Origin of the sequence: Shewanella yunxiaonensis, from assembly GCF_018223345.1 — a bacterium.
GTDB classification, from domain to species: Bacteria; Pseudomonadota; Gammaproteobacteria; order Enterobacterales; family Shewanellaceae; genus Shewanella; species Shewanella yunxiaonensis.
Map to the genome: position 1 here is coordinate 3,707,317 of NZ_CP073587.1, position 57,671 is coordinate 3,764,987.

The window sequence follows — 57,671 nt, forward strand, 5'->3', positions numbered from 1 at the left end:
TTATCTCCCACCGGACGGTTAAAATTACAGGTAAGATAAGCCACGGGTCGTTGCAGCCCATGACTGGTCATGCGGCGGCCTCGGCAGTCATCCATCCAGGCACCACCGCGTTTACCTTCACGGGCATACAAGTCAAGGTAAAAGCTGCCACGATGCTCGCCCGTTTCATCAATCAACTTGAAAAAGCGTACATCCTTATGCCAGCTGTCAAAACCCGTTTGCTCCTGTACATCCATGCCATACAGACGTTTAACCGTATAAAACAGCCCATGTAATACCCGATCTTCCGGGAAATAGGGACGCAACTGTTCTTGTGATATTTCGTATTTATGTTGTTTCAGTTTCTCGGCATAGTAGCTGAGATCCCAAGCCGCCAGTTCAGTGACGCCGTAGTGCGTTTTGGCAAACTCCTGCAACTCTGCCAGTTCGGCCTTGGCCTGCGGTTTAGAGCGCAGTGCTAGCTCGTTCAAAAACTCAATCACCTGAGCCGGTGATTCGGCCATTTTGGTCGCCAGCGATTTTTCGGCAAAGGTATCAAAACCCAATAACTGCGCCAGTTCATAACGCAGTCCCAGAATTTCGTTCATCAACGGGCCATTATCAAACTTACCGGCGTTGGGCCCCTGGTCAGAGGCGCGGGTAACAAATGCACGATAACATTCTTCCCGTAACGCGCGATTGTCGCTGTACATCATCACTGGCAGATAGGACGGATAATCCAATGTAAACCACCAGCCCTGTTGCTCTTTGGCTTCCGCCATGGCTTTGGCAGCATCTATGGCCGACTCGGGCAATCCTGCAAGTTCAGCCTCATCGGTGATCAATTTATGCCAGGCATGGGTGGCATCCAGCAACTGGTTGGAAAACTTACTGGTGAGCTCTGACATGCGTTTTACAATCTCGCCATAACGCGCCTTTTGCTCCGCTTCCAAACCAATACCAGATAATTCAAAGTCGCGCAGACTATGTTCAATTACCGTTTTCTGTGCTTGCGTTAGTGTCTCAAATGCATCGGCCTCATGTAGCGATTTATAGGCTTCATAGAGTCCCTGATGCTGACCAACATAAGTGCCATATTCTGACAACAGTGGCAGACAGGCATCATGCGCCGCACGCCAGGCTTCGTTGCTGACCACCGCATTCATGTGGGAAATCGGTGACCATATCTGGCTCAGTTCATCATCCACTTGCTCTAACGGTGCAACAAGATTGTCCCAGGTATAAGGACCACTATTGGCCAGCACCTCGTCAATTTTACTGCGGCACTTAGCGATAGCGTGTTCTACCGCTGGCTGAATATGTTCCGGCTTGATACTGGAAAACGGCGGTAATTCATTAGCTTGCAGTAAAGGGTTGGTCATTATCAGTCCTTAGTGAAAATTACACAAAGCAATGCCTCTATAGATAAGGCCTCTGCTGCGCTTTATCAAGCCAAATTCACTTAATTACCTGACCACTTAACAGGGAATAACGCTAGCGTCGCTGAGCCATATCACACTCTGTTGCATTATTAACCATTCAAGCGCATTAATGCGTTTACGATCATAAATACGACTAGTTATCATTTACAGTAATAATTGTATTTGTAGAATGAGGCGAAAAAAACAGACACTCGTTAATAGAAGAAGGTCTCGACGATGAAACGCCTGATAGCTGCTTTATCGCTACTGACAACTTGCCATGTGTTTGCCAGTGACGCCAGCGATACGACGGTTTACATGGATTGGGATAGCCATTACGTCTCGGAAGGACGCAACAATCTGCCACAAGGTGGCATCTTCTGGAGCGGTATTGATCATACTGATGGTGCCTGGTTGTGGTATGAACGACAAGGCATCGGTGATAGCACTAACTTTATCGAACTGAATATGGGTTTTATGTACCAGTTCGAATTACCCAATGATTTCTCCTTAGCCACCGGTTATAAACGCTTGGAATTTTTTGGCGATGACCGTTGCAGTGATAACGAGCTTGCGGCTGAACTTTCTTACAATGCGATAGCGTGGCTCACACCTAATCTGGCCTACACCTATGCTACCGAGGCACATGGAGCTTTTGTCGAGTTCAGTCTCAGCGGTCATTGGCAACCTTTCACCGACCTGACCATCTCTCCTTATATCCTGCAAGGCTGGGATTTAGGGTTCGCGTCGCTACATCATGATGGTCGCAACAACTTTCAGTTTGGGATTGAAGCAGCATACGATCTGTCGTCCCAGGTTAACCTAGCGCTGCAAATCAGTCACAGTATTGGTCAGGGTGATATTGAACGGCAGGAGCAGGAAGAAGATTGCATCGATGAGCTCAACCAGACCTTTGCCGGGATCCAACTCAGTTACCGCTTCTAATGATTTGCATTGTGCCTTATCACCGCTACACTTTGGCTGTCGAAGGAACGACAGCAGATGAGGATAAGGAAATGTTTCGTCCTGCCATTGTATTGAGTGTCATCTTTGCGTTTTCTACCATGCCAGCCGCGGGTGCTACCAAGCTCAACAACCAGACCAAGCTCCCTGAAAACCGCGCGGTGGGTGCAGACGGCAAGCCCCTTTCTATACCAGAGCATTTCCAGGCAGCGCTGGAATATCACGCCAGCGAAGCCGTCACACCCGTGCTCAACATCAGTGACAGTCAAACGTCAAGCAAACAACCGCGTAGTAAGCAACGCGCGATTGCTAACGATGCCAGTTGCCGCTGGTTGGCTAGTCGCATGGCCGATCTCAACAGCCGATTGCAAAAAGGGAGTCACATAGACAGTTATTTGCAGGCTGAGCTTAACGATTATCGTCGGCAGTGGTCCTGTCTAAAGTGTGATAGTGGTGGCCCTTCCAGTGCCGATCTTTCCCGATGTCGACCTTAACCCGGTTGTACAGCGCTGGTCAGTCCCCATAAATCTCCCTACAATGGCGGTCTGATCGGCAGGCAACCATAGCGGCTGTTTGTCTCTGAATCTGCCATTACACGGGAGTATCCACATGACCCAACATTTTGACTATATCTGCCTCGGAGCTGGCAGTGGTGGCATCGCCTCAGCCAATCGTGCGGCGATGCGCGGGGCGAAGGTGTTGCTGATTGAAGCGCAACACCTTGGCGGAACCTGTGTCAATGTGGGCTGTGTTCCCAAAAAGGTAATGTGGTATGGTGCCCATGTTGCAGAAGCCATGAAACTTTATGCCGCCGACTATGGCTTTGACGTCAGTATTAATCGCTTTGACTGGAATACCTTGGTCAACAGTCGTGAAGCTTACATTGAGCGTATTCACGGCGCTTATGAACGAGGTCTGGCCAACAATAAAGTGACCTTGGTACAAGGTTACGGCAAATTTATCGATAACCACACGCTAGAAGTTAACGGCGAACAGTACAGCGCTGATCACATTCTGATCGCTACCGGTGGCCGACCGACCATACCGCAGATCCCTGGGGCGGAATATGGCATAGATTCCGATGGCTTTTTCGCGCTGCGCCAGCAACCAAAACGTGTTGCGGTGGTAGGTGCCGGCTACATTGCCGTTGAAATTGCCGGAGTGCTGCATGCATTGGGCAGTGAAACCCATTTGTTTGTTCGCAAACACGCCCCGCTGCGTAACTTTGATCCGATGTTATCTGACACCTTGATCGAAGCAATGCAGGCGGACGGCCCCACCTTACATACCGACAGCATTCCGCAAGCGGTCACTAAAAACGACGATGGCAGCCTGACGCTGCGGTTAGAAAACGGCGAACAATATGAGGTGGACTGCTTAATCTGGGCGGTAGGTCGTTTTCCAAACACCAGCAATATCGGTCTGGAACACACCAGTGTTGAGCGCGATGCGCATGGCTACATCATTACCGATGGCTGGCAGAATACTACCGCCAAAGGGGTTTATTGTGTGGGCGACATTATGGCCGGAGGTGTGGAACTGACACCTGTTGCTGTCAAAGCCGGAAGACTGTTGTCTGAACGCCTGTTCGGTAACATGCCCCAAGCCAAGATGGATTACGCCAATATCCCAACCGTTGTGTTCAGCCATCCACCTATCGGCACCATGGGATTAACTGAGCCGGAAGCCAAAGCACGCTTTGGTGACGATAAGGTCAAGGTTTATACCTCCAGCTTTACCTCCATGTATACCGCAGTGACATCTCATCGTCAGCCATGCAAGATGAAGCTGGTCTGCGTTGGCCCTGAGGAAAAAGTTGTCGGCATACATGGTATCGGCTTTGGTATGGACGAAATACTGCAAGGCTTCGGTGTGGCCATTAAAATGGAGGCTACCAAAGCCGATTTTGATGCGGTGGTCGCCATTCATCCCACCGGCGCTGAAGAATTCGTTACAATGAGATAACGAGTTGTGAATGAAGAGTATCCAAAAGGCAGCAATCGCTGCCTTTTTTACGTCCGCGAGCATCTGAGGTTGCAAGCCCGATAGCTCTTCGGCAGAATGCCGCTAATACCTTGCTGGGGAACATATGAAGGCACTTACCGGAACACTGCTATTATGGCTGCTGCTGATATTAAGCGGTTGTAGCTCTGCGCCTTCACAACCTAGTCAACCTGCAGCGGTGCCAGCACCTAAATCGCTGACACCAAGTGACTTCAAAACGGTGTTGCAACAATGGCAAGGTGTGCCTTACCGACTGGGCGGTGACAGTCACAAAGGCATTGATTGCTCAGGGTTTGTCAGTGTGACCTACCAGCAATTACTCGACATGTCGTTACCGCGCACGGTTGAAGAACAAGCAGAGTTGGGATTTGCCGTTACCCGAGCCCAGCTGCGCAGCGGCGATCTGCTGTTTTTTAAGACCGGCCGCCTTCGACGCCATGTAGGGATCTATCTCGGAAATGGCGAATTTATGCATGCCTCTACCAGTCAAGGCGTTACCATTTCTTCGATTAATAATGAGTATTGGCACCGCCACTACTGGCAAGCCAGACGTTTAGTGCCCTGATATGGTATGGTTAGACCGTTGACAGGCACTGTCCATGTCGCCATGTTTCTTTAGGGAGTTTTTACATGGGAAAAGCCAAAATCGGCATTGTCACCGTGAGTGATCGTGCCAGCGCCGGTATCTATGAAGATCTTTCCGGCAAAGCCATTATCGATACCCTCAATCAATATCTGATCAGTGAATGGGAACCTGTGTACGAAGTGATCCCTGATGAACAGGACCTGATTGAAGCAACGCTGATACGCTTGGCTGACGAAGATAACTGTAGTCTGATTGTGACCACTGGCGGTACGGGTCCGGCAAAACGTGATGTCACACCGGAAGCCACCGAAGCCGTATGTGATCGCATGATGCCAGGTTTTGGTGAACTGATGCGTCAGGTGTCATTGCAATATGTACCCACAGCAATTCTGTCACGCCAAACAGCGGGCTTAAGAGCTGATACCCTGATTGTGAATTTACCGGGCAAACCTAAATCCATCCGTGAGTGTCTGGATGCTGTGTTTCCAGCAATCCCTTACTGTATCGACCTGATGGAAGGTCCGTACCTGGAATGTGATGAAGCGGTGATAAAGCCATTCCGGCCGAAAAAGTAACATCGCCAATAACCAAAAACGCCAGACATTTAGCGCTGGCGTTTTTGTTGGCCTGACAAGCGTCTTTGGCTATTTACGCAGTTTGATATACAACTCTCCATCGTGGATCTGAATATCATCCACACCATCAGCAAAAGTATTCCAGAAACCACGGTCGCCAAATTCACTGACCAAATTGACATTTTTCATATTTCCCAGCCAAGCATTGGGGATCGGAACCCCCATTAAACTGACCCCAACCAACGCCACGACTGGTCGACGGTTTTTATCCAGATGGATATCCAGTCCCGCATTTACCCGTAAGATTTCACCGGCCATGATCGGAAAATCCCGAGGAATGGGTATCAGGATCTTGGCACTGGCGAGATTATCTGAAAAATCTATTGCCACCCGTTGCGCAAAATCTGGGCTGCGCGCAATGATAGAATTCACTTCCTTTTCACTCAAGGTGACCTGTCGATTAGCGTCAGACTCACGATAGGGCTCCGGCGTTAAGTCATTCGCTGAACCCGCTTGTCTACGTACACCGGAATCGCTCTGCCAGCCCAGTTGCTGCAGCTTTTTATCCAGCTTTTGCGTTTCTTTGTCGTTCAATGTGACGGGGCTAAACGGCTGAGGGAAAATATAGGTGCGAATCACTAGAAAGCTCACGCCTGCAGTGATCACTACCGCAGCGAGCATCATTAGCAACACCTGTGTACCGGTAAAGCCCTTTTGCTTTTGACTAGCCGATATCGAGTGGGTCATCTGATTATCCAAGGCCTCTTGCGCAATACGTTATAGTACCGTCGCTGGCGAAATAATGGCAAAAGTTGATTAATAATAACCCTCAAAAATCTTAGCCATGAGCTGGTCAACATGAAGAGGCCCCCGAAAGGAGGCTTCTTCTCTCAATTATCACTATCAACTGAGTAACTGATCTTTGATCGGTAACCGCCGGATGCGTTTGCCGCTGGCAGCAAAAATCGCATTACACAGTGCCGGGATCACCGGGGGTAATGCTGGTTCGCCCAGGCCGGTGGTGGGGTAATCGGTTTTCAAAAATTCGACATCGACCTCAGGTACTTCCGCCATGGTCAGCATTTGGTGCTGGTGATAGTTCACCAGCTTGGCGCCGTTATCAATGGGCACTTCCTGGTACAAGGCTTGTGATAATCCGTCCAGAATTGACCCCTGCACCTGATGCATGGCACCGCTGGGATTAACGATATATTTGCCGACATCACCGACTGCCCAGACTTTATGGATCTGTAATTTCCCATCAATGACACTGGCCTCGACGACCTCAGCAAAATAACCGGCGTGACTGTAATAACAGGCAATCCCCAAACCATGACCTGCAGCGACTTTGTTACCCCAACCGCTGCGCTCAGCAACAACGTTAAGTACCGCCGTCATGCGCTGAGGATTGAAACTGCCACTGCTACTCTGGGGATTGGCAAGCAGTGCTAACTGAAACGCCAGCGGGTCCTGTCCAGTCGCATGCGCCGCTTCATCCAGCATACTCTGAAACACCCAGGCCAATGCATTACTGCCAGGGGCTCGCAACCAACCGGTTGGAATATGCGCCGGGATCAGTGATGCGCCATATTGTAAGTTGGGGATGAAACCGGCAGGAAAGATATCGCGACTCATCTGGGCTGCCAACAAGGGCTGACCATTTTCACCGAAGGTCAGAAAATGATCCTTGAACGCTACCAGTTTACCTTGCCCATCTAGCGCCAGCTTGAAGTTGTGATATCCCGCCGGCCGGTAGAAATCATGCTGGAAATCATCTTCTCTGGACCACAGCAGTTTAACCGGGGCCTTGGCTTCCCGGGAAATCCAGGCCACTTCCGCCATATAGTCATTGAACAAACGTCGGCCAAAGCCGCCACCGGAACGAACCACATGGATAGTAATGTCCTGTTCTTTTAACCCCAGCACTTTGGCCACCTGCTTTTGACCGCTGACGGGGTTTTGGGTTGGAGCCCACAGCGTCAGTTTGCCATTGTGCCACTGTGCGGTGCAGTTCATCGGCTCCAACTGACCATGCGCGACAAAAGGATAGTAATAAGCCGCTTCCAGCACTTTGGCCGCACTGGTAAATGCGGCGTCAATATCGCCATCCTGCCGCAGAATTTGCAATGGGGGATGTGCTTGCAACACTGTAGCTTGTTGATCAAATCCGTGATTACTTTGTCCCGCCGCCTCACTGTCATGCCATTCAACTTGCAGCTGCTGTCGCGCTTTTTGCGCTTGCCACCAGCTGTCAGCAACAATGGCAACGCCACCATCCAGACCATAAAAGTCTTGATTTCCGGGCACCACCAAAACCTGACGCACACCTGGTAGTTTTTCAATCTCCGCTAGGTTGGCCTTTTTGACGGTGCCACCAAACACCGGGCACTTCTGATACACAGCATACAACATGCCCGGGACTTCAATATCAATGCCAAACAGTGGTTTACCGTGAACAATGGCCTCGTTATCCACACCGCTGGTGAACTGGCCGATAAGGTGCAACTGGTCATCGGCTTTCACGGTAACCGAGGCTAATGTCGGCGCCGGCAACTGAGCCGCAGCGGCAGCCAGAGCACCATAGCCAAGAGTCCGTCCACTGCTCGCATGAATGACCTGACCATGAGCCGTAGTGCATTCAGCTACAGCAACCTGCCACTGCGCTGCGGCTGCGGTTAACAGTAACTGTCGGGTCGCAGCGCCAATGCGACGATGCTCATCAAAATGTACCGGGGTACTGCGACTGCCGCCCGCGGACTGCCGCCCGTAGACTTCGGGCATCACCGGCGCCTGCTCCACTTGTACTTGCGTCCAGTCCACATCCAGTTCATCCGCAATCACCATCGGCAATGAAGTTTTGATGCCCTGGCCGATTTCCGGCGCCACCGACATAATACGAATACTGCCATCAGCACTGATGCGGACATAGGCATTCAGTGTCCAGCTGTCATCGTTACCGCTAACGGCAAATGCCTTCGGCAGATATAACCCCAGTAACAAGCCTCCACCAGCAACCGCGCTCGCTTTGAGAAATGCCCGCCGCGACCATTCACCGGTAACGTCCGCTTGAGATAACCCTAAGTCATGATGCTGCATCGCCATATTAACGTTCCTCCCTGGTTGGGGTTGCAGCAGCGTGCTGAATTGCCTGCTGGATGCGATGATAAGTGGCACAGCGACACAGGTTCCCCTTCATCCCTTGAGCAATCTGCATCGCTGTTGGTTGCGGAAATTGTTTGAGGAGTGATACCGCCGACATCATCTGCCCCGCCTGACAGTAACCGCATTGTGGCACATCAAGGATTTTCCAGGCCTGCTGTACCCGCTGACCGATATCGGTGGCCGCGATGCCTTCAATGGTCGTGATTTCTCGGCCCGCCACTGCCGAGATTGGCGTGACACAGCTCCGAACCGGTTTGCCGTCCAGATGCACCGTACAGGCACCACACTGCGCGGCCCCACAACCAAACTTGGTGCCTTTTAGCTTTAGCGTATCGCGTAGCACCCACAGCAGTGGCGTATCCTGTGCCACATCTGCCTGCATGATTTGACCGTTGATCTTCAGTTGATAGTTCACTGTCTTTGCCCTCCTGTGGCAGGCTCAGACGCAGCTCTCTGCGTGTGATATAGATGAGCGCCTGCATACCACAGGCGTTACAGATATTAGTGACGGTATGTCGAATAGCCCATTTAAGGTTTTATCAGCTCAGGCTGAACGTAAACTGAGTTGTTGGCACAGCGAAGTGGAATAAACTCTGGCCGTTAGCCTCCAGACTGGTCAACACTTACAATAAAGATTAGTATCTGCTACTGCAAATATGGAGTTTCAGGGAGTAATAATCTCATGGGTATCAGAGCAATTATTGTAGATACGGCCGGCACCACCACTGATCTTAATTTTATCCAGGATGTGCTGTTCCCCTATTCCGTTAAGGCTCTGCCGACATTTCTGGAACACCACCAAGATAATTTTCTGGTCGATGCCTGTGTCAGTGATACTCGCGATATCGCCCTGGAGGCGGATGCGGACCTTCCCCGCGTTGCGCAAATATTGCAGAGTTGGGTCAAAGAAGACCGTAAAGCCACACCATTAAAGACACTACAAGGGCTGATCTGGAAGGAGGGTTATGCCCAGAATGATTTTACCGGTCACATCTACCCCGACTTTATTGAAGCGATTCAGCAGTACCACACCCAAGGATTACGCGTTTACAGTTTTTCCTCTGCCTCAGTAGAAGCGCAGAAGCTGTTATTTAGCCACAGTGATGGTGGCGATCTGACTGAACTGTTCAACGGGCATTTCGACACCCGCACCGGCAGTAAGCTCGATAAGCAGGCCTACAGCAATATTCTTAACACCATCAGTTTAGCGCCCAAGCAAGTGTTATTTGTTTCAGACCTGTTAGGTGAATTGAAAGCCGCTGCGGCTGCGGGCATGCAGATCTGTCAAATGGTGCGCAGTGATGCGGTGAAGACGGGCGATTACCGGCAGATCCACAGTTTTAACGAACTATCACTCCAGTAACTACACATACTTTTCTGCTGGAACGGCGGAGCTAGGCTTCGCCGTTTTTATTTTTAGCGCTGTTTAATACTTGAGCCAGACGATAGCGATTGCTATGCTGAGCCAAAATTCAAACGAGCGTTTCATTATGGATGATTTCAAGCAGCGTTACCCTGATGCCTGTTATATCAAAGTCACCTGGGGCGATATGGACGCCCTGCAACATGTGAATAACGTGGCGTATTTTCGCTATTTTGAAGACGCAAGAATCGAGTTTTTCAACCGTGATTTCCCGCTGACCGAGATGTATAAATGCGGCATTGGACCGGTCATCAGTGAAAATCACGCCAGTTACCGAAAGCCGGTGGTTTACCCCGACACGTTATTGGTCGGAATTAGTAGCAGTCATATTGGTGAGGACAGATTCACTCTGCATTACGAGGTATTCAGCACCCAACAACAGTGTATTACCACCACGGGCAGTTCCGTCGCGGTAATGTTCGATTTCAATCAAGGCCAAAAGACCGCAATACCAGCAGATTTGCGCGCAATTTTACAGCGGCTGCAACAATAATCGGTCACAGTACTTGCGACTCATGGGCATTTAATTACACTTGGGCAAACGTTTTCATCTGATTGCCCTGTAACCATGCTCAAATGTCCGAAAGTTCTGGCGCTGCTCTGCTGCCTGCTGTGGCTGACACCGGCCTTATCCGTTGCCAAAGCGATTCCTAAGACGTATCAACCGCTGGCATCTGCCAGTGCCATGCTGGTAGATATGAAGAGTGGCGAAGTGCTTTATGCAGAACATGAGGATGTCGCCAGACCTATCGCCTCGGTCAGCAAGCTATTGACCGTGTTAGTCGTCCTGGATGCGAAGCAGCCGTTGAATGAACGCATCGATGTCAATGTCAGCGATGTACCAAGCATGGATAATGTGGTCTCACGTTTGCGTATTGGCAGCACCCTGCTTCGCAAAGAAGCCATTGCATTAGCGTTAATGTCTTCAGAAAATCGCGCCGCAGCAACACTGGCACATCATTATCCCGGCGGCTTTCCGGCGTTTATCAAGGCGATGAATAACAAGGCCAAAACCCTTGGTATGCGCCATAGCCATTTTGTAGAACCCACCGGTCTTTCACGTCTTAATGTCTCAAGCGCCAGCGATCTGGTCAAATTACTCAAAGCAACGCAAACCTATCCCATCATGGGACAACTGAGCAGTGCTAAAAATCGCAGTGTGACTTTTCACAAGCCCAGCTACAGCCTGGCGTTTTACAACACCAACCCGTTAGTGAATAAAAAAGGCTGGAAGATCCATCTGACCAAAACTGGCTATACCGATGAAGCGGGCCATTGTCTGGTGATGCTGACCGAAATGGCCGGACGCCAGGTCGCATTTGTGGTCTTGGATGCCTTTGGCAAATACACTCATATTGCCGATGCTAACCGGCTCAAGACCTGGCTGAGTACCGGCAAAGTCAGTAAAGTGCCCGCGGATGCGCTGGCGTATAAGCAAGAGGCCCAGCAACAGCAACAAACCGCGAAAAACCAGGAACCAAGCGATGGTGTAGAAACCACCGCCCAGCACTGATTATTTGTCAGGGTTAGCCTTGGTGGAGGTATCACAGGGCCAGAGTTCGACGGACTCTGTTTGATGGTTTGGTTTGCCAATCCAATGACTCATCGGCAAACATTGCCCATTAAAGCAGATGTCATAATCGCCGCCTTCTGGCGCACGCCCAAGTTTTAACAAGGGAATCGCTGGCCGCTTTTCATGGTAATGCCAACTGTCATCGCGAAACACGGCACCAGCAGGGATCTCCATGCCAGCACCAGTGCCTTTAACGCGGGCTTCAGTCAGCAATAAGCCTTCTGGGGTCAGCTGATAGTCTTCTTCCCAGCGGATCTTCTCCACTGTGTGCCACCAGCCAAGGGTAAATGTTGGCTGAGGCACGGTCGCCCACAGCTGACCTGCCAACCCCAGACACAATCCCAACATCAGCTGGCACTCCTCAAGGCCGCACGGCGACTAAACCACCAGTGTTGCAATAAGAACAATGCCACCAGCGCAAAACCAAGTTCATCACTCATCGGCGTTGCCAGGATCAAGCTACCGCCAGCAATAAAGCCCCACAGCCGCTCCCACCATTTTAATGGTCGAAGCAGATAACCGGTAAACACCGCGCCCCATAACCCAATCGCTAACATGGCCTTGAACACGACATAAATAATGGCAGTAATACTGTCACTTTGGAGCATCAATGCCGGTGAATACACTGACATATAAGGGATGATGAAACCAGCAATGGCAATACGGATAGCCCACAAACTGATCTTCAGCCCTTTTTCTTTGGCAATTGGCGCGGCGGCAAAACATGCCAACGCAACTGGCGGCGTTAGATCCGACATAATGCCGAAGTAAAACACAAACATGTGGGAAACGATTAGCGGCACCCCCAAATCGAGGAGTGCGGGCGCGGCAATCGAACTGGTAATGATGTAGTTTGGAATCGATGGGATCCCCATTCCCAACACCAGACAGGTAATCATGGTCAGTACCAGTGACAAGAACAGATTACTTTGTCCTACCGCGAGAATGTATCCGGCAACCGTTGAAGCGACACCGGTCAATGACACGATACCGATGATTACCCCAACCAGCACACAGGCGATCCCCACCGGTACCGCGTGGCGCGCGCCATCAACCAGTGCATGCACACAAATACGCAGCGTGTCGCGGCCACCTTTGACAAACCAGCAGACCACCACCAGCGCACCGATAACGCCAAACACCACGCCAATACCCATGCGGAAGAAACCGGCACACATCAGCCCTAGTGCCACCCAGAATGCAACGCGCAGCCATTTGGATGATACCTGCATGGCTATCGCAGATCCGAGAATGACGATTGCAGTCAACGATAAGCCGACGGTTCCGGAAAACAGCGGTGTGCGCCCGGCAAATAGCAGATAAATCAGCACTGCTAGCGGGAACAGCAGATACCAACGTTGGCTGACGGCCTTCCAGGGATTGGGACATTCCTCTTTGGGTAAGCCGTGCAAACCGGCACGTTTCGCTTCCAGATGCACCATCCAGAACACGGAACCGAAATACAGTATTGCGGGAACTAACGCGGCTTTAGCGATCTCGATAAAGGGAACGTTAATCGTCTCCGCCATAATGAAAGCCACCGCGCCCATGATCGGCGGCATGATCTGGCTGCCCATACTGGAGGTTGCCTCTACGCCACCGGCAAAGGCGCTGCGATAGCCAAAACGCTTCATCAATGGAATGGTGAACTGGCCGGTGGTCACAACGTTAGCCACACCAGAACCGGTAATTGTGCCCATCAACGCGGAGGAGACCACCGAAACTTTGGCTGGGCCACCCAATTTGTGACCGAACAGCCCCATCGCAAAATCGGTAAACAAACGGATCATGCCCGCTTGTTCAAGAAAAGCCCCGAACAGAATAAACAGGAAGATATAGGTCGCCGATACATAGGTCGGAGTACCATAAAACCCTTCCGTACCAAATGATAATTGGTTAACGATCTGGTCCAGGCCATAACCGCGGTGCATGAACTCACCGGGCAGATACTGACCTAACAAGCCATAGGCCAGAAACAAGGTACAAATAAATGGCAACGCCGGTCCCATCACGCGACGGGCAGCATCAAATACCAACGCGATCAGCATCAGCCCCATGAACATGTCCATATGGGTCAGGTCGCCCGAACGTTGGATCAGGTCAGCTTCAAAAATCCATTGATAAGCGGCGGTTGACATACCGGCCAGCCCCAGCAACCAACCTAATGGAGCCCAGAGCTTATGGCCTTTGAATGTAGGGTAAGTGATGTAAACAATCAGCAGCAAAAAGCCTACGTGTACTGCACGCAGAACTTGGGTAGAAACTGGGTGAAACGCCGCCGTGATCAGCTGAAACGCTGAAAACAGCAACGCAACCGTAAATAACGCTTTCGGCCACTCTGTGGTGGCTGCTTCTAAACCCTCATGGGATTCAGTCATATTATGTGCCTCGCTACTTCAAACTACAGTGAGACACTCCCCGGTTAAACCGGGGAGTGTTGCGGCCTATTTCAGTAAGCCGACTTCTTTGTAATAGCGTTCAGCACCAGGATGAATCGGGATCGGCGTGTTAGTCGCTTTATCCAGAGTAATCGCCTTAGCCGCGGCATGAGCGTTACCCAGGTTTTCAAGATTTTCAAACAACAACTTGGCCATTTGATAAGCTACATCATCAGATACTGCAGAAGTTGTGACCAACAAGTTTTGAATCGCAATAGTTGGCACATCAGTATCCTGGCCATCATAAGTGCCGGCAGGGATTACACCCGCCTGAAATGCAGCATTACCGGTTTTTGCAATAACATCTGCTGGGATCGGTACAAAGTTAACGGGCATAGTCGCCGCCAGATCACGCAATGCGGCCATACCTAATCCAGAGGACTGCAAGGTAGCATCCAATTGGCGATTTTTAATCAGCTCTACCGATTCCGCGTAAGGCAGGAATTCCACTTTCCCTAAATCATCATAGGTCAATCCTGCTGCGGCAAAAATGGCGCGCGCATTCAGTTCGGTACCAGACTTCGGAGCCCCCACAGACACGCGTTTACCTTTCAGATCCGCCAGACTCTTAATGCCAGCATCTTTATTAGCGACGATCTGAATATAGTTAGGATAAATCGCGGCTAACAGACGCAGTTTATCCAGCGGCTTTTTAAACCCCGCTTCTTCATCGCCTTTCCAGGCGGCGGCCACCGAATCACCGATGGAAAATGCCAGTTCACCGCGGCCCGCTTGCAACAGATTCAGGTTTTCCACGGAGGCCTTGGTGGCCTGGACGGAAGTTTTCGCCCCCTCAATGTGATTGCCATAGATCTGTGACAGAGCCACCCCCAGTGGATAATAAACGCCACTGGTACCACCGGTGAGAATATTGATGAACTTGGGCGCTGCCCAGACTGCAGAACTGACACACACCGCAGCGATAGCCCCAATAACGCCCATTTTTCTTATCAGTTTCATTATGGTGTTCCTTGTTCAATTTGCGGCAATTGCCGACTCTCCACCTTAGCACTATTTAACAACTGGTAAACAACTCTTCTAATGCTATTAACAAAAAATAGAGAGTAATTTTGGATTTAGCAAAAAACTCAAGGAGCTACTGCATATTCCCAGAGGATCTTACGTAGGTGATCGCTAATATACTGACTCTTTTCTGTTTTATAGTCATAGTGGACCAAGGTCGTAGTGGCTTCGCGGTCAGTTTATGCTGTTGCAGGCAGCGTTGGCGGATCTCAAGACTACTGTTGCCAATGCGGCTGATAGCACCTTCAATCATTACGGGCATCCCGTAACGCGTTGGTGCCATAAAATTGATAGTGAAACCCGCCACAATCAGATTCCAGTCAGTCAGCGACAAGGTGGGGTTAAAGATACGAAATAGTGGTTCACGGGCAGCCTCAAACCACACCGGAATCACCGTATTATTGATATGGCCCAGGCCATCGGCTTCATTGAAGCGTGGGATAATTTCAAATTCAAACTGATTGGTCATATTGCCTCCGTGCACATTTGATATTCCATCATAGAACTAATGCGTTCCCTGCACCAAAAGCGATGGCAACTGCCAATAGATAAACTCGACATCCGTGATCATATTGGAAAGCTGACAACCGCGTTTTGTGATAATTTCGCAGGCTTCTACCCACTTCAATTTGCGGGGTTCTTTACCCCCCTTAACCTTCGCCTCATTCAGCTTTTTGTCGTTAAACCGCCCCATAACTTGCTGCATATACGGATGCAGTTCGCTCCCCACTAATAGACGTAAATGGCTACCAAAGCCGGCTTGTCGTGCCTGACTGATGAGGATGCTGTGAAACGTTGCGATGAAGATTTGTTTGCGGTTGCTGCCTTTGATTTCTTTTCCGACGCGGGATTTCATTTCTTCAGCGGCAGCATTGGTAAAGGTCACGGCAATGATTCGACTGTCGGGGGAAGACAGCAATCCAAGCACACATTGAATTATCGTGAAGGTTTTTCCTGAACCCGGAGGAGCTGTGACCAGGTTATAACCGTCAATGTTGTTCCTTACCGCTAATTGTTCTGCTGTTGCTGGCATGTTTTCATCGCGCTGGAGAATTTTGCTTAGGTTACACCCGCAAAACCACCTCTCTCCTTCGATACCTCGGCAATTTTGGGCGAGTTGGCGTAGGAAACAGTGAGTTGCACAGATTTCGAGTCATGCGAAGATGGTTTCAACGCAATCAGGAGTTAATCACATAATTCGATTATCGAATTAGCAAACTCTGAATCGCATTGTTAATCTGACGAAAAAAACAAGGATTTACATTAAATGAATAACACCCTGAAATTAACCATTCCCGCACTGATGCTGTCATTGCTGACAGCGTGTGCCTCTACCTCAACCCTGTCCTATGAGCCTGAAGAAAGCGGCGATTATAAGTTTGATCCCGACAGCTCCTTTGCGATGAACGTGGTAGAGGGTTCCCTTGGCTTCCACAACGGCTTGCGTGATGCTGACGCGCCCAAGGATGCTGATACCAGTCCAACCGCGATAAACTATGCGGGGAACGCCTATCTGGGTCTTATGGCCAATGGTATTGGCGGGGCGTTGTTGGGATTACTGGGAACGAACTCTGGTGAATATCCGCTGGACTACGGATACGGGATCTATTATGTGCCAGTTTCCGATTTTTCTAAGGCAAGTCTGGATAGCGCCTACGCTAAGGTAGAATCCGATATCATTCACGCCATTGAAGTAGGGCATTCCGTAAAATTCTCTCACAAGGTTAACAAGCCAAGTGGTGATGTCAGCCTTATCTTCTCAGGTGACAAATGTACTGCCCTTAAATCCGATCCCAGATTTAATGGCTACTTCACCGAGGCGTACCTGAAGGCCCACCAAATCACACGGATAGATCAATGCGAACTTGGCGGGTACAAATCCTTTGATTTAATGCGATTTTCTCACACCACACCGAATAAGCAAAATGGCAACTATGCCGTGATTGGGATCAGGCATTTAGGCCAATACACCAGTCTGCGAGCAATGGCTCAAATGAATGATAATTTTTACTTTTTTAACCCGAAAAACATTATTAATCCTGCACCATTCGTACTCCACAATAACTTGGCATGGTTCTTCATCGACCCTGTCAAGGGAACATCAGCAACAGACGCTGCACGGTATAGTGTTGATGTGAAATCAATGGCGGCCAAATACCCAAACATGTTCCATAACTGATTTAAGTTAAGGCTCCTCTCGGCATTACCGTGAGGAGCCAGCCTAGGCTCTAGTTTTGAATCTCACAAATCAACGGCCTTGGATAGACCGAGCAATCTATTGTGCTTGGATCAAACGTGTTCTTGATCGTATTGGCGTTATCACTCATGTCCGAGGTCGAAAATTCTTGGGCAGCACGAGTTTCTGCATCCTGACGGGTCATATCTTGACAATTTCCATCGGTGTCACAGATTTGAGAGTTACCCAAAGATCGCCCGGAACCTGTCAGCCTTTCACTATCATAATCCCCCGTTGGAATAAGGTCTGAATCGTACAGTGTCGCCAGCCATTCAGGTAAAAAAGGCTGCCAAGCAGCCTTTTTTAAATTAAATCAGTAATTAATGGCCATACATGGCATTAATCTCATTAGCATATTTATGGTAGATCATTTTACGACGCAGTTTCAGTGTTGGCGTAATCAGCCCGGCTTCCATAGAAAAGGCCTCTGGTAACAGAGTGAACTTTTTAATCTGCTCAAATCCAGCCAGCCCTTGCTGCAACTGTTTCAGGCGCTCATCAAAGTGCGCCAATACCTGGGAATGACGGATCAATTCCACGGGAGACTCATAGCTAAGTCCTTTCTGTTTAGCCCAGGCTTCCAGCGCTTCAAACGCCGGGACAATCAACGCTGTTACGTAATTACGGGCATCGGCAACAATCGCCACCTGTTCAATGAAAGGACAACAGCCGACTTTGCCCTCGACCCGCTGCGGCGCAATATATTTGCCGTTAGAGGTCTTCATCAGCTCTTTAAGACGATCGGTAATAAACAGATTACCATTAGCATCCAATTGCCCGACATCGCCGGTTTTCAGCCAACCGTCTTTCAGTACTTCAGCGGTTTCCTGTGGCCGATTGAAATACCCGCGCATCACGGTATCACCACGCACCAGGATTTCGTTGTCATCGCCCAACCGCACTTCCACTTCATCCAGCGGCTTACCATTGGCGCCAGGGACCCGGTTATCCGGACTACAGCAAGCAACAGTAGCCGTGGTTTCGGTCATGCCGTAGCCCACGAGCAACGGAACATTAATGGCCGCAAAGAAGGCACTGACATGCGGATCCAGCGCTGCGCCACCACACGGCATATATTTAATATTGCCACCCAATGCCTGATGCAGTTTGCCATATACCAAGCGGCTCGCCAGTAACCACTGCAGTTTCAACCATAAACTGCCTTTAGCTCGCCCTTGAGAAGCCTCAAACTGGCGCTGACCCACCGCCATCGCCCACGCAAATAATTGCCGTTTTGATGCTGGCGCCTTAGAAAGTTTGTCCTGTACCGCGCTGTAAACTTTTTCAAGGAATCTTGGCACCACACAAACGGTATGCGGCTTGACGGCGGTCAATGCTTCTTTAACGCGATGTGTATCGGACAGATAGACATTGCGCCCACCGCGGCTCATCACATAAAAGCTCCAACCGCGCTCATAGACATGGCTTAATGGCAAAAATACCAGTGACACATCACCACGATTAAACGGCACCCGCTGGTGGTGCTGACGCATTGCCGAGGCAATATTACGCTGATCCAGCATTACGCCTTTGGGATCGCCGGTCGTCCCTGAGGTGTAGATCAGCGTCATCAAATCATCCAGCTGACTCTGGGCCAAGCGCTGTTCCAACTCAGGATGTGGTTGACCAGCTTCTTCGCTGATCATCTTGTCCAGATGGAAATGACTGAAGGACTTCAGCTCAACGTCGTTGTTGAACACAATCAGCTGTTGCAAGGTAGGACACAGCTGCTGCAACTTGCAGGCGAGGTGATATTGCTCATCGTCGGCCACACACAAAACCTTGGCCCCGGCGTCGCGAATAATATAAGCCGCTTGTTCTAAGGTAGAGGTGGGATAAATGGGTACCAATACCCCACGCGCTTTGATGGTGGCGATATCAATACAGGTCCACTGTGGACAGTTGTTAGACAAAATAGCCACACGGTCCTGCACTTCCAGACCACTGTCAATCAGTGCTGCCGCCAATTGATCAGTGATATTTTTGAATTGATTCCAACTGACTTTATCCCATGGGGCTGCTGTTTCAAAGCCTTCCAAGGCGATCTTATCCTGTTGCTCCTGTACCTGCTGGTCAAGCAACTTGATAATCTGATACTGCTCAAGAGACATGTTGTAACTTACCTTTTAGCTTACAGCTGTTTCGCTTTTGCCATTTTAACTCAAGCGCAAGATAAGCATAAACACTTTTGCTGCAATATCAGACTATCGTCCCATGGCAGCTTTGCATTACAGTCAAGAAAAGCAGATTACAGCCGCTGTACGTCAACCGAGACTTTCAGCGTCTGACTGTCGCCGCCATCAAAGATCACTCCCTGTAACGGCGATACATCGGCGTAATCACGGCCCCAGGCAGTAATGATGTGTTGACCATTGGGCATCAGGTCATTGGTGGGGTCAAACTCCACCCACCCCAATTCCGGCACAAAGATGGCAAACCAGGCATGAGAAGCATCGGCACCGACCAACTTTTCCTCGCCAGGTGGTGGCAAGGTTTCCAGATAACCGCTGATATAACGCGCCGGTAAGCCCACTGAGCGAATACAGGAAATGGCGAAATGTGCAAAATCCTGGCACACACCGCGGCGTTCTTTCAGTACCTGTTCTGCTGGGGTACTGATACTGGTCGCGGTGGCATCAAAGGTAAATTCCTGGAAAATTTTATGGGTGAAATCCAGCGCTGCCTGCAATACCGAGACACTGTCGGCAAAGGTATCCGCCGCATACGCTGCCAGTTTGGCAGAACGATGAATATGAGTGGAATCCAGCAGATACTCCTTCACCATCCGTAATTCCGGAGTATCGGCCTGCGCCAACATCTGTCTGAGTTCACCGCAGGTCGGCACCTGCAGGCTCAGCTGATTAGGCAAATCCTGTTCATCGATATCAAACACACTCTCCACTTCGATAAGGAGTTTTTTATGGGCTTCCTGAATCGAGAAATAAAAAGTTTCATTACCAAAATAATCTTCACCCGCGCTTTGATATATCGGCGTTGGCGTCACCTTAATTCGCCGACTCAGGCAGTGTTGCTTTTGGGTATCACGCGGCAACAGATGGGTCATGTTGTAGCAGAGCGTAACGGGCGCAGCGTAATGGTACTCGGTTAGATGCCGGACTTGATATCTCATAATCCCACCTTCCATTTCGCTTTGATCAGCTGTTGTGGTCCCGCCGTATGATCAAAATACTTATCGCTAAGTAATGACGTAAACTGTTCTAATTGTTGAATGATTTGACTCATCAACTGTTCCAGATTGTGCCGACTGCGAGTGCGGCGATCCACATGCGCCAGTTGGGTTAAATCCGCCAACTGAATATCGTTCATCGATTTTATGATCAATCGATTTTCTGGCGACAATGCCGATGTCAGACTTTCGCTGCGCGGCAGCTCATTGAGATATTTACGTAACTGATTGACCTGATATACCAACGAGCGCGGGTTAGTCAGATCTATCATTAACAGATCCAGCCCGAATTCAATGCGGGTACCCGTACGATAACGCCGACGGAACGAGATCAGCGCCTCTACACTCAACAACAGCGATTCCAAGATCAACTGCTGTTGGATAGTGGGCAAAGGTTTGCCCAACGTCGCTTTCAGCAATGTCGCCGTTAACAGTGCCCGCTCAGTACGCCGGCCGATTTCCTGAAACATCCAGTCCATACCGCGCAACATGCTTTCGTTATTTAACCCCGAAAGCGCCAGCAGGGTCGTTACCAGGCTGTCGAGCGATTCTTCCGGCACCGATGGCAAACCGTGTTTATAGGTGCGGTCGACTTCATGAATGTGGTCACGCAGCTCGTTGAGAATAATCCGGGTATCGGCTGACAACATCTCTTTGACCTGTTCTCCACAGGCCAACATCGCTTGCAGATTGGCTTTGATTGAACCGGTACGCTCGTGATCGGTCACCAAGGCCGCCAGTTCATCATTCGGATTTTCCAGTAACTCTTCGTTGTCGGTAAAGCCAGGCAAACAACCCGTGACTTGCGACATCGCCTGCAACAGAAGATCACGGGTTTCAGACGGTAGAGGCTCGACGCCATTTAACTGTTTAAAGATGGTGCGCATCAAGCGCAGGCTAATCTCGGCGCGCTCGGCATAACGGCCAAACCAGAACAGGTTTTCAATAACGCGACTAGGGAGATTGGTGACCTGTGCTTCATCACGAGGAAAAGCCGCCACAGTGGACTGTTCAACACTTTCGGGACGGTCACTGAGGATCCAGGTATCCTTGCTGCGAGAGCCTGACAGCTTCGTCACAATCACTTCTGAAGTAGACTCAGCCACCCGGCTAAGACCACCCGGCATCACGCTATAGCCATCTTTTCCGGCGACGGTAAAGGTGCGCAAAATCCCGGGTCGGCCATCCAGTTGTTGGCCGTGCCAGATTGGCGCTTGTGAGCCGGGGATATAACACTGCGCGACATAGCCCGCCGGATTTTTTGCCAGCATTTTCAGCGTTTCGGCTCTGGCTTTAGCATTCAGACTATGGCCATAAATACTTTTACTACCAAAACTACGATAGGTCGGCTTGATGATCAGTTGATCAAGATGATTGATGACGTAGTCATAATCCTGCGGATTACCGCACCACCAGGTACGCACAGAAGGCAGTTGTAATGGCTGTCCCATCAGGAACTGGCAAATATCCGGCAAAAAGGCCAGCAAGCCTGGTGCTTCCAGCACACCACTGCCCAACGGGTTGGCTAATACCACATTGCCATTACGCGCCACTTCCAGCAGCCCGGGAACACCGAGCATAGAATCAGCACGTAACTCTGCCTGATCGCAGAAAGAATCATCCAGCCGCCGCAAAATAACATCTACCGGCGACAGGCCGTTAAGTGATTTCATCCATACCTTACCGTTACGAACCGTAAGGTCGCCTCCTTGCACCAACGGGTAACCAAGATAGTTGGCAAGATAGGCATGTTCAAAGTAGGTGCTGCTATAGGCACCCGGTGTCAGCACCACAATGCGTGGCGTATCAGTTTTGTGACTGACTAAATCTGCCAGCGTCTGCCGTAGCGTTTGAAAGAACGCCGACAGGCGCAACACATTACTATCGCGGAATAATCCCGGCATCACCCGCGACACCACCGTACGATTTTCCAGCGCGTAGCCACTGCCGCTCGGGGATTGGGTACGATCGCCAATCGCCACAAACTGACCATTAGCGCCGCGCACCAAATCCACCGCATGCAGTATTAGCGCTTTCACGCCTGGAAGCCGCATACCATGACACTGCCGCAGGAACCCGGGATCAGCAAACACGATTTCTGACGGCACAATGCCCTGCTTCAGCAAGCGTTGCTCGCCATATAAATCGCGGTAGATCAGTTCAAAAAGTTCGGAGCGCTGTGCTAAACCTTGTTCTATCGCCGCCCATTCATCACTGGCGATCACATTGGGGATGATGTCCAGCGACCAAACACTCGGTGACAGCGGGTCATTGTTCAGATCGTAGGTTGCACCGTCATCCCGCAGGATGCGCTGTGCTCGCCGATAACGATCATCCATGCCATCGGCACCTAGACGGCCAATGTGCTCCAACAGCTGTTGCCAATGGGCACGGGGCGCCCGCCCTTCATCAAAGGCTTCATCAAAAGCGCCATCGGGCTTGGTATAAGGCACATTCGGCACCGGTGGATGTTCCGGTGCCGAAGGGTTGGCTAAGGGCGAACTCATTTGTTAACAGGTTACTCCGGCAAAATTGGCGCCTAGTATACTTTCTTTCTGAGATCTAATGTATGGGGGTATTCATGACTGATTTCCTCCACGGGGGGAGCCATCGGCCTAGGTACCTGTTCATTCACATAAAAATGACGCATCGCATTAAATTCAGGCGGCGGTATCAACGGTCCCTGAGTAAAGCCCTGTTCCTGGAAGCGGTTAACGCGACGAGCTTCCGCTTCGTTACTGTTGACCGGTACGGTTTCGAAGTTACGACCGCCCGGATGACTGACGTAATAGGTGCAGCCGCCAATCGACATGCCATTCCAACTGTCAATCAAATCAAATACTAACGGGGCATCGACGCCCAAAGTGGGATGCAATGCTGATGGTGGTGACCAGGCGCGATAACGTACCGCACCTAACATTTCGCCTTTGGTACCGGTAGGACTCAGTGGCACCCGACGACCATTACACGTAAGAATATGTCGTCCATCGGTCATACCGCTCAGTCGCACCTGTAACCGCTCAACGGACGAATCCACATAACGGGCAGTGCCGGAGTGTGTTACCTCTTCGCCAAGTACGTGCCAGGGTTCAATCGCCCAACGCAGCTCCAACTGAATATCATCCAGTTGCTGACGACCATAATGGGGAAAACGGAACTCTTCGAACGGTGCCAGCCATTCCAATTTGAATGGATAGCCGTGGCGTTGCAGATCATCGACCACCGATTTGATGTCCTGCCATACGTAGTACGGCATCATAAACCGGTCATGCAGCTCGGTACCCCAGCGGATCAACGGCTTCTTGTAGGGCTTCTTCCAGAAACGCGCCACCAGGCAGCGCAGTAGCAGCATCTGCACCAGCGACATTCGTGCATGCGGTGGCATCTCAAACCCACGGAATTCCAATAATCCCTGGCGACCACTCGCCGTCCCCGCAGCATACAGCTTATCGATGCAGAATTCGGAGCGATGGGTATTGCCGGTAATATCCACCAGCAGGTTGCGCATCAGGCGGTCAACCAGCCATGGCTGCGCGACAAAACCGTCCGGCATGTTAGCAAAAGCAATTTCCAGCTCGTACAGCGATTCTTCACGGCCTTCATCAACCCTGGGAGCCTGACTGGTAGGGCCGATAAACATGCCGGAAAACAGATAGGACAATCCCGGATGGTGCTGCCAGTAGGTTACCAGGCTGCGCAGCAGATCTGGCCGACGTAACATTGGACTGTCTGCCGGTGTCAGCCCACCTAAGGTGACGTGATTACCGCCCCCCGTCCCGGTATGACGCCCATCCAACATAAATTTTTCGGTGCCTAAACGGGACAGATACGCCTGCTCGTACAGGGTTTCAGTATTGTGTACCAACGCATCCCAACTGGTGGCCGGGTGGATATTGACCTCAATCACGCCCGGATCAGGGGTGATCAGGAACTTCTGCAACCGGTAGTCTTTCGGTGGTTCATAACCTTCGATGACCACAGGCAACTTCAACTGGGTCGCCACCGCTTCGATGGCATTGATCAATGCCACATAGTGTTCAAGATAGTTCTGCGGTGGCAGAAACAGATGCAATCGCCCGTCACGTACTTCCAGACAAATGGCGGTGCGCACCACGGGTTTAACAATTTTCAGCGGCGGTTGTGGCGGTTGGCCGGTCTGCTGTGCGGCGATGCTTGGACTGTCGACACCAACATCATAATTAGGCAAGGGATCACGTGGCTCAAACGGGTCGCGTTCGGTGTCCAGTTCCTCTTCGGTCATCGGTGGCAGTGAACTGAGCGGCAGGCGGAACCCCAGGGGACTATCGCCGGGGATCAAGGTAATCACCTCCGCTCGCAACGGCCAATGGCTGCTCTGCCACTGATAACCGTCAAACATCACAGGCAGCACAAAACCGGTAGGATTTTCCAGACCTCGCGTCAACAACTTCGCTAACCGCCGTCGCTCCAAATCATCTTTCAGATTGGCCTTACGCGGGTTAACCTCGTCTGGCAGATTGCGCTCCAGCCAAAGATAGTAAAGGGTGTCTTCAAATGCTGGTTGCAGATATTTCGCGGAAAGCCCCAATTCAGTACATAAGGCTTTGCCAAAACGTCGGGCCTCGGCTTCGCCAAAACCATAATTTTTATCAACCCGCGCCAGCCATTGTGGATCGTGCCACAACGCTTCACCGTCGGTACGCCAAAAACAACCGAGAGCCCAACGCGGGAGTTCTTCACCGGGATACCACTTCCCCTGACCATAATGCAGCAGCCCATTTGCGCCAAATTTGGCTTTCATCCGCAGCAGTAGGTCTTTAGCAAGGCGCAATTTATCAGCCCCCAGCGCCGCGGTGTTCCATTGCGCGGAATCCATATCGTCGATAGAGACAAAGGTCGGCTCCCCCCCCATGGTCAGGCGAACATCCCCTTGCTGTAGTTCATCATCCACCGCCCGCCCCAATGCCTTAATGTTTTCCCAAACATCATCAGAATAGGGCTTGGTGACTCGCGGATCTTCGTGAATACGGGTCACCACGTTGGTATAACTGAACTTCACTTCACACTTGTCGGTGTAGCCGGTAATGGGGGCCGCAGAAATTGGCTCCGCTGTACACGCCAGCGGAATATGACCTTCACCAGCTAACAAACCACTGGTGGGATCGAGCCCAACCCAACCGGCGCCGGGCAGATACACTTCGCACCAGGCATGCAGGTCGGTAAAGTCATGATCGGTGCCGGAAGGACCATCCAAAGCTTTCACATCAGCGACCAGTTGCACCAGATAACCAGAAGCAAAGCGCGCCGCTAATCCCAATCGCCGTAGAATTTGTACTAGTAGCCAGGCGGTGTCACGACAAGAGCCCTTTTTCAGGGTCAGCGTTTCCTGACACGTCTGGATACCCGCTTCGAGGCGAATGCCATAGCCAATGTGCTGCGATAAGCGGCTATTAAGCTCTACCAGAAAACCGACGATAGGCTTGTCCTTGCCATCAATGGTTGCCATCCAGGCATCCAGTTCCGGACAATCTTCAACGGTTTTTAGGTATGGTGCCAGCTCTTCCCGTAGCAGCGGCTCGTAAGTAAACGGATAGGTCTCGGCGTACTCTTCAATAAAGAAGTCGAAGGGATTGATGACCGTCATGTCGGCAATCACTTCCACGGCAAATTCCAGTTTGCGCATCTTTTCCGGGAACACCAAGCGCGCCTGCCAGTTGCCAAATGGATCCTGTTGCCAGTTGATGAAGTGCTGTTCAGGGGTAACTTTCAGCGAGTAGCCGTGAATATGGGTACGTGAATGGGGCGCAGGCCGCAGCCGCAACAAGTGCGGCGACACATTGATGTCCTGATCGAACTCATAAGTGGTGGTATGTTGGATGGCAATGCGAATGGTCATGCGGCATCCTCTTGGCGAAAGTGGAACCAGTTCTCAGTGATCTGGTGATGCAAGGCGATCATCCCCAACTGCACCTCATTGAGATATTCACTGAACTGCTGGTTGAGCGCCTCGGATTGTTCCACCCCTTGAGTATTTTGCAGCAACTTGTCGACATTAGCCGCAATGATGCCGAAACGGGGTAACGCTGCCGCGGCAATTTTAATTTGCTCCAGACAATAACGCTGTGACCGTGGGAAACAGGGATCGGTCAGCATGAAGGTTACCACTGACGCCCCGGTAATCGAGCAGCGCATGGTGCGGCGAAAACTCAGGTAAGCACTTTGTGATTTGAGGACTTTGGACCAGACCACTTGTCCCAACCGTACTTCTTCCTCTTCCTGCGAATGCAGCATCTGAAAGTTAGCCGCATCCAGAATTCGGGTATTCATATCGGCCCGTTCCAGAAAGCGCCCCATCATAATGAAATGCCAACCAGCATGACGGTCCATGGTCCCGGTCAACAGGCCGATAATCTTCTGACAACCTTCAATAATGGTGTTGAGATAGGCGTGACGCTCGGAACGGTTGATCCCTTGCTTGATGTCGTGGTGCGCGTATAGGTCAAGCTCATTGATCAGCTCCCACATCTCCCCGGGTACCACATCGCGGGTGGTACGGATATTTTCTCGCACCATTTTCAGCGACGACAGCAATGAGCCAGGATTGGTGTCATCTGCCAGCATGAATTTCACAACATTGTGCTCATCCTTCACTTTGTAGCGCTGTTCAAACTGCTCCACCCCGCCATTAATTTCCACCAGATTGTACCAAGACACGGCAATGTCTCGCGGCAAGTCATACATAAGGTCATCATAGACACTGACCAATCGGGCAATATTTTCCACTCGCTCCAGATAACGCGCACTCCAGTAAAGGCGCTCGGCAACCCGTGACAACATGCTCAGTCTCCTTTTGTCTCAACAATCCAAGTGTCTTTACTGCCGCCGCCCTGAGAGGAGTTGACGACCAGTGAACCTTTGCGCATCGCTACCCGCGTTAAACCGCCGGTAGTGACATAGGTGTCTTTGCTTTGCAGAATAAATGGCCGCAGATCCAAGTGGCGCGGCTCCAGCACATCTTTGCCGATTAACGTCGGTGCCGTTGACAGTTTGAGTGTCGGTTGTGCGATATAGTTACGCGGATTGGCTTTGATCAGTTCCGCAAAGGTTTGTTGCTCTTTTTTAGTGGAATGCGGGCCCACTAGCATGCCATAGCCACCCGATTCGTTGGCGGGTTTCACCACCAACTTGTCCAGGTTTGCCAGTACATATTCGCGTTCATCATCACGCTCACACAGGAAGGTTTCCACATTGGGCAGAATTGGCTCCTCGTTGAGGTAATAACGGATCAATTCAGGCACATAGGCATAGACCACTTTGTCGTCCGCCACCCCGGCACCTGGCGCATTGGCCAACGCCACATGTCCGGCTTTCCACGCACGCATCAGCCCGGGCACGCCCAAAACGGACTCGGGATTAAAGGCTTCTGGATCAATAAACAGATCATCAATGCGCCGGTAAATTACATCGACCCGTTCCGGCCCATAGATAGTTTTCATGTAGACACAATCATCGCGGTCGACAAACAGATCGGAGCCTTCCACCAGCTCGACGCCCATCTGCTGAGCCAGAAACGCATGTTCGAAATAGGCGGAGTTATAAATGCCTGGCGTCAACACTACGATTTCTGGTCGTGCGACCTTACGAGGCGACAGCGCTGCCAAGGTATCGAACAGCTGTGAAGGATAGGAACCTATCGGTTGGATATCATCGTTTTCGAACAGTTCTGGTAACACCCGCTTGGTGATAGCGCGGTTTTCCAGCATATACGAAACCCCGGACGGCACACGCAGGTTATCTTCCAAAACATAAAATTTGCCGTCAGCATCACGCACCAAATCAGTACCACAAATGTGCGCCCAGACCCCATACGCCGGCGAGACTCCGACACATTCCGGCCGGAAGTTTTTTGATTCCGTAATGATATGTTCGGGAATGATGCCGTCTTTGATACAGTTTTGATCGTGGTACAGATCATCAATGAAGCGGTTAAGGGCGGTAAGTCGCTGTTTCAAGCCGGCTTCGGTAACCGCCCAATCTTTGGCTTCAATCGTGCGCGGGATAATGTCGAACGGCCAGGCGCGGTCAATATTACCTTCCTCGGTATAGACGGTAAAACTGATGCCCATCTCCTGGATGGTAGCTTCCGCGGTAACTCGTCGTTTTTCCAATTCATCCGCGGAAAGGGAATCTAGGTACTTTAGTAACTGTTTGGCGGGAGGGCGCGGGGTTCCGGTTTGATCGATAAGCTCGTCAAAAAAGCCACCGGAATCATAATTTTTTATAAGTCTATCCATAACAGAATCGCCCCTCGTAATTATTACCGAACACCGCATCATTATGGTGCATTAGTTTAGACGGTGCGGTTTATCAATGCTTTAAAATGGTGCTGACGCTAATTAAATCTTCCTTTTTATAATCAACTAAATAGCATAATTGCGTTGATATATAGTCTGGATAACTATAAGAAATAGCAGATTTTATGCCAGAAGAAACGGGGCAAGATCTGAGTTCGCCATTCAAACGTCGTGCAACAGCTTGCTATAACACCGCTAGGTGGCAGCTTAATACACGTACCGTGGCGCGGATATGCACCGGATTTGTTACCACAGTAGCACCCGCAGCAGTGACTGCAAAGGCGTTAGTTAACATAAAATTTACCTTTGATAATCAAAGGTAAGCACTGTTGTTCCAAAATCTGTGGCACTGTTATCATGACCGACATTCGTTTGGTTGAAATGTGTTGGCCCAACCGATAGACATCGCCACCAATGGCTAAAAGGAAATCAGCATGAAACTGAGTTATGCTCGCTGGCTCGTACCGCTATGGGGCCTGACGATGGTCTATAGCGGCACGGTATCAGCGCAAACCGCCACGGATAAGGTACCAAAACCATCGTCAGACAGCTGTTATGTCAACGGCTTATCTGACCGCTTGCGCTGTGGCAGCGTTGAAGTAGCCGAAAATCCCAACAAGCCCGATGGCCGTAAAATTGCCATTCATTATGTGGTGATCCCGGCGATAAAAAATCTGGCACCACAGGAAGCAGTTTTAGGGATTGCCGGTGGCCCAGGGCAATCGGCGATTGATAATGCCGCAGGATTTGAGCGTATGCTCAGCAAAGTCCACCAGCATCGCGATATTCTGCTGATTGATCAGCGTGGCACAGGCCAATCTAACCCGCTGGCCTGTGACAGTGACAATCTGACCGAGATGCTGGCACATGATGATGAAGCGGTGGATATTGCGGCTGAAACCCGTAAATGTAAACAGCAACTGCAAAGCCACGCCGATATTACCCAGTACGGCAGCGAACAGGCACTGCAAGATTTTGAGGCGGTACGCCATCATTTGGGGTATCAGAAATTGCACCTCTATGGGGTGTCGTATGGCACTCGCATGGCACAGCTATATATGCGCGACTATCCGCAGGCGCTCAGTACCGTCACACTAGACGGTGTTGTGCCGATGCAGCAAAGCGTGTTAGCCATCGGCAGTGCCATTGCCAGAGCACAAACACTTGTCATTAGTGATTGTGAACAAGATGCCTTGTGCGGCAAGACGTTTCCCAAACTGCGCCAGGAGTTGCAGGAACTCAGTGAGTCGCTGCACCAATATCCGGTGATGGAAAAGATCCACCATCCGGTGACGGGAGAAACAGCGTTGTTGACTCTGACCCGCGATAAATTATTGGGGGCGCTACGATTAGCTCTTTATTCACCGTCCATCAGAGCGTTAATTCCGTTTGCCATCCATCAAGCCTATCGCAAAAATTACCAGCCGCTGTTGGGATTATTATCATTGCAAAGTGGTGCAATCGATTTAGCCATGGGGATGCATGCAGCGGTGGTCTGTGGCGAAGACTGGCCACGCCTGACCTCAGCACAACGCCAACAAGCCGAGCAGAGCGTTGTCGGTAAAGTGATGCTGCAAAGCATTGATGAGAGCTGCCCCATCTGGCAGATCCCGCCGGCGCCAAAAGAGTTTGGCACCCCTATCGCTAGCAATATTCCAACACTGTTACTTTCCGGCGAGAAGGACCCGGCAACACCACCGGCGTGGGCGGAAATGGCGATGACAAAGCTCACTCAAGCCAAACATTTGGTCTCGCCCTATGCAACCCATAATGTGGCGGCACAATCCTGTGCCGGCGACCTAATCGCCAAACTGGTGGAAACCGGTTCGATAAACCAGATTGATGGCAAGTGTCTGAAAAAAGATGTGCGCCGCAGTTTCTACCTAAATGCCAGCACTGTTGAAGCGATGCCGGAGGGCTTGCAATGATCAATGTCAGTAATATCAGCAAACGTATCGGCAACGTACAGGCGCTGGACCAACTGAGCTTCCAGGCGGAGAACGGCATGATTACCGGACTGCTCGGTCCTAACGGTGCAGGGAAAACTACCTGTTTGCGCACAATTTTCGGCCTACTAAAACCCGATGCAGGCTTTGCCGAAATCGACGGTATTGATGTTGCGAAGCAAACCGTTGCCGCCAAGCAACAATTAGGGTTGTTTCCCGATCCTTTTGGCTTATATGAGCGGCTGACACCAAGGGAATATATCAGCTATTTCGCCCGGCTCAGCGGCATGAACAATCGCGCGGCGAGCGCGGCCACCGCCCAGGTGCTGAGTAAACTGCGAATGGAAGATATTGCTGATCGTCGCTGCAAAGGCTTCTCGCAAGGGCAACGAATGAAAACCGCGCTGGCACAAGCCATCGTCCACCAGCCGACCAATATCATCCTTGACGAACCGACCCGCGGACTGGACGTCATGAGCACCCGGGTGTTACGGGAACTGTTGCTGGAGTTGAAGCGGCAGGGTCACTGTGTACTGTTTTCCAGTCATGTGATGCAGGAAGTCGCAGCCTTATGTGACCGGGTTATTGTTATGGCGAACGGCAGAGTGGCTGCCATCGGCAGTCCGCAGCAACTGTGTGAGCAGACGGGGCAATCTTCACTAGAAGAAACCTTTATTCAACTGATAGGCACAGATGAGGGGATTGCGGCATGATTGCTAAGGTCATTACGTTACTGCGAAAAGAGCTGATAGATGCCAGTCGCGACAAACGCTCGGTGTTAGCCGGACTTTACTATGCTATTGGCACGCCATTATTGATGTGTGGCCTGTTTATCGTGTTGATCAACCAGCTGTCTAGTCCGGATGATCTCCCGGTAAAAATGATCCATGCCGACAAAGCGCCGGACTTGGTGCGTTATTTGGGACAACAGGGCATCAATAACGAAACTGGTAAAAAAGCCGACAAATTAGTGCTGGAAATCAGTGAGGACTACCCGGCTAACATGGCCCGGGGCCAAAGCGCTGAGGTTACCGTTATCGCCGACAATTCTGATGAAAAAATGCAGGAATCTATCCGGCGCTTACAAAAAGCGCTGCAGGCGTATTCGGCAGAGATGGGCAGTCTGCGGCTGATTGCACGCGGAATTGACCCGCGGGTGCTGCAACCGTTGACAGTTGAGCTGCATGACCAGGCCACGCCAGATTCAAAAGGCGGCATGATCCTGGGAATAGCACTGTTTACGATGCTGTATTCGGTATTTATTTCCGGCATGAATCTGGCAATCGATACCAGCGCCGGGGAACGTGAACGCAACTCACTCGGACTGTTACTGAGTCATCCGATCACCACCGGACAACTGGTGCTGTCCAAACTATTAGCGGTGACGGTTTTCGCGATGCTGGGACTTGTGCTTATTCTGTTGATTTCGCATTTCGCTTACCCGATGGTGCCGTGGCCGGAATTGGGATTTAGTATCACTATCAGTCCATCGTTTATGGCATTGATGCTGGTGGTCGGTTTGCCGGTGGCCATGTTAGCCGCCAGTTTGCAACTGTTTGTATCCTTTATGGCAAAAACCTTCAAGGAAGCCCAGTCTTACCTGACCATGGTAATGTTCATTCCCTTGGCACTGGCCATGAGCGCCAGCTACAACATTGCCCCGGAAGTATTGAAATGGTTACCCGTTTCCGGGCAGCAACAAGCATTAATGGAAGTCATAAAGGGCAAAGCCATTCCCTGGTTGGAACTGGGTGCCGCTTCAGCGCTAACACTGCTGATAGCGGCTATACTGGCGCTGGCACTGACGCGCATGTTACGCAGTGAAAAAGTGATCTTCGGTCTGTGAGCACACAAAAACGCCAGCATACGCTGGCGTTTTTTATCACGAAATAATGGCGTTAGAAACGATACTCGTAGCTACCAAACAGGCTGCTATTGGTGTCATTGCTACGCGTTTCAAACTGCGAACGTGAAGCTGTGCCTCCGAGGGTTACCATGCCATTGAAAGCAGGCATACGATAACTGAGTTCTAACATCAGTAGATCTTCTTTGGGGGGCATCGGTGCCCAGCCGTTATCCACATTCTTGCCATCATCATTCAGCTTGGCATAGCGTAAATATGCCTGGATACCACGGCTATTGGTATATTGGCCTATTAATCCAAGCACATACACTTTCGCATCACTATCGTAAGTAGAGCCTAAGCTACGGCGATAGTAGCGGGAACCACTGAGATAGGTGCTGTGTTCGTAGAAACAGTTAAACGTATTGGGGTCGGTACCACAGGCCACCAAAGTGTTCGAGTATTCCAGAAACAGTTTGTACTGCTGCTGATTGAAGTTAAAGCGGGTATCAGCGCCATATAACTTGGCACAGTCTGCTAACTGCCAAGGGGAAGGGCCACTGGAATCTTCGCAAGTTTTCTCCAAATATAGCCCCACCGGCACACCGAACCAGTTGTCAGCGTAGCGGATATCATAACCGGCCATCTGGTTCCCTATCTTGCTCTCCAGCGAGGGGGCACAAGTCGTAGAACCATCAGAACAAACGGTATTGCCCGAAATCGTATCCCAGAAGGTGCCAAGGCCGCAGTCCTGCCCCTGTCCGCAGATCTGCGTGGTCCAGGAGAAGCCGATCTCTAATTGACGCAGCGGTCTCAACGTACCGCGGAAATTCCATAACGCAGTGTCCTCAACGGCACGGTCATCATTTTCCCAGCTGAAGCCAGTAGTCAGAGTCCAGGGACCGATCCAGGACAACCAGGGCGTTTCGAAACCATGGGCATCATTGCGACTCAGCATCAGTGATGGCATAGGTCTGGCATTGGTACTTTTGATGAGATCGGTGTCAAATCCAGGCCCCCACCACTGCGGTACACTCCCCATCGTTACCACCCAGTTGCCCAGAATGGCGGCAAAATAGGAATCATCCAGGCGTAACGCTTTATCATCTTCCGGGTCCAACGCACCGGTAACTGACAACTTGTAGGCAAACCGCTGACCGACATAATCATGCGATGCAGTAAGTTCGCCTTTTTCCCGGTAGTCAGAGCCGAAATGCTGAAAACGAGCACTATCAGTTGCCAGCGAAGCTTTGATTTTGCTGTTGCCTTCATTACTGATGGCCTGCTGGTAATAATAATTAACGCGCGCATACGCCTGTTGCTGCGCAGCGGTGAGTTTCTCGGGTTCAACTTTGGCCAAATCAGCCCCAATACCGGCCCACATCAGCGGATAGGTATTCACCGGCACGGTAATCACCCCGGCATCAGCCAGCGACTGAATGTCGGCACGCAGGTAAACATCACTGGTGTCGACCCAAGGCGCGGCGCTCACCAAGGCGCTGCACAGTAACGCGCAAACGCCCAATATTGATTTAAACCACTTATGTTGCATCAATTACTTCCTTGTTTTTTAAATACTTGCACCAGTGCTTTCGCGACTTCAGGATGGACAAACTGGCTGATATCGCCGCCATGTAGCGCCACCTCTTTCACCAATGTCGATGAGATAAAAGAGTTTTCTTCGGATGGTGTTAGAAACACACTCTCCAATCCTGGGAAAAGGCGTCGATTCATGCTGGCCAGCTGAAACTCATATTCAAAGTCAGACACTGCCCGTAACCCGCGCACCAACACGCTCGCCTGTTGCTGTTTGGCAAAATCCACCAGCAATCCACTAAATCCCACCACTTCAACGTTGGGCAGATGCGCCGTCACGGTTTGCAACATATCAACGCGTTGTTGCAGCGAAAATCGTGGCTGTTTCGAGGGATTAGCAGCAACCGCAATGACGAGTGACGGGAACAACGCTGCCGCGCGCTCGATCAGATCGGTATGACCATTGGTGACGGGATCAAACGTTCCGGGATAGATGGCTCTGGTATGCATTGCTCCTCCACTGCACCGAAGATAAATCTCGCGATAACGTTCTGTATCGCTGTTGGTTTATCCGTTCTTTGGTGCGCTATTCTGCCACAACTGTTAGTCTCATGCACAACCATCCGCTGTAGGATGGTTAACAGTTATTCGTCCGCAATGAGCGCCAGATACTGCTGTACTATGGTGTCCAATGTCACCTTGGAGAGGATCTCCGCATCGGTCACATCTGGCTTGCTATCAAGCAATTGATCCAGCTTTTTCGCTAATGCCACCGGATCTCGCCGGGGTACCAGCCATTGCGCCAGATTGCCCGTCAAAATTTCTGTTGGTCCGTGAGGACAGGCAGTGCTAATGGCCGGAGTTCCCAAGGCAAGGGCTTCCAGCAGTACATTGCCAAATCCTTCATAATCAGAACTCAGCACCAAAGCGCGGGCATGCTTGATCCACGGAAACGGATTTTGTTGGAAGCCCGCGACAATCACTCGCTGCTGCAATCCAAATTTAGTTATGGCTTTCTGCGCTTTCTTACGATTACTGCACAACAAGATTAACGGAAGGTTATGTTGCATCTGCTTTAACGCGGCAAACAGTACATCGTGACGTTTCTGCCGCGCAAAACGCCCAACGTGGATCAGATAATCACCTTTGGGCAAATCTTCGGGAATAAGCTCAGCTTGCGCGCGGATCTCCGCCAGCGCAAACGGATTATAAATGGTGGTCACTGAAGCCGGCATGATCCGTGTTGACTGGCGTAACTCGTCAGCGACACCTTCAGACACAGCGATAAGATGCTGACCATTCAGTGCTTTCTGTGCCCGCCACATCTCCAACCAGGCGATAGGCCCGAGTTTGCGCTGGCGTTTCAACTCCTCGTCCATTGAGTTATGCACCACACAGTACAAGGGCGATACGCCTGTATGTGTCATCAACAAATTGGTCTGATGCAGGTTGGACAGAAACAGATCAAAACGTCCAATGTTCTGCTGTAATTGTGTCAGGAAATTTTTAAGCTTGGCCACGGTGCCGTTGAGGCGCCAAAAACTGTCCAGATTGTGTTCATTGGCACCGAAGCAAAAGTGCAAAGGAATATCCACCGGGACTTCATGTTCAACCGCAGGTTCCAACACCAGCAGATGTGGTTCATGTCCCCGGGCTTGCAGTCCCTTTGCCAAGGTCAGCATCACCTTTTCGGCACCGCCGCCGGAAAGCGAATCAATCACAATAGCGATACGTTTAGGTAAAGTCGTATGGGACATTAGCAAAATCCTGATGCGACATGCCGGAGTGGGTACATAGTTATCGGAGCCCCACAGAGTCGTCTTTTTGTATCGATAACTCCGCTAATGCAGCATATTTATGAAAAGCATACTCGCCAAGAATAATCGCCATCAGCAATCCCCGCCAACCGTCTAAAAATCCTAAACTGAGGACATATTGCTGGAAAAAATCGGTGAAAAAACGCAATACCGCAAAAGCAATCGTGCTTTTTTTACCTTTGTTGGCTTTTTCCTGCGCCATCAGGCAAGCGTACTTAAGATGTTTTTCCTGCACATGCTGATAGTTGCGCCAACTGTAGTGTAACAGCGCGGATTTGAGTACTTTGATGCGCTGGTTGGGCTGCAACAACGTCTCATGTACCTGTCGTTCCTTAAACTTCGCCCCGACCTTATAAAACAGTTTGCCTTGTGGTGCGGTGTAACGGCCATGATTCAAAAACTTGCCGAAAAAATAGGTTTTCCAGGGAATTTTAATCATATTGACACCAGGATCGGCAACAGACAGCACTTCATCAATTTCTGCTTTCAAAGCTTCAGTCATCACCTCGTCGGCATCGATGGTCAATACCCAGTCATACTGGCACAGAGCCAAAGCGCGGTTACGTTGTGGGCCATACCCCGGCCAGTCAGTGCAATGCACTTCACTGGTATATTTTTTAGCAATTTCCACTGTGCCGTCGGTACTGCCTGAATCCAGAATAATCAACTCATCAACCCAACCGTGCAGTGGCGCCAGGCACTGTTCGATACGGTCAGCTTCATTACAGACGATCAGAAAACAGGAGATTTTATGTTGTCTCATGCGACTTCGCTCTTAGTGAAATATTTACTGGATGGGCCTTTGCTGTCGATTGCAGCAGTCTAATAGCAACTTTCGCTGTGTAATAACGTCCATCACCTGCTGCACAGCAATGTCGCTAACATAACCATTATCTGCGGCATAAATAACTGTGGACAGCGCACTCTTGGGTGGCGCCCAGTAAGGTTTACGTTGTCGCATCAAGGCAATCAACGGTACTTTTAACGCTCCAGCGAAATGCATGATAGAGGTTTCGACGCTAATGGCTAAATCGCTACAAGCAATCATCGCTGGCAGCTCAAAAAAATGGCCACTCACGGTAAACACCGCTATCTGCGACTGTAACGCGGTCGGTAATTGGCTCACTGCCTGTTGAATTTCCTGCTGTTTTTCACCAGTGACATTCAAGATAAATCGGCTTTGTCGACGCTGATTCACGGTATCAATCAACGCAAATAATTGGCCGATACTCCAATCCCGGCGATGATCGGTGGACAGATGATTAAGGAAAACTAACGGGCCGGATTGATTGGGAAAGTGTTGTGCAATCCACTGCTGAGCGGCGGTAAGGTATGGCTTATCGGGTCGCAGCGATGGCAGTAATGCCGAGCCGGCTAACTCAATCCCAAAAATTCCGTGCGCCCACTGATAATAACGGTCGGTGATGTGATGATCCTGCGGCAGTAACCTGATATCTGGAGCGAACCGTGCATTGGCTTTGCGATAAAACCAGAAACCTAAACGCTTGGCCAAAAAGGACTGGCAGGGGCCAGCCACCAGTAGTGCGGCAGGCGCGATTTTGCGGGCAATGCTCAAGTAACGTTTGCCCCGTGATTGTGGCAAGGTCACAATAATGTCGTAACCTTGCTGTGCCGCCTGAGCTATCTGCCGTTGCTGCTGTACTGGTGAATCGCAACAGCCCCACATGTTTCCGAAGGCAGGCTCAGCTTCAATCCATTGCTGCATAATGTGGCTACGCGCTAACCGCCATACTTGCTTATCGTTGCGATCATCATCCAACCAGATATCGATTTGCAGATGCGGGTATTGTTGCTTTACCGCTTCCAGAAAGGTTTTGATATACAGAAAGTCGCCTAACGCAAAGGGAGACATGACCAACAGTTTTTGGGCTTTCAGTAGTAATGCCTTGTCGATTACGGCCATTGTGTTATATCACCTCTCGATTCTGGTGCAGGATGGCTGCCCGATATCTATTCAGAGTAAAGCTTCAATTTGGGCGATGGCGGCGTCAAGTCCGTTACTCAACCCTTGTGACGCCATCTGCTGTTTGAGTCGGTTAATCGTCTGAGGTTCCTGCAACTGGCGCGAGGCCTCAACCAAAGCGGCGGCATTAAAATCCGCCTTCAGACACAGCTGCTGTCGTACACAACTATCCACCCTGGCAAACTGATCTTTCGACACCGATACCGCCAATGTCGGGACATGTAACGCCAACGCCTGCAACAAGGTGTCGCCACCTGCGAGTACCGCGCCTTTTGCGGCACTCAGTAGACTGATGAAATCGGTGTTATTGATTGCCGCGATACCGATAACCCCTGGTAACTGAGGCAATGCCTGCGGGTAATTGGGGCCATATACGACGATACAGGTCATGCCTGTTTGCTGATACATCGCCGCCGCCGCCTTGGCAAATGCATCAGCCACCAAGATGCCATCAACGCGATGACCTCCGGAACCGGCGTTAAACAGCCAAAAAGCGTCCGACTGCAGTTGGTACTGTTGTAGTAATGCGGTTTGTCGAGCCTGGTTAGGTGGACAAAAAACCGGCCCGATCACCAGCGGCTCCGACTTGTGTAATAACCAGAGTTTGAAACGCTCAAGCCAGCTGATATCACCGATAAAGAAGTGTGGTTGCACCACTAAATGACTATCCGTGGCGCAGATACGCTTCCATTTCAGACCACGGCTGCGTTTGCGGCGATGCTGACTAATAAACACCACTTTGGCGCCACAATGCTGAGCATGTTGCAACTGTGTGCGGCGGCCAGAAGCGTCGAAAATCGCCACATCTGGTCGATAATCTGAAATGATACGATTAACCGCAGCAACGCGCTTGGTTGGTGTCTCATCCAATAAGTCAGCCGCATAAGGACAATTCGCGGCATAAGGCGCATCACGATTTAAAATAAAATGGATCTGCGCCTGAGGCCAACGGCTAACGACGGCATCGGCTAATATCAGTGAGCGCATATACTCGCCGATGCCTTCAGCAGAAGACACCGGGATAAATAAAAATTTCAGGTCCTGACGGGACGGCTCTGCCATATATGCTTCCATTGATAATTACAGGTGCTGTTCTGCTATCACCTGATCAAAAACTTCCTGTACTGCCGCAACCGATATGCGTTCCATCAGGTGTTCACCTTTGGCGCGAGTTCCCCAACGTACCGGTTTATCCGGATGTTGCTCCGCAATCACTTGGTCATAGACGCTAACCACATATTGGCGCCATAAATAAGGCCCCGTCCGGCCGGGATTAGAATGAGCATATAAGCCAATCACCGGCGTTCCCTGAGTGACCGCCATATGGGTTGGCCCGGTATCCGGAGCCACCACCAATGATGCCTGACGTAAGATTGCCAGCATCTGAACCAAACTGGTTTTTCCAACGAGGTTGCTGATCTTACACTGACACGCGTTGATGATATCAACGGCCAGTTGCTGTTCCATGGCGGCAGGGCCACCACACAACATGATATTAAACCCCTTTGCCGCGGCATGTTCTGCCAGAGCCGCGTAGCGTTCTGGTAGCCAATTGCGTTCTGCTTTACTGGCAGCCGGGCAGATCACCAACCAGCGCTGCGTGCCCATCTGTTGCTGGGCAAATTCAGTAGCTACAACTGGCACTGGGATCTGCCAGCGCGGCGCTAGATCTGTTACCCCTAACTTGGCAGCAAATCCCATGAAGCCATCTAGTACATGCGGCGTTGCCAATGGCGCCACGTGTTCATTAGTGACTAACCACTGGCCTTCTTTAGCCCGTGCTCGATCAAAACCGATACGCACTTTGGCCGGGATCATCAAAGAGGCAATAGTGGCGCGCAATGCCACCTGCATATGTAGCAGTACGTCAAAACGGCGGCCGTGAAATGCATGTTTGAGTACCCGATAACTTCGCCAACCTTGGGATTTATCAAACACGACAAACTCAATTCCCGGCAAATGTTTAAGCAGCTGATACTCCACCTTACCAATCACCCAGGTGATCGCTAGCGCCGGATATTGCCGCTGGATCGCCTGCACCATGGCAACCGCATGGCAAACATCGCCAATCGCAGATAAACGCAATAAACACAGTGAACGGATTTGGCGGGGATCAAAACTCATCGGAACAAATGCCGGTAATGGGATGCAAGCCCCGGATCTTAATGTAGAATGGCCGCAGGTTCCATGCTTACACATTAGATTTCCCATGCAACTGATAAAAACCGCCAACGGTTGTATCGCTACCACGAAGACAACGCCTTCGGATATCACCCCGGAATGGTTCCGCGAATCGTTCTGGCGGCAACGCCAGGCGATCACTGGCTCATCCACCGGCCGTTACATCACCTGGTTTGTGCAATATGACCAGCAACAGTGGGTGCTGCGCCATTACTGGCGTGGCGGTCTAATGGAAAAATTCAGCAAAGATGCCTATCTGTTTACCGGTTCCAACCGCACCCGTGCAGTGGCAGAGCTGGCGCTCCTAGAAAAGCTGTATTTGCAGGGTTTGCCGGTACCCAGACCCGTCGCGGCCAATGTGGAACGCTTTGGTCTGTGGTATCGCGCCGACATTCTGATTGAGCGCATTGCGGGAGCGCAGGATTTGGTCGCAATACTCGCGAACACCCCCATGAGTGACACCCAATGGCAACAGCTTGGTGCCCAGATTGCAGAATTTCACCGTTGCGGCGTGTACCACGCCGATCTTAACGCTAAGAATATTCTGCTAAGTGGCAACCAGTTCTATCTGATTGATTTTGATCGTGGCAGTGAAAAAATCCCTTTGAAAATCTGGCAGCAAGCGAATCTGGACAGATTGTTGCGCTCATTCAATAAAGAACAAGGCAAACAGCCAGCACTGGCATTTAATGCGCAATGCTGGCAATGGTTAATGGCAGGATATAACCGCGTTAACCCGCTGGCTTGATTGTCGCCAGCTGTTGCAGTACCAATGAGGTTTGACGCTGCAACGCGCCTTTGTTAGCCGCGACCACAGATAAACTGGCACGGCTGGCATGTTGCCAACAAGCAGGTTCCGCCCATAACGGCTGTATTGCGGCAGCCAGTTGTGATGCATTTTCGACAAGCTGCATCGCGCCTGCAGCCACCAGCATTTCACTGATCTCTTTAAAATCCCAATGATTAGGCCCTTCAAATACTGGTAATCCTAACGCGGCGGGCTCCAGTGGATTATGACCACCATTATTGATCAGCGTGCCGCCGATGAAGGCAATATCAGCACAACTGTACAAAGCCAATAATTCCCCCATGGTATCGCCCAGCAGCACTTGGGTATCCGCCGAAAGGTCGCGACTGACACTGCGACGCACAAAACGTAAACCACTGCGTTGGATCGTTTCCGCGGCATTATCAAATTGTTCGGGATGGCGCGGCACCATGATCAGCAAAGCATCTGGCGATTGTTGCAATAACAACTTATGACACGCCAGCATCGCCGCAAATTCCCCCGGGTGCACACTGCCAGCAATCCACACCGGTGACGACTGTCGGCCCCATAGCTGGCGTTGCGCCCGCGCACTGGCGAGCTTGCTTTCATCCAATTGCAGATCAAATTTAAGGCTGCCGCAGACATGCAGTTTATTCAGCGCCACCCCTAAGTCCGCAAAGCGTTGTGCTTCCACCGCCGTTTGCACCGCGATATTGTCGAGCGACTGCAACATCGGCCCGCTGAGTTTTCGCCACTTATGGTAGTTCGCTGCTGACTTAGCGGATAAGCGGGCATTGGCTAGTAGCAGTTTGGCACCTTGCTTTTTGGCTTGTTGCAATAGATTGGGCCACAGTTCGGTTTCCATAATAATCAGCAGTTGTGGTTGCAGATGCTTTAGAAAACGCCGCACACACCACGGCAGATCAAATGGCAGATATTGATGTTGCACACTGTCGCCTAAGGCTTTCAATACTTCCCGAGAACCGGTTGGACTGGTAGTGGTCACCATGAGGGTCAAATCAGGTCGTTGTTGTTGTATCGCTCTGATCAGCGGTAATGCCGCCAACGTCTCGCCCATAGAAACGCTGTGGATCAGCACATCACACTGGCGAATTTTTCCCAGACCAAAACGCTCACCCCAACGTCCTCGATAATCGGCGCTTTTTATGGCCCGGACTACCAGATATAGCAGTAGCAAGGGCGTGAGCAGGTACAACAATATAGAGTAATAACGCAGATTCATCAGGCAATTATCAAAAGGTTCAACCACAATAAGGAGAATGTTAACATAGTCGCTGGGACTGCAATAACCAGGACGTGTGTTTACCAAGGAACACTATGAAAACTCGTGACCGAATCATCCAGGCTAGCCTGCAGTTATTCAACGAAAATGGCGAGCGCAGTACTACCACTAACCATATTGCCGCCCACCTCGGCATGAGCCCAGGCAATCTCTATTACCACTTCCGTAATAAAGAAGACATCATTCGCAGCATTTTTACCCTGTACGAAACCCACCTGGAATCAGCCTTTCAGCCTTATGATCAACAGCAGCTCAATGTGGAGTTACTGATAAGTTACTTCGATGCAATTTTCTACACCATGTGGCAATTCCGGTTTATGTACGGCAATCTGGTGGATATCCTCGGTCGGGATGAGCTGCTAAAGCAACGGTATCTGAAGGTACAAGTCCGTGTACAAGCCCACGCCACCAAGTTGCTAACCCAATTATGTCACGATGGCTTTCTGAGTATCGACGCGGACAAAATCGCCAAACTGGCGGACACAATCCGTATGATAGTGAGCTTCTGGATCAGTTATCAGCTGACACAATCTGACAGCACCGGGATCACCAAGGCGGCATTGTACGAAGGTGTTCTGCGCGTACTGATGATCTTTCGTGGTTATGCCACTGCCAGCTCAACAGAAACATTTATCCGTCTCGAACACCACTATGCGGGGCTGGCCAAGAAACCGCTGTAACACTGCAAAACTGGCAATAACCCATTACACTTGCAGCGAATACTCGTGAGACTGGGCATAACAACGTCCTCAGATTTTTTGATGAAAATCAGGAGTCTGACTGAATATGGCTAATGCCACGCCAGCACAGCGAAAAATCACTGTAGAGCGGTTTGCTTTAGGGTTAAAATGCCGCCACTCCACGAGTCAGAATAACCAAACCAAGGAGACTTCAGGTGGCATCTTCCTCTTTCTACGCCCAAATTCAGCAACAACTGGCTGACACTAAAGCCGAAGGTCTGTACAAAAATGAGCGGGTGATTGTCTCCCCGCAGCAAACCGCAATTCGCGTTGGTGAGCACGAAGTGATCAACTTCTGCGCCAACAACTATCTGGGGTTAGCCAACCATCCTCAGTTGATCAAAGCAGCCCAACAAGGCATGGAAGAGCATGGCTTCGGCATGGCTTCCGTGCGTTTTATCTGCGGGACCCAAGACATTCATAAACAGTTGGAAGCCAAAATTTCCGCGTTTCTGGGCATGGAAGATACCATCCTTTACTCTTCTTGCTTTGATGCGAACGGCGGTTTGTTTGAAACGCTGTTAGGCGCTGAAGATGCAATTATCTCTGATGCGTTGAACCATGCCTCCATCATTGATGGAGTGCGTCTGTGTAAAGCCATGCGCTTCCGTTACGCCAACAATGATATGGCCGATCTGGAGCAGCAACTTCAAGCCGCCAAAGCCGCCAATGCTCGCCATATTCTGATCGCCACTGACGGTGTGTTCTCAATGGACGGGGTAATCGCCAACCTGAAAGGCATCTGTGACTTAGCCGATCAGTACGGGGCACTGGTAATGGTCGATGACTCTCATGCCGTCGGCTTTATTGGCGCGCATGGCCGCGGCACTCACGAATACTGCGGTGTGATGGGCAGAGTTGATATCATCACTGGCACACTCGGCAAAGCACTTGGCGGGGCCTCCGGTGGCTACACTGCCGCCAAAAAAGAAGTGATTGACTGGTTACGCCAACGTTCACGCCCTTACCTGTTTTCCAATTCTCTGGCCCCGGCAATCGTTAGCGCCTCGCTCAAGGTGCTGGAACTGCTAGAGAATGGCGATGATCTGCGTAACGCCGTTTGGGAAAACAGTCGCTATTTCCGTGAAAAAATGACCGCCGCAGGCTTTACGCTGGCAGGCGCTGACCACGCCATCATTCCAGTGATGTTAGGCGATGCTAAACTGGCCAGCGATTTTGCTGACGCCCTGCTTAAGGAAAATATTTACGTTATTGGTTTCTCATTCCCGGTAGTTCCGAAGGGCCAGGCACGCATCCGAACCCAAATGTCGGCCGCGCATACCAAAGCACAACTGGATAAAGCCATTGAAGCCTTTACCCGCATCGGTAAACAGCTGGGCGTTATCTGATAATTTTCAGGAAAATATGATGAAAGCTCTCAGTAAACTCAAACCCGAACAGGGTATCTGGATGGTCGATGTGGCGGAACCGACAATGGGGCCCAACGACCTGCTGATCAAAATCCGCAAAACTGCCATCTGCGGCACGGATGTCCATATCTACAACTGGGATGAATGGTCACAAAAAACCATTCCGGTTCCCATGGTAGTCGGTCATGAGTATGTCGGTGAAGTGGTTGGTGTCGGTGACGAAGTGCGTGGTTTTAAAATTGGTGACCGGGTGTCTGGCGAAGGTCACATCACCTGTGGTCACTGCCGCAATTGTCGCGCCGGTCGGACCCATCTGTGCCGTAATACATTTGGTGTCGGCGTCAACCGAGAAGGTTGCTTTGCCGAATATCTGGTGATCCCAGCATTTAACGCCTTCAGAATTCCGGATGATATCAGCGATGAGCTGGCATCTATTTTTGACCCCTTTGGTAATGCGGTACATACCGCGCTGTCATTTGATTTAGTTGGTGAAGACGTACTGATCACCGGTGCCGGTCCTATCGGCATTATGGCGGTCGCTATCTGTAAACACGTAGGGGCTCGTCATGTGGTTATCACTGATGTAAATGACTACCGTCTGGAACTGGCCCGTAAAATGGGTGCAACTCGTGCGGTAAACGTCGCCAAACAGGATCTGAAGCAGGTAATGCAAGAGCTGAAGATGACGGAAGGCTTTGATGTGGGATTGGAGATGTCCGGGGTGCCATCAGCGTTCCATGCCATGCTCGACACGATGAACCACGGCGGCAAAATCGCCATGCTCGGTATTCCTGGCGGCCAGATGGCCATTGACTGGAGCAAAGTGATCTTCAAGGGCTTGGTGATCAAAGGGATCTACGGTCGCGAAATGTTTGAAACCTGGTATAAAATGGCCAGTCTGATCCAATCGGGTCTGGACATTTCGCCAGTGATCACGCACCGCTTTGCCATTGATGACTTCCAACAAGGGTTTGATGCCATGCGTTCAGGACAGTCTGGCAAAGTGATCCTTAACTGGGACTAATCTTTTGACAGGGCACTGTACTGAAGCAGTGCCCTGATGCAAAATGTGAAATATCTCTCACTTATAACTTCAGGTCGTACATGAGTGCTTTCCAAATAATCTCTGCCACCAAATTAAAACAGATGCAGCAACAGGCAGATGTGCAAATCGTCGACATCCGCGATGCTGGCAGTTTTGAAAAAGGCCACATTCCCGGTGCTATCCGGCTTGGTAATGACAATCTGGCAACTTTTATGGCACAGGCCGATATGGAAAAGCCCTTGGTTGTCGTTTGCTATCACGGCATCAGCAGCCAAAGTGCTGCCGAATATTTGCATCAGCAAGGTTTTGATGATGTTTATAGTCTGGAAGGTGGTTTTGCTGCCTGGCCTTGGTACGACTAATGATAGAAATTGGCCAACTTCCAAATGAACGTGCAGCATTGGCGCTGATTGACTATCTGCGCGGCCAGGGTATTGAATGCCAGTTAGTTCATCTGGAACGAGGTGTTGCCATCTGTGTTGAACAACCACAACACGCCGAGGCCGCCCGCAAAGCCTTTTTCGATTTCATCCACAACCCCGGTGATAATAAATATCGCCAAGCCTCCTGGGAACACGGTGACAACCGTCAGGCTCCGGACTACGGCGCGCCTTCACTCCAGCTATTCAGTCAATTTATTACCGGTGCAGGACCAATAACACTGCTGGTAATGTTTTCCTGCATTGTTATCTTCGCCATTATGAATCTCGGCGGAGATGAAACAGTATTCAATGCCCTCGGCTTTTTTGGCAGTTCGGCTAATGCCACCCCCGCACAAGTCTGGCGGTTGTTTACCCCGAGTCTGTTACATTTTTCAGCTTTGCACATCGTATTTAATCTGATGTGGTGGTGGGTGCTGGGGGGCCGCATTGAAACGCGCATTGGCAGTGCGCCGTTATTATTACTGTTGTTGGTGGCCGGAACCTTACCCAACCTGGTGCAATATTTTGTTTCGGGCCCTGATTTTGGGGGACTTTCCGGCGTGGTCTATGGACTCCTGGGATATTGCTGGTTGATGGGACGCTTAAAACCGGCTGCCGGGATCACCGTACAACCGGCAGTGGTTGGGTTTATGCTGTTATGGCTCGCATTTGGCTTTACCGGAATGTTTGGTCTGAATATTGCCAACGGTGCCCATATGGCTGGATTAGCCGTCGGGATGGCGCAAGGTTGGCTGGACAGTCGTAAGTAATCTCATCTCAGCCTGTTGTATTCACTTACAAATTTTGTTGTCACACAACCCCTTATCTTTGCTGGGTTTGTGCATCCCAGTGTCAACATCTGCGCATCATGCTCTTGGTAAACCACCTATTACTGGGTAATGTTAAGACTTTGTTTCTGACCGATTAGTCGTATGAAAAATCTCATTTGCCTATTAGCGCTGTTGACCATGGGCTGTGCCCAACATGCTGAGAAGCCACTTAAAAACGCACTTAGTGCCATTACTAAAGAATCTGGCGGCATCATGCCCGCTGGACAGAAAGCATTACACTTCACCAAAGCGGAATTACACTGGCAAGTGTTTCCCGACAGCCAGCGGATTAGTGGTCATGCGGTATTAACCTTTACAGCCAAAGCGGCAATATCCGCGATGTCCGTCGACCTTGATCCCAAACTCGCCATTAGCCAGATACGAGTTAATCAGCAAGCCCTCCCCAACCGCGAATGGCACAACCCTGATGGGCGGCTGCAGATCCAGTTGCCACAGCCAGTCACGCAGGGAAGCACCTTTAGCGTCACTATCGATTACGCCGGTAAACCCCATGTCGCCAAGCATGCGCCATGGGATGGCGGTTTTGTCTGGGCCAAAACCGCTGATGGTCAACCCTGGATTGGCACAGCAGTTGAAGGTGAAGGATGTGACCTGTTCTGGCCTTGTATTGATCAACCTACCGGCGAACCCGAAACGGCTGAGTTATTTATCACCGTGCCAGCACCGCTGGTCGCGCCGTCAAATGGCATATTCAAAGGCATGACTGAAACAGACGGCTGGCGCACTTATCATTGGCTGGTTACACAACCCAATACTTATGCCATTGCCCTTAATATTGCCCCGTATGAAAAGCTGGAAGCCACCTATCACAGTCGCTTCGGTAACAGTTATCCAATGGATTTTTGGTATCTTAAAGGTGAAGAAAAGCAAGCCCGAGAGCTCTTTGCAGAATTTCCGCAGCAGCTGGACTTTTTCGAACAGATGATAGGGCCTTATCCCTTTAGTAACGAAAAAATGGGCGTGGTGCACACGCCATATCTCGGCATGGAACATCAAACAATCAATGCTTATGGTAACGGTTATGCCAAAAGCATTTTTGGTTATGATGGTCTACTGCAGCATGAATTGGCCCATGAGTGGTTCGGTAATCAGGTCACCAATAAAAATTGGGATGACTTCTGGATCCATGAAGGTTTTGGGACCTACATGCAACCTCTTTATGCACAATATCTGTGGGGCGATATGGCCTATGATGCGCAGTTGTATCAGATCCGCGCCAAGATAACCAACAAGGCACCGGTCGTATCGGGTCAGTCACAAACCGAAGAATCGGTTTACGATCCGGAACGCGGCCCAGGACAAGATATCTACAACAAAGGCGCCTTAGTGTTACACACGCTGCGACACTATCTGGGAGACGACAAGTTTTTCCAGGCGGTTCGTGAATTAGTCTATGGTGCCGCTGATCCACAGCCAGGAAAATTTAAGCCGCGTTATAGCAGCACCCGGGAATTCATTGATATCGTCACACGGATCAGTGGTAGTGACATGCACTGGTTTTTTGATAATTATCTTTATCAGGCACAACTGCCGGCATTGGCTGTGACGCGTCACGGGGCCGAATTACAACTGCAATGGCTGCGCACTAAATCAGCATTTCCGATGCCGGTGGAAGTCGCGGTGGACGGCAAACTCTATACCGTTGCCATGCCAGGAGGTCAGGGAAGTCTTAACGTCGGTTCCGCCACACGGATTCAAGCAGATCCGCACCAGTTCATCCTGAAAGATCAGCCGCATTTTGCGATTTATCAGGCGTGGCAACAGGCCAAGAAAGACCAGGCGAAAACGCAAAAGAAATCCGCAACAAAAACCAATTAAGGCGAATTGGCTAAGCCCAAGGAAAGCCGTTCTGTAGGAACGGCTTTTTATCGATGTAGGGGTTATGCTAACTCCAGCACTTTCGCCACCAGCTTTTCAATGCCTGAATTGGCTTCAGCGATTGATCCAGCCAGCATATAGGCGGGAGTACTGACAATTTTGCGCGCACTATCGACAACAATATCCGTCACCGGCGTATTTACATGCTCGCCGCCCATCGCACAAAAAGCACTGGCAGTGGCAGCATCATTACCAATGGTGCCCTTAGCCCCTTTATCATAAAGTTTAGGGATCATTACCGGGGCAATACAGATAAACCCAACCACCTTATTTGCAGCGATAAATTGTTGAATAAAGTCGCTCACTTCCGGCGCAACTTCCGTGGCAGCGCCAGCCACCGCAAAATTGCATAAATTTTTAGCCGCGCCGAAGCCGCCTGGGATCACCAAGCCATCAAACTCTGATACCTGCAATGCCGTCGTCGGCAATATATCACCACGGGCAATACGAGCGGCCTCTACCAACACATTACGCTGTTCACCAGCAGCAACATTACCCGTCAGGTGATTCACCACGTGCAGCTGTGAAATATCCGGCGCAAAACATTGGTATTGGGCTCCGGCTTTTGACAACGCCAGTAACGTCAGTACCGCCTCATGAATTTCACTACCATCAAATACACCACAACCACTCAACAGTACCGCGATTTTTTTCATTAAAAATTCCCTCTTATGTCATTTATGTTTAATAAAAGGTTATACAGATGTTGATCCGCTCAAAAATCATGCTAATTTATTTCTTCTATTCCAGCGAGCACAGACAACCGTCCGTCTCCGTCGTAAATCTGGAAAGGGAATTTTAGAAATCCACAACCGGGAAGATTTACACAAAACAGAATCCAGTTCACAACAATTAAAAATAACATTAAAAATCATAATATTAGATAACGAGATCTGTTCACTCCAAATCTTGCAGTTATTTTGTCAACTTTTTAACTCACAGACTTATCCACAGGATGCGAGTCAATTTGTCGTGGCTGAAAATCCGCTGTTGTGGCATGCTAAAAAGCCTTTTCAATGCAGACAATACTAAGCCACTATGCCAAAAATTGCTGAAAATCCCTTGATCCTTGTGGATGGATCTTCTTATCTCTATCGTGCCTATTATGCACCTCCACATCTGACCAATTCTAAGGGTGAAGCCACCGGTGCCGTCTATGGCGTGGTCAATATGTTGCGTAGTCTGCTCAGTAAATTCCAACCGCAGCAAATGGCAGTAGTGTTTGATGCCAAAGGACCGACATTCCGCAATGCAATGTATGAACAGTACAAAGCTCATCGTCCACCGATGCCGGATGATCTTCGCAGTCAGATTGCACCGCTGCACCAGATTATTAAAGCCTTAGGTTTGCCGCTGATATGTGAATCAGGAGTCGAAGCCGATGATGTAATTGGGACATTGGCATTAAGAGCGAGTAAAGCTGGACGCGCCATTCTGATCAGTACAGGCGACAAGGATATGGCGCAGCTGGTCGATGACAATATTACTCTTATCAACACCATGACCGACACCATTATGGGCCCCGCCGAAGTCTGCGAAAAATTTGGCGTGGGCCCAGACAAGATTATCGATTTGCTGGCCTTGATGGGTGACAAAGCCGATAACATTCCGGGATTACCTGGTGTGGGAGAAAAAACCGCCTTGGCAATGCTGCAAGGAGCCGGCAGCGTGTCACACCTCCTGGCAGAACCTGAGTGTGTCACTACCATGGCGTTTCGTGGTGCCAAGTCCATGGCCGCCAAAATCAGTGAAAACGCGGCGATATTGGAGCTATCCTATCAACTGGCCACCATCAAAACTGACTGTGAATTAGAGCTGGACTGGCAGCAACTGAACATTGAAGCACCCGACCGCGATACACTGATAAAACTCTACGGAGAAATGGAATTCAAACGTTGGCTGGGGGAAGTCCTGGAAAATCGTTTGCCACATCCACAGCGAGAGCTCACCAGTATCGGTGCGGCTGCAACTGTTGCGCCACAGGCACCAGAACCCGTAGAGATTGAAGCCAACTACGAAACGATTCTCACAGAAGCCGCATTGGCTCGCTGGTTGGAAAAGCTCATGCAAGCCCCTTTGATGGCCATAGACACCGAAACCACCAGTCTTAATTACATGGATGCCGAGCTAGTCGGTCTTTCTTTTGCCGTCAATGCCGGGGAAGCAGCTTATCTGCCAGTTGCCCACGATTATGACGGGGCACCAACACAGCTCACCAAAGATTATGTGTTATCCCAATTAAAGCCGTTGCTGGAAAATCCTCAAATCCGCAAAGTCGGTCAGAATCTCAAATATGACATGAGCATTCTGGCCAATGCCGGTATCAAGCTGCAAGGCATTCAGTTTGATACCATGCTGGAATCCTACGTGTTCAATTCTGTCGCTTCCCGTCACGATATGGATGGCCTGGCACTGAAATATCTCGGCTATAAGTGTATCAGTTTTGAAGATATCGCCGGTAAGGGCGCTAAACAGCTGACATTTAATCAGATTCCATTAGATATTGCCGCGCCTTACGCTGCCGAAGACGCAGATATTACGCTGCGACTGCACCAGCATTTGTGGCCGAGACTGGAGAAAGAGCAAGGTCTGCCGCAAGTATTCAACGAACTCGAACTGCCGTTGATCCCAGTGTTGTCACAAATCGAACGTAACGGCGTACTGATCGATACCATGCTGCTGTCACAACAAAGTGATGAACTCGCCCGCAAAATCGATCAATTAGAACTGAAGGCGTATGAGATTGCCGGTGAGCAATTTAACCTAGGTTCCCCCAAGCAGCTACAAGAGTTATTTTTTGAAAAACTGGGCTACCCGGTCATCAAAAAAACGCCTAAAGGAGCGCCTTCGACTGCGGAAGAAGTGTTGGTGGAACTCGCGCTTGACTATCCGCTCCCCAAAATTATTCTGGAACATCGCAGCCTGACCAAACTGAAGAGTACTTATACTGATAAATTACCGTTAATGGTGAATGGCAAAACCGGCAGAGTACACACCAGTTACCATCAGGCTAATGCCGCTACCGGTCGCTTGTCATCGAGTGATCCTAACTTGCAGAATATTCCGGTGCGAACCGAAGAAGGCCGCAAGATCCGTCAGGCGTTTATTGCACCGACTGGCCGCAAAATCCTCGCTGCCGACTACTCACAAATTGAACTGCGGATCATGGCACATCTGTCAGAGGATGCAGGGCTGCTGAAAGCCTTTGCCGAAGGCAAAGATATTCATCGGGCCACAGCCGCAGAAGTATTTGATGTTGCCTTTGAAACCGTCACATCCGAACAACGACGCCGTGCCAAGGCTGTGAATTTTGGTCTGATTTACGGCATGTCGGCCTTTGGTCTATCTCGGCAACTGGATATTCCGCGCAATGAAGCCCAAAGCTATATCGATATTTACTTTAAGCGCTATCCAGGGGTGCTGAAATATATGGAACAAACCCGAGCACTGGCAGCTGAGCAAGGTTATGTCTCCACCCTGTTTGGCCGTCGATTGTACCTGCCAGAGATTCGTGATCGTAACGCCATGCGACGCCAGGCGGCAGAACGGGCCGCGATCAACGCACCGATGCAGGGCACGGCCGCCGATATTATCAAGAAAGCGATGATCAGCATTGCTGAGTGGATTGAACGGGAAGCCAGTGACGATATCACCATGATCATGCAAGTTCACGATGAACTGGTCTTTGAAGTAGATGTAACAAAAGCCGAAACACTCAAACTTAAGGTGTGTGAACTGATGGCGGCAGCGGCAGATTTGCACGTACCACTGCTTGCTGAAGCAGGTATTGGTGATAGCTGGGAACAGGCCCATTGATTGTTTGAGTGGAACGTCTTCTCTACTATCTGCTACCGAAAAAGCTGCCATCAGGCAGCTTTTTTATCTTTTTTGCCACAATATAGTGCATAAATTTATGTTAATTAGACATAAAATTCAGCTCGAATCAGTCTTACAACGCGTAACAATTAAAGCTATTTTGTTTTAAAACAATAAGATATAACAAAACAAGCAAATCAATGCACCATATGTGATCAATCAAGCAATATTTATACGTTTTTAAAAAAACTGTTTTCAAATTTACGTCTAATAAGATAGTATTCAGCGCGTAGGGTACAGAGGTTAAGATGTTCTATCTTTCAGACCTTTATTTCACATTTAAGTGATGCCAAATCTGGCGCCCCGGCAAGCGATTGCCGGGGCCATTTTTTTATGGATAAATTAGAGTAATTACTTTAATTTGAAGCTATTCTGCGCTATTCTGCAAAACGTCGCCATCAGACCCCAAATTTGATGGGACTTGAGTCTTGTTGAAAATTTAGCTTCTCCCCAAAAGAGCTAAAGGTATTGAGCCGAAGATCCTGATGATCCTCGGCTTTTTTTTGAAGTAAATACTGAGGGGTTATTCAGTCGGTTGCGCAGCAGCAATGCCATCCACCAGCCATTGCGGATGACACCAATTATCAAGAATAGACAAGACTTTCTCTTTGCCGGTGCCTTTCAAAGCAGAGAAAGGCTCAACAATCACTTCGCCCTTCAACTCCTCTAATGCTTTGCGCACGTCATTAACGGTTTTCATACGCGCACTCTGCGTTAACTTATCAGCCTTAGTCAGCAACACTAAAACTGGCAGTTCACTGGCAACTGACCACTCGACCATTTGTCGATCCAGGTCTTTTAGCGGATGGCGAATATCCATCAACACCACCACACCGCCAAGACATTCTCGGTGCTGCAGGTATTCAGCTAATGCTTGCTGCCATTTTATCTTCATCGCCTGAGGTACCTGAGCAAAACCATAACCAGGTAAGTCGACCAGGCGACGCCATTCGTCTACAGCAAACACGTTAATTAACTGCGTTCTACCAGGTGTTTTACTGGTTCTGGCCAGACTTTTTTGCTCAGTCAATGCATTTAACGCGCTGGATTTCCCGGCATTAGAACGTCCGGCAAAGGCAATCTCAATACCTGATACTTCCGCCAGATGTTGCTCTAAATGGGCAATATCCGGCGCACTGATCAGAAAGCGCGTTTTGTGAAAATTGATACGGGTAGTCGTCAATTGGCAACTCCATAAACATTGATTAAAGTTACCGCAACAACGGCATGTGCTGTGCGATAATCAGATTTGTGTAAAATAACCCCTTAGTTGTGTCATATTACCATGTCAACGGCTAACTGCCGTCAATCTGTGGTAACTAACTTTTGGTTATTATGAAAATACATCCTAGCTTTTATGCGTCAGTTTTAATGGTAGCCTCCATTTCATCAGCTACAGCGGCATCCATGCCAGCCAAAGCCGCAATTTGTGCTAGCTGCCATGGTGCCGAGGGTAACAGTACTATCAGTGAATACCCATCCCTGGCAGGTCAACGAGCCTTATATCTAAAACGGCAATTGCAAGCATTTCGAGCAGCAGCAACCAATGATCATCAAAACGGTCGCCAAGACCCAGTAATGAGTGCTATGGCCGCAACACTGTCTGACGCCGAAATTAATGAGCTATCTGAATATTACGCGCGCCAGGAGCCGAGTGCAGCGTCAGCAGTGAATAAGGTAAATCGCGAAGGTAAAAAGCTTTTTCTAGGGGGCGACCTCTCGCGTGATATTGCAGCTTGCGCTGCTTGCCATGGTGCTGATGGGAAAGGTATGGCGGCTGCGGGATTTCCAGCTATCGCCGGGCAACACCAAGACTACCTGAGTGCACAGTTACAAGCCTTTCGCAGCGGTAAACGCAAAGACGACTACCAAGGCATGATGCAGGATACTTGCAGTAAGCTCACCGATGACGATATTCAAGCGCTTGCGCAATATATGGCGCAACTGCCGCATAAATGATCTGAACAACAAACACCACAATTGACGTTTACGTAAACATAAACAGCTTGACAGGGATCACGTATTTGTCTTTAATGTGCAGCGAATACAAACACTCAGACCGATAACCTAAAAAAATAATCAATATTGGCGCGAGGTTAGTTCTGTATTTTCGACATGGATGGTCGGCTTGGCGTTATGGATTGACGATTTTGTTGATGTGCCCGCAATCACACATCAGCAAAGATGAGTGCGGCGACCGCCTCACCCCCAGAAAGGTCTTTGACCACCAACAATGACACGCAGGAAGCGGCATAAAAAGCAGGGAATTTGACCGGGAGAGTCGTTTGATGCAGCAAGGATGGCTGATCAATGAATCAGGTGTTGGACACCATTATTGAGCGGCAGGCATACTGCCGCTTTTTTATGGCATAATCTCAACATCTTATCTTCAGCGTACTGATCTGATGCAGCACTGCCCACTTTGCCGTCATGACAATATCATTCCGGTCTTTGAGGATCGCCGCCGTCACTTTTTTTTGTGTCAGACTTGTGCCCTGGTGTTTGCTAATCCGAGTAGTTACTTGTTACCAAATGCCGAAAAGCAGCGCTATGGCAGATCGCGCCACGAGAGTAAACAGAAGCAGCTGGCGCATTTTATTGAAACCTTATTACTACAACTGCAATCTCTGCAATCAAATAGCTTGGAAGGGTTGAATTTTGGTCGAGTATTAGCCCCGCAACTGCTTCAACCATTGGCGCTGGCCGGGCATCGGTTACACCAATATGACCCTTTTTTCGCACCTGAACATCAGTTGTTACATCAGCAATATGACTTTATCAGTTGCTATCGCGTATTTGAGCATTTTCACCTGCCCGTCAAAGAATGGCAGATAATAGTACAGGCGTTAAAGCCCGGCGGCTGGCTGGCGATCTCCACACCGCTTTTGCAGTCAGTAGCTGTATTTTCCAAATGGCATTACAAAAACAACCCGACACACGTCAGCTTTTATCAGCCGCAAACATTTGCATATTTGGCCAAGCATAGCTGTCTGCAATTAATATTTGCACAAGGGGACTTTGTTCTGATGCAAAAAGCATCATAATTTGCTATAACACGCGCCCCGGTGACACATGACTAAACGCGTCAATGTGCATCCCGGCTAAAAGCATTAAGTTTACCGTCGAGAACGATATGACCCGAATGAAGAAATCGCGTAAGGCCGGCGACGCCGCCCCAAAACATGCTCCCAGAACCAAAAAGTCCGAGCGTGTACTTGCGCGTAAGAAACAGGATTCCGGTAACAAAGCCGGTAGCCGTCAAAATCCAGCAGGCAGTGCCAGCGCCGGAGGCTCAAAAACAGCTAAAGATCCCCGCATTGGCAGTAAAAAGCCGGTAGCTCTTGGCCAAATAGCGTCAGAGTCTGCTCAGCCTAAAGCTGCCAAGGTGAAATTAACCGATGAGCAAAAACTGCTGCAACTGGAAGAAGATCCACGATTGAATCAACTGCTGGACATGTTGGAAGAAGGTCGAGATCTGTCTGCCGAGGATCAGCAGTGGCTGGACAAACAACTGGCAAAAATCGAAACCTTGATGCAGAAATTGGGCATTGAAGATCTGGATGAACCAGTCACTGACCACAGTGACAGCGATGATGCGCTACTGGAAAAATTTGACGCTGGGCTGGAACAACTACAACAGTATCAGAAAGAGTAAGCGGGAGCCGTTTTGGAGATAACTCTGATAGTCATCGGCATGTTGATTGTCGCCGGTTTGAGTATGTACGCCACCATGTTATTGCTGCGCCTGAAAAAGCAGACCGCCGCCAATAAAGCCGCGTTACATGCACAGCAACAGGCGTTGGAACAAAAGCGGCAAGAGCTGCTGGGCGATATTCGCTATATTGCCGCCGCAATGACAGAAGATCGTTGTGAAATCTCTGAGGGCGTTTATCGCATAGCGAAACTGTTCGAATTGCTTTCGCTAACAGCGCGAGTAGAGGGTGAGTTTCCAGCTTTATATCAGCACTTTGAAGTGATAAAAAGCCATCCGATCCGAGATGCCAGAGCGCAGTTACAAAAGCAGGAGCGCATGCGCCTGGACTTACAACGGCTGAAATCAGAAGCCGCATTACAGGACTCCATCCTGCTGGAGGCGAAGCGGCTGGCACAATTTGAACCCGTGACGCATTGATAGCGCCAAGCCAATAATATTGATAAAGTTTCCAAAGCCGTAATGGCGCGGCGTGAGTCGGTGCACAAAACCTAGAAAAGGCGGCAGACATGGCCGTCTTTTTCATGGATATTCGCTACTTTCCTGTTGGCTGATTGTTTTTTTTCAACCTTGATCAAGGTTATTAGACCAATAAAGCCGCATACTTCGTCCATTGCTAAATTACTGTCGGAGGACTCGCCTTGAAGCAGCCCACACACATCAGTTGGGATCAGTCGATGATCGAGAAGTACAACTACAGCGGCCCACGTTACACTTCTTATCCCACTGCGCTGGAGTTTGATGAATCATTCACTGAAGGCGATTTACTGTCGGCGATTGCCAACAGCAAAGGTGAACATCTGTCGCTGTATGTGCACGTCCCATTCTGCGCCAAACTTTGCTACTACTGTGGTTGTAACAAGATAGTGACGCGTCATCAGCACAAGGCTGATCAGTATATTGAGTACTTGGAAAAAGAGATCATTACTCGTGCGCCACTGTTCAAGCACTACAAAGTCACCCAAATGCATTGGGGTGGCGGCACCCCGACTTTCCTGTCACCAGAGCAAATTCTGCGTCTGACTTCACTGCTGAAAGCTAACTTTGATTTTGCCGATGAAGGTGAGTTTTCGATCGAAGTAGATCCACGTGAAATTGAACTATCAATGTTGGATACACTGAAAGAAGCGGGATTTAACCGTATCTCTATCGGGGTGCAAGACTTCAATAAAGACGTGCAGGTAGCAGTTAACCGTGAGCAGGACGAGCAGTTTATCTTTGACCTGATCAATAAGGCCAAAGCCATGGGCTTTGTTTCTACTAACGTGGATCTGATCTACGGCTTGCCCTATCAAACACCAGAAACGTTCGCCCAGACCATTAGCAAAATTCTGGAGCTTTCGCCTGATCGTTTGTCTGTGTTCAACTATGCGCATCTGCCTGCGCGTTTTGCCGCGCAACGAAAAATCAAAGAAGAGAATCTGCCGACACCGCAACAGAAGTTGGAAATTCTGCAGTACACCATCGAGACATTAACTGGTGCAGGTTACCAGTA

49 protein-coding genes and 1 pseudogene (2 of these 50 only partly in view) are annotated in these 57,671 nt (G+C 50.1%); 25 read left to right on the forward strand and 25 right to left on the reverse strand.

The features are described 5' to 3' along the window. Positions 1 to 1,361, reverse strand: partial view of an oligopeptidase A gene (gene prlC, locus KDN34_RS16960; protein WP_212594863.1) — the 5' portion only. It extends 679 nt beyond the left edge of the window; the window shows 1,361 of its 2,040 coding nt (coding positions 1-1,361); its start codon is at positions 1,359 to 1,361; the stop codon falls past the left edge of the window. 276 nt (positions 1,362 to 1,637) lie between these two features. On the opposite strand from prlC, the gene KDN34_RS16965 reads away from it, so the two are divergent. The 5 genes from KDN34_RS16965 (at position 1,638) to mog (ending at position 5,528) form a co-directional block, all read left to right on the forward strand. Continuing rightward, entirely contained in the window at positions 1,638 to 2,345 is a 708-nt protein-coding gene (locus KDN34_RS16965; RefSeq protein WP_212594864.1) for a hypothetical protein, read from the forward strand. Between the two features lie 71 nt (positions 2,346 to 2,416). Beyond that, positions 2,417 to 2,857, forward strand: coding sequence for a hypothetical protein (locus tag KDN34_RS16970; protein WP_212594865.1), 441 nt, complete (start codon positions 2,417 to 2,419; stop codon positions 2,855 to 2,857). Between the two features lie 115 nt (positions 2,858 to 2,972). After that, positions 2,973 to 4,328, forward strand: coding sequence for a glutathione-disulfide reductase (gene gorA, locus KDN34_RS16975; RefSeq protein ID WP_212594866.1), 1,356 nt, complete (start codon positions 2,973 to 2,975; stop codon positions 4,326 to 4,328). Between the two features lie 124 nt (positions 4,329 to 4,452). Beyond that, a complete protein-coding gene (locus KDN34_RS16980) occupies positions 4,453 to 4,932 on the forward strand; it encodes an NlpC/P60 family protein (RefSeq protein ID WP_212594867.1) in 480 nt (159 codons plus the stop codon). 65 nt (positions 4,933 to 4,997) lie between these two features. Then, the gene (gene mog, locus KDN34_RS16985; RefSeq protein WP_212594868.1) at positions 4,998 to 5,528 is read left to right on the forward strand and encodes a molybdopterin adenylyltransferase; all 531 of its coding nucleotides are present in this window, start codon (positions 4,998 to 5,000) and stop codon (positions 5,526 to 5,528) included. Between the two features lie 69 nt (positions 5,529 to 5,597). Here mog and KDN34_RS16990 read toward each other — a convergent pair whose 3' ends face one another. From KDN34_RS16990 to KDN34_RS17000, 3 genes are all read right to left on the reverse strand, one after another. Next, complete coding sequence (locus KDN34_RS16990) at positions 5,598 to 6,275, reverse strand: arginine N-succinyltransferase (protein ID WP_212594869.1); 678 nt, start codon at positions 6,273 to 6,275, stop codon at positions 5,598 to 5,600. Between the two features lie 156 nt (positions 6,276 to 6,431). Then, positions 6,432 to 8,630 carry a xanthine dehydrogenase family protein molybdopterin-binding subunit gene (locus tag KDN34_RS16995; protein WP_212594870.1) on the reverse strand — a complete coding sequence of 733 codons (2,199 nt, stop codon included), beginning with the start codon at positions 8,628 to 8,630 and terminating at the stop codon, positions 6,432 to 6,434. A gap of 1 nt (position 8,631) precedes the next feature. Next, positions 8,632 to 9,105, reverse strand: a complete 474-nt coding sequence (locus KDN34_RS17000) for a (2Fe-2S)-binding protein (RefSeq protein WP_228730380.1) — start codon at positions 9,103 to 9,105, stop codon at positions 8,632 to 8,634. A gap of 267 nt (positions 9,106 to 9,372) precedes the next feature. On the opposite strand from KDN34_RS17000, the gene mtnC reads away from it, so the two are divergent. The 3 genes from mtnC (at position 9,373) to pbpG (ending at position 11,626) form a co-directional block, all read left to right on the forward strand. Further along, positions 9,373 to 10,053 (forward strand): acireductone synthase, encoded by a 681-nt coding sequence (mtnC, locus tag KDN34_RS17005; protein ID WP_212594871.1) that lies wholly within the window; start codon positions 9,373 to 9,375, stop codon positions 10,051 to 10,053. Positions 10,054 to 10,180: 127 nt separating this feature from the next. Continuing rightward, a complete protein-coding gene (locus KDN34_RS17010) occupies positions 10,181 to 10,606 on the forward strand; it encodes an acyl-CoA thioesterase (RefSeq protein ID WP_212594872.1) in 426 nt (141 codons plus the stop codon). 75 nt (positions 10,607 to 10,681) lie between these two features. Continuing rightward, positions 10,682 to 11,626 (forward strand): D-alanyl-D-alanine endopeptidase, encoded by a 945-nt coding sequence (gene pbpG, locus KDN34_RS17015; protein ID WP_212594873.1) that lies wholly within the window; start codon positions 10,682 to 10,684, stop codon positions 11,624 to 11,626. On the opposite strand, the gene KDN34_RS17020 is transcribed toward pbpG, so the two are convergent. From KDN34_RS17020 to KDN34_RS17040, 5 genes and pseudogenes are all read right to left on the reverse strand, one after another. Continuing rightward, a complete protein-coding gene (locus tag KDN34_RS17020) occupies positions 11,627 to 12,034 on the reverse strand; it encodes a DUF1850 domain-containing protein (protein WP_212594874.1) in 408 nt (135 codons plus the stop codon). It lies immediately after the preceding gene. Next, a complete protein-coding gene (locus KDN34_RS17025; RefSeq protein ID WP_212594875.1) occupies positions 12,034 to 14,064 on the reverse strand; it encodes a TRAP transporter permease in 2,031 nt (676 codons plus the stop codon). Before KDN34_RS17025 ends, KDN34_RS17020 begins: the two co-directional genes overlap by 1 nt. Before the next feature lie 66 nt (positions 14,065 to 14,130). Beyond that, on the reverse strand, positions 14,131 to 15,084 hold the full coding sequence (locus KDN34_RS17030; protein WP_212594876.1) for a TAXI family TRAP transporter solute-binding subunit: 954 nt from the start codon (positions 15,082 to 15,084) through the stop codon (positions 14,131 to 14,133). Between the two features lie 128 nt (positions 15,085 to 15,212). Beyond that, positions 15,213 to 15,616 (reverse strand): annotated as a pseudogene (locus KDN34_RS17035) (acyl-CoA thioesterase). A 36-nt stretch (positions 15,617 to 15,652) separates the two neighbouring features. Further along, positions 15,653 to 16,180 (reverse strand): UvrD-helicase domain-containing protein, encoded by a 528-nt coding sequence (locus KDN34_RS17040; protein ID WP_212594877.1) that lies wholly within the window; start codon positions 16,178 to 16,180, stop codon positions 15,653 to 15,655. A 234-nt stretch (positions 16,181 to 16,414) separates the two neighbouring features. Between KDN34_RS17040 and KDN34_RS17045 the strand changes: the two genes are divergently transcribed. Beyond that, positions 16,415 to 17,326: a hypothetical protein gene (locus KDN34_RS17045; RefSeq protein ID WP_212594878.1), complete on the forward strand. Its 912-nt coding sequence runs from the start codon at positions 16,415 to 16,417 to the stop codon at positions 17,324 to 17,326. Positions 17,327 to 17,703: 377 nt separating this feature from the next. Here the strand turns inward: KDN34_RS17045 and KDN34_RS17050 are convergent, their stop codons facing one another. The 6 genes from KDN34_RS17050 to KDN34_RS17075 all read right to left on the reverse strand — a co-directional run bounded on the left by KDN34_RS17050 (position 17,704) and on the right by KDN34_RS17075 (position 28,843). Further along, on the reverse strand, positions 17,704 to 19,494 hold the full coding sequence (locus tag KDN34_RS17050) for an AMP-dependent synthetase/ligase (protein ID WP_212594879.1): 1,791 nt from the start codon (positions 19,492 to 19,494) through the stop codon (positions 17,704 to 17,706). 137 nt (positions 19,495 to 19,631) lie between these two features. Then, positions 19,632 to 20,513, reverse strand: a complete 882-nt coding sequence (locus tag KDN34_RS17055) for a transglutaminase family protein (protein WP_212594880.1) — start codon at positions 20,511 to 20,513, stop codon at positions 19,632 to 19,634. Then, on the reverse strand, positions 20,510 to 23,077 hold the full coding sequence (locus KDN34_RS17060; protein ID WP_212594881.1) for a circularly permuted type 2 ATP-grasp protein: 2,568 nt from the start codon (positions 23,075 to 23,077) through the stop codon (positions 20,510 to 20,512). Before KDN34_RS17060 ends, KDN34_RS17055 begins: the two co-directional genes overlap by 4 nt. 32 nt (positions 23,078 to 23,109) lie before the next feature. After that, the gene (locus tag KDN34_RS17065) at positions 23,110 to 26,445 is read right to left on the reverse strand and encodes a transglutaminase family protein (protein WP_212594882.1); all 3,336 of its coding nucleotides are present in this window, start codon (positions 26,443 to 26,445) and stop codon (positions 23,110 to 23,112) included. Further along, entirely contained in the window at positions 26,442 to 27,386 is a 945-nt protein-coding gene (locus KDN34_RS17070; RefSeq protein WP_212594883.1) for an alpha-E domain-containing protein, read from the reverse strand. Before KDN34_RS17070 ends, KDN34_RS17065 begins: the two co-directional genes overlap by 4 nt. Positions 27,387 to 27,388: 2 nt before the next feature. Next, on the reverse strand, positions 27,389 to 28,843 hold the full coding sequence (locus KDN34_RS17075; RefSeq protein WP_212594884.1) for a circularly permuted type 2 ATP-grasp protein: 1,455 nt from the start codon (positions 28,841 to 28,843) through the stop codon (positions 27,389 to 27,391). A 494-nt stretch (positions 28,844 to 29,337) separates the two neighbouring features. On the opposite strand from KDN34_RS17075, the gene KDN34_RS17080 reads away from it, so the two are divergent. The 3 genes from KDN34_RS17080 to KDN34_RS17090 are packed head-to-tail and all read left to right on the forward strand — an operon-like array spanning position 29,338 to position 32,695. Continuing rightward, positions 29,338 to 30,831: an alpha/beta fold hydrolase gene (locus tag KDN34_RS17080; protein WP_212594885.1), complete on the forward strand. Its 1,494-nt coding sequence runs from the start codon at positions 29,338 to 29,340 to the stop codon at positions 30,829 to 30,831. Next, on the forward strand, positions 30,828 to 31,562 hold the full coding sequence (locus KDN34_RS17085; RefSeq protein WP_212594886.1) for an ABC transporter ATP-binding protein: 735 nt from the start codon (positions 30,828 to 30,830) through the stop codon (positions 31,560 to 31,562). Before KDN34_RS17080 ends, KDN34_RS17085 begins: the two co-directional genes overlap by 4 nt. Continuing rightward, positions 31,562 to 32,695 (forward strand): ABC transporter permease, encoded by a 1,134-nt coding sequence (locus tag KDN34_RS17090; RefSeq protein WP_212596710.1) that lies wholly within the window; start codon positions 31,562 to 31,564, stop codon positions 32,693 to 32,695. The genes KDN34_RS17085 and KDN34_RS17090 overlap by 1 nt, the downstream gene beginning before the upstream one ends. Positions 32,696 to 32,747: 52 nt before the next feature. Here the strand turns inward: KDN34_RS17090 and KDN34_RS17095 are convergent, their stop codons facing one another. From KDN34_RS17095 to KDN34_RS17125, 7 genes are all read right to left on the reverse strand, one after another. Next, positions 32,748 to 34,244 carry a capsule assembly Wzi family protein gene (locus KDN34_RS17095; RefSeq protein ID WP_212594887.1) on the reverse strand — a complete coding sequence of 499 codons (1,497 nt, stop codon included), beginning with the start codon at positions 34,242 to 34,244 and terminating at the stop codon, positions 32,748 to 32,750. Then, a complete protein-coding gene (gene coaD, locus KDN34_RS17100) occupies positions 34,244 to 34,738 on the reverse strand; it encodes a pantetheine-phosphate adenylyltransferase (protein ID WP_212594888.1) in 495 nt (164 codons plus the stop codon). The genes KDN34_RS17095 and coaD overlap by 1 nt, the downstream gene beginning before the upstream one ends. Positions 34,739 to 34,872: 134 nt before the next feature. Then, the gene (locus KDN34_RS17105) at positions 34,873 to 35,985 is read right to left on the reverse strand and encodes a glycosyltransferase (protein WP_212594889.1); all 1,113 of its coding nucleotides are present in this window, start codon (positions 35,983 to 35,985) and stop codon (positions 34,873 to 34,875) included. A 40-nt stretch (positions 35,986 to 36,025) separates the two neighbouring features. Next, positions 36,026 to 36,808 carry a glycosyltransferase family 2 protein gene (locus tag KDN34_RS17110; RefSeq protein ID WP_228730381.1) on the reverse strand — a complete coding sequence of 261 codons (783 nt, stop codon included), beginning with the start codon at positions 36,806 to 36,808 and terminating at the stop codon, positions 36,026 to 36,028. Between the two features lie 24 nt (positions 36,809 to 36,832). Further along, entirely contained in the window at positions 36,833 to 37,969 is a 1,137-nt protein-coding gene (locus KDN34_RS17115) for a glycosyltransferase family 9 protein (protein WP_212594890.1), read from the reverse strand. 51 nt (positions 37,970 to 38,020) lie between these two features. Then, complete coding sequence (locus KDN34_RS17120; protein ID WP_212594891.1) at positions 38,021 to 39,091, reverse strand: glycosyltransferase family 9 protein; 1,071 nt, start codon at positions 39,089 to 39,091, stop codon at positions 38,021 to 38,023. A gap of 18 nt (positions 39,092 to 39,109) precedes the next feature. Beyond that, complete coding sequence (locus KDN34_RS17125; RefSeq protein WP_212594892.1) at positions 39,110 to 40,153, reverse strand: glycosyltransferase family 9 protein; 1,044 nt, start codon at positions 40,151 to 40,153, stop codon at positions 39,110 to 39,112. 85 nt (positions 40,154 to 40,238) lie between these two features. On the opposite strand from KDN34_RS17125, the gene KDN34_RS17130 reads away from it, so the two are divergent. Further along, positions 40,239 to 40,958 carry a 3-deoxy-D-manno-octulosonic acid kinase gene (locus KDN34_RS17130; RefSeq protein ID WP_407695777.1) on the forward strand — a complete coding sequence of 240 codons (720 nt, stop codon included), beginning with the start codon at positions 40,239 to 40,241 and terminating at the stop codon, positions 40,956 to 40,958. Here KDN34_RS17130 and waaA read toward each other — a convergent pair. Beyond that, the gene (gene waaA, locus KDN34_RS17135) at positions 40,942 to 42,222 is read right to left on the reverse strand and encodes a lipid IV(A) 3-deoxy-D-manno-octulosonic acid transferase (protein WP_212594893.1); all 1,281 of its coding nucleotides are present in this window, start codon (positions 42,220 to 42,222) and stop codon (positions 40,942 to 40,944) included. The two genes, KDN34_RS17130 and waaA, sit on opposite strands and share 17 nt — an antisense overlap. 95 nt (positions 42,223 to 42,317) lie before the next feature. Between waaA and KDN34_RS17140 the strand changes: the two genes are divergently transcribed. The 6 genes from KDN34_RS17140 to KDN34_RS17165 all read left to right on the forward strand — a co-directional run bounded on the left by KDN34_RS17140 (position 42,318) and on the right by KDN34_RS17165 (position 48,528). Beyond that, positions 42,318 to 42,962, forward strand: coding sequence for a TetR/AcrR family transcriptional regulator (locus tag KDN34_RS17140; protein ID WP_212594894.1), 645 nt, complete (start codon positions 42,318 to 42,320; stop codon positions 42,960 to 42,962). Positions 42,963 to 43,177: 215 nt separating this feature from the next. Then, a complete protein-coding gene (locus KDN34_RS17145; RefSeq protein WP_212594895.1) occupies positions 43,178 to 44,371 on the forward strand; it encodes a glycine C-acetyltransferase in 1,194 nt (397 codons plus the stop codon). Between the two features lie 19 nt (positions 44,372 to 44,390). Beyond that, positions 44,391 to 45,416 carry an L-threonine 3-dehydrogenase gene (gene tdh / locus KDN34_RS17150; RefSeq protein WP_212596713.1) on the forward strand — a complete coding sequence of 342 codons (1,026 nt, stop codon included), beginning with the start codon at positions 44,391 to 44,393 and terminating at the stop codon, positions 45,414 to 45,416. Positions 45,417 to 45,496: 80 nt separating this feature from the next. Beyond that, a complete protein-coding gene (gene glpE / locus KDN34_RS17155; protein ID WP_212594896.1) occupies positions 45,497 to 45,799 on the forward strand; it encodes a thiosulfate sulfurtransferase GlpE in 303 nt (100 codons plus the stop codon). After that, positions 45,799 to 46,629: a rhomboid family intramembrane serine protease GlpG gene (glpG, locus tag KDN34_RS17160; RefSeq protein WP_212594897.1), complete on the forward strand. Its 831-nt coding sequence runs from the start codon at positions 45,799 to 45,801 to the stop codon at positions 46,627 to 46,629. The genes glpE and glpG overlap by 1 nt, the downstream gene beginning before the upstream one ends. A gap of 162 nt (positions 46,630 to 46,791) precedes the next feature. Next, positions 46,792 to 48,528 (forward strand): M1 family metallopeptidase, encoded by a 1,737-nt coding sequence (locus KDN34_RS17165; RefSeq protein WP_212594898.1) that lies wholly within the window; start codon positions 46,792 to 46,794, stop codon positions 48,526 to 48,528. A 62-nt stretch (positions 48,529 to 48,590) separates the two neighbouring features. On the opposite strand, the gene elbB is transcribed toward KDN34_RS17165, so the two are convergent. Beyond that, complete coding sequence (gene elbB / locus KDN34_RS17170; protein ID WP_212594899.1) at positions 48,591 to 49,244, reverse strand: isoprenoid biosynthesis glyoxalase ElbB; 654 nt, start codon at positions 49,242 to 49,244, stop codon at positions 48,591 to 48,593. 382 nt (positions 49,245 to 49,626) lie between these two features. On the opposite strand from elbB, the gene polA reads away from it, so the two are divergent. Further along, on the forward strand, positions 49,627 to 52,404 hold the full coding sequence (gene polA, locus KDN34_RS17175) for a DNA polymerase I (protein ID WP_212594900.1): 2,778 nt from the start codon (positions 49,627 to 49,629) through the stop codon (positions 52,402 to 52,404). Between the two features lie 583 nt (positions 52,405 to 52,987). Here the strand turns inward: polA and yihA are convergent. Beyond that, positions 52,988 to 53,647: a ribosome biogenesis GTP-binding protein YihA/YsxC gene (gene yihA / locus KDN34_RS17180; RefSeq protein WP_212594901.1), complete on the reverse strand. Its 660-nt coding sequence runs from the start codon at positions 53,645 to 53,647 to the stop codon at positions 52,988 to 52,990. A 224-nt stretch (positions 53,648 to 53,871) separates the two neighbouring features. On the opposite strand from yihA, the gene KDN34_RS17185 reads away from it, so the two are divergent. The 5 genes from KDN34_RS17185 to hemN form a co-directional block, all read left to right on the forward strand. Beyond that, positions 53,872 to 54,423: a c-type cytochrome gene (locus KDN34_RS17185; RefSeq protein ID WP_228730382.1), complete on the forward strand. Its 552-nt coding sequence runs from the start codon at positions 53,872 to 53,874 to the stop codon at positions 54,421 to 54,423. A gap of 446 nt (positions 54,424 to 54,869) precedes the next feature. After that, complete coding sequence (locus KDN34_RS17190) at positions 54,870 to 55,508, forward strand: methyltransferase domain-containing protein (protein ID WP_212594903.1); 639 nt, start codon at positions 54,870 to 54,872, stop codon at positions 55,506 to 55,508. Positions 55,509 to 55,597: 89 nt separating this feature from the next. After that, on the forward strand, positions 55,598 to 56,119 hold the full coding sequence (gene yihI, locus KDN34_RS17195) for a Der GTPase-activating protein YihI (RefSeq protein ID WP_212594904.1): 522 nt from the start codon (positions 55,598 to 55,600) through the stop codon (positions 56,117 to 56,119). A gap of 12 nt (positions 56,120 to 56,131) precedes the next feature. After that, positions 56,132 to 56,596 (forward strand): DUF2489 domain-containing protein, encoded by a 465-nt coding sequence (locus KDN34_RS17200; RefSeq protein ID WP_212594905.1) that lies wholly within the window; start codon positions 56,132 to 56,134, stop codon positions 56,594 to 56,596. A gap of 221 nt (positions 56,597 to 56,817) precedes the next feature. Further along, positions 56,818 to 57,671 carry the 5' portion of an oxygen-independent coproporphyrinogen III oxidase gene (hemN, locus tag KDN34_RS17205; RefSeq protein WP_212594906.1) on the forward strand. Its footprint extends 523 nt past the window's final position, so 854 of the gene's 1,377 nt are visible here — the first part of the coding sequence; it begins with the start codon at positions 56,818 to 56,820; its stop codon lies beyond the right edge, outside the window.

Excerpts from the sequence above, each read along its gene's own strand:
- KDN34_RS17085 (WP_212594886.1), top strand. The coding sequence starts at position 30,828 with ATGATCAATGTCAGTAATATCAGCAAACGTATCGGCAACGTACAGGCG.
- KDN34_RS17010 (WP_212594872.1), top strand. The coding sequence starts at position 10,181 with ATGGATGATTTCAAGCAGCGTTACCCTGATGCCTGTTATATCAAAGTC.
- KDN34_RS17045 (WP_212594878.1), top strand. The coding sequence starts at position 16,415 with ATGAATAACACCCTGAAATTAACCATTCCCGCACTGATGCTGTCATTG.
- KDN34_RS17060 (WP_212594881.1), bottom strand. The coding sequence starts at position 23,077 with ATGAGTTCGCCCTTAGCCAACCCTTCGGCACCGGAACATCCACCGGTG.
- KDN34_RS17065 (WP_212594882.1), bottom strand. The coding sequence starts at position 26,445 with ATGACCATTCGCATTGCCATCCAACATACCACCACTTATGAGTTCGAT.
- KDN34_RS17110 (WP_228730381.1), bottom strand. The coding sequence starts at position 36,808 with ATGAGACAACATAAAATCTCCTGTTTTCTGATCGTCTGTAATGAAGCT.
- glpG (WP_212594897.1), top strand. The coding sequence starts at position 45,799 with ATGATAGAAATTGGCCAACTTCCAAATGAACGTGCAGCATTGGCGCTG.
- polA (WP_212594900.1), top strand. The coding sequence starts at position 49,627 with ATGCCAAAAATTGCTGAAAATCCCTTGATCCTTGTGGATGGATCTTCT.
- KDN34_RS17130 (WP_407695777.1), top strand. The coding sequence starts at position 40,239 with ATGCAACTGATAAAAACCGCCAACGGTTGTATCGCTACCACGAAGACA.
- KDN34_RS17165 (WP_212594898.1), top strand. The coding sequence starts at position 46,792 with ATGAAAAATCTCATTTGCCTATTAGCGCTGTTGACCATGGGCTGTGCC.
- KDN34_RS16980 (WP_212594867.1), top strand. The coding sequence starts at position 4,453 with ATGAAGGCACTTACCGGAACACTGCTATTATGGCTGCTGCTGATATTA.
- KDN34_RS17080 (WP_212594885.1), top strand. The coding sequence starts at position 29,338 with ATGAAACTGAGTTATGCTCGCTGGCTCGTACCGCTATGGGGCCTGACG.
- KDN34_RS17025 (WP_212594875.1), bottom strand. The coding sequence starts at position 14,064 with ATGACTGAATCCCATGAGGGTTTAGAAGCAGCCACCACAGAGTGGCCG.
- KDN34_RS16965 (WP_212594864.1), top strand. The coding sequence starts at position 1,638 with ATGAAACGCCTGATAGCTGCTTTATCGCTACTGACAACTTGCCATGTG.
- glpE (WP_212594896.1), top strand. The coding sequence starts at position 45,497 with ATGAGTGCTTTCCAAATAATCTCTGCCACCAAATTAAAACAGATGCAG.
- coaD (WP_212594888.1), bottom strand. The coding sequence starts at position 34,738 with ATGCATACCAGAGCCATCTATCCCGGAACGTTTGATCCCGTCACCAAT.
- KDN34_RS17055 (WP_212594880.1), bottom strand. The coding sequence starts at position 20,513 with ATGAGATATCAAGTCCGGCATCTAACCGAGTACCATTACGCTGCGCCC.
- KDN34_RS17070 (WP_212594883.1), bottom strand. The coding sequence starts at position 27,386 with ATGTTGTCACGGGTTGCCGAGCGCCTTTACTGGAGTGCGCGTTATCTG.
- gorA (WP_212594866.1), top strand. The coding sequence starts at position 2,973 with ATGACCCAACATTTTGACTATATCTGCCTCGGAGCTGGCAGTGGTGGC.
- elbB (WP_212594899.1), bottom strand. The coding sequence starts at position 49,244 with ATGAAAAAAATCGCGGTACTGTTGAGTGGTTGTGGTGTATTTGATGGT.
- KDN34_RS17115 (WP_212594890.1), bottom strand. The coding sequence starts at position 37,969 with ATGGCCGTAATCGACAAGGCATTACTACTGAAAGCCCAAAAACTGTTG.
- KDN34_RS17185 (WP_228730382.1), top strand. The coding sequence starts at position 53,872 with ATGCCAGCCAAAGCCGCAATTTGTGCTAGCTGCCATGGTGCCGAGGGT.
- KDN34_RS17140 (WP_212594894.1), top strand. The coding sequence starts at position 42,318 with ATGAAAACTCGTGACCGAATCATCCAGGCTAGCCTGCAGTTATTCAAC.
- KDN34_RS17095 (WP_212594887.1), bottom strand. The coding sequence starts at position 34,244 with ATGCAACATAAGTGGTTTAAATCAATATTGGGCGTTTGCGCGTTACTG.
- waaA (WP_212594893.1), bottom strand. The coding sequence starts at position 42,222 with ATGAATCTGCGTTATTACTCTATATTGTTGTACCTGCTCACGCCCTTG.
- mog (WP_212594868.1), top strand. The coding sequence starts at position 4,998 with ATGGGAAAAGCCAAAATCGGCATTGTCACCGTGAGTGATCGTGCCAGC.
- KDN34_RS17125 (WP_212594892.1), bottom strand. The coding sequence starts at position 40,153 with ATGAGTTTTGATCCCCGCCAAATCCGTTCACTGTGTTTATTGCGTTTA.
- KDN34_RS17120 (WP_212594891.1), bottom strand. The coding sequence starts at position 39,091 with ATGGCAGAGCCGTCCCGTCAGGACCTGAAATTTTTATTTATCCCGGTG.
- KDN34_RS16995 (WP_212594870.1), bottom strand. The coding sequence starts at position 8,630 with ATGGCGATGCAGCATCATGACTTAGGGTTATCTCAAGCGGACGTTACC.
- KDN34_RS17020 (WP_212594874.1), bottom strand. The coding sequence starts at position 12,034 with ATGTTGGGATTGTGTCTGGGGTTGGCAGGTCAGCTGTGGGCGACCGTG.
- KDN34_RS16990 (WP_212594869.1), bottom strand. The coding sequence starts at position 6,275 with ATGACCCACTCGATATCGGCTAGTCAAAAGCAAAAGGGCTTTACCGGT.
- KDN34_RS17050 (WP_212594879.1), bottom strand. The coding sequence starts at position 19,494 with ATGTCTCTTGAGCAGTATCAGATTATCAAGTTGCTTGACCAGCAGGTA.
- tdh (WP_212596713.1), top strand. The coding sequence starts at position 44,391 with ATGAAAGCTCTCAGTAAACTCAAACCCGAACAGGGTATCTGGATGGTC.
- KDN34_RS17190 (WP_212594903.1), top strand. The coding sequence starts at position 54,870 with ATGCAGCACTGCCCACTTTGCCGTCATGACAATATCATTCCGGTCTTT.
- KDN34_RS16970 (WP_212594865.1), top strand. The coding sequence starts at position 2,417 with ATGTTTCGTCCTGCCATTGTATTGAGTGTCATCTTTGCGTTTTCTACC.
- KDN34_RS17075 (WP_212594884.1), bottom strand. The coding sequence starts at position 28,843 with ATGGATAGACTTATAAAAAATTATGATTCCGGTGGCTTTTTTGACGAG.
- yihI (WP_212594904.1), top strand. The coding sequence starts at position 55,598 with ATGACCCGAATGAAGAAATCGCGTAAGGCCGGCGACGCCGCCCCAAAA.
- KDN34_RS17030 (WP_212594876.1), bottom strand. The coding sequence starts at position 15,084 with ATGAAACTGATAAGAAAAATGGGCGTTATTGGGGCTATCGCTGCGGTG.
- KDN34_RS17105 (WP_212594889.1), bottom strand. The coding sequence starts at position 35,985 with ATGTCCCATACGACTTTACCTAAACGTATCGCTATTGTGATTGATTCG.
- KDN34_RS17040 (WP_212594877.1), bottom strand. The coding sequence starts at position 16,180 with ATGCCAGCAACAGCAGAACAATTAGCGGTAAGGAACAACATTGACGGT.
- pbpG (WP_212594873.1), top strand. The coding sequence starts at position 10,682 with ATGCTCAAATGTCCGAAAGTTCTGGCGCTGCTCTGCTGCCTGCTGTGG.
- mtnC (WP_212594871.1), top strand. The coding sequence starts at position 9,373 with ATGGGTATCAGAGCAATTATTGTAGATACGGCCGGCACCACCACTGAT.